This is a genomic window from Mycobacterium sp. NPDC048908, from assembly GCF_043197955.1.
In the GTDB taxonomy this organism is placed as follows: Bacteria; Actinomycetota; Actinomycetes; order Mycobacteriales; family Mycobacteriaceae; genus Mycobacterium.
In genome coordinates, this window is the sequence record NZ_JBICUE010000026.1 from 1 (window position 1) to 55,655 (window position 55,655).

Here is a 55,655-nt window from a genome sequence, read left to right on the forward strand (position 1 = left end):
ACACTGGACTGGAAAACACCCGCCGAAGCCCTCGACGAACTACTCTCCAACCCGTCCACACCGACCGCTGTTGCATAGAGCGCTAGAAACCGCCCGCCAATTTTGGGCAGTTTTGCGTCTGCTCGCGCGGGATGCCCTGCTCGCGCGGGATGCCCTGCTCGCGCGGGATTAGCCCTGGGCTTCGACCGCGACCGGCTGCCACTCTTCCCACGTCTTGAGCCGGTTTTCGTAGTCGGCTTTGGCCAGTGACAGCGGCAGCTCACCGAAGAACACCCGCAGCGGCGGCTCGGCCGCGTCGACGATCTTGAGCACCGCGCGGGCCGACGCCTGCGGATCGCCCGGCTTGGACACGCGCTGGCTGCGCGCCCGCTCGGCTGCCTCGTGCACCTCTTTGTAATCGGGCAGCGGCGCAGAGCGTTTCGACGACGATCCGGCCCAATCGGTAGCGAACCCGCCCGGCTCGATCAGCGTCACATGGATTCCGAACGGCGCGACCTCTTGCGCCAACGCCTGTGAGAAGCCCTCCAGCGCCCACTTCGACGCGTGGTAGATGCCGACGTTTTGAAAAGCGGTGATGCCGCCGATCGACGACACCTGCAGGATGTGACCGCTGCGCTGCGCCCGCAGGAACGGTAGCGCGGCTTGTGTCACCCACAGCGCGCCGAACACGTTCGTCTCGATCTGGGCCCGCGCCTCGGCCTCGGTCAGCTCCTCGATGAAGCCGAAGTGGCCGTAGCCAGCATTGTTGACGACGATGTCCAGCCGACCGAAGTGGTCGTGCGCCTGTTTGACCGCGGCGAAGTCAGCGTCGCGGTCGGTGACGTCGAGTTGCAGAGGCAGAAGCGCGTCGCCGTATTTGGCGACCAGGTCGTCCAGCGTCGCGGTGTCGCGTGCGGTGGCAGCGACCTTGTCGCCCCGCTCGAGCGCGGCGATCGCCCACTCTCTGCCGAACCCGCGTGATGTCCCGGTGATGAACCAAACCTTGTTGCTCATGCTGGGGGTAATGCCCACTGCGGCCGTCCCCATTCCCGGATGAAGCATCTTCACAGGTAGTTTTGGCTGCGTGAACCGCGCGACGCTGGCCAAAGACCCGCATGAGGTGGCGTCGATGTTCGATGCCGTGGCGCGCCGCTACGACCTGACCAACACCGTGCTGTCCCTCGGACAGGACCGGTTCTGGCGGCGGGCCACCCGCTCGGCGCTGCGCATCGGGCCGGGCGACAAGGTGCTCGACCTCGCTGCGGGCACCGCGGTCTCGACGGTCGAACTCGAGGCGTCCGGGGCGTGGTGTGTGGCGGCCGACTTCTCGGTCGGCATGTTGGCAGCGGGCGCGGAGCGCGATGTGCCGAAGGTAGGGGCCGACGCGACGCGGCTGCCGTTCGCCGACGGCGTCTTCGACGCGGTGACGATCAGCTTCGGACTGCGCAACGTCGTCGACTTCGCGGCGGGGCTGCGTGAAATGGCCAGGGTGACGCGCCCGGGCGGGCGGCTGGTGGTGTGCGAGTTCTCCACCCCGACCAACCGCGCGTTCGCCACCGCGTACAAGGAGTATTTGATGCAGGCGCTACCGCGCATCGCCCGCGCGGTGTCGTCGAATCCCGATGCCTATGTCTATCTGGCCGAGTCGATTCGCGCGTGGCCGGATCAACCGGAGCTGGCGCGCCGCATCGCCGACGCCGGTTGGTCGGCCGTGCGGTGGCGCAACCTGACGGGCGGCATCGTCGCGCTGCACGCCGCGACCAAGCTCTAGAAACACCGCCCGGCGTTACATTGCCTGTGGCACAAGCGGATTGAGCTGCGAACGCAGGCGTACCCCGAAGTGTTCCGCATCGCTTCGGATCACAGGTAGTCCGCAGGTTGAACGCCCGTATGCGCGGGTACTCGCCGTGAATTGGAGATCTCCAAGGCGTTAGCACGGAGCGGTTGAACAATGAACATCATCAACGGCGCGGTAGGCGTCATCACCCGGGCCGCGGAAGCCACGACGGCGGCCGCGGGCGCTGTCGGTGGCGCGGCGGTCAACGGCGTGATCGGCGGCGTACAGGGCACCTTCGCCGGCGCCAAAAACGGAATCAGGAGCGGTAGCCATTCGATGCCCGCGGCGGCCCTCACTCTCGCCGCGATCGGCACGGCGGGGTTGGTCGACTGGCCCGTCCTGCTGGGTATCGGCGGCACGGCACTTGTGGTGCACCAACTCAACCAACGGTCCGGTGGCCAGGCGCCACCGACTCTGATGGCCGTACCCGACGCGGAATCGGCGAGGGTGAAGCCTGCGCCAAAGCGTGCTGCCGCCCGCAAGACCGCGACCTCGGCCAAGTCGACGTCACGAAGGTCCGCGGCGGGGACTCGCCGCTCTGCCGCCAAGCGCTGATCGCCGTGGATTTCGTCAAACTGATGCGGTCCTCCGCATCGCTGCCTTTTCGCGTGCTCGACTCCGGCGTGAAAACCGCGTCTGCCGTGACGGCCGGAGGCGTCGGTCAGGTGACGACTGCCATGACCGATGTCGTGTCGGAATTGGCGAGAGGCGCGCGCTCGCGCCGCTGTTGGGAGGGAGACGGCCGCTGCTGGATCGAAGTACGCGGGCTCACCGACGCGGGTCGCAACGATCGAGTCGGTCAGCTCGTCGCGGCGAAGCTGCGGGCCCGTCCGGGGGTGCGGTGGGTCAAGCTGAACCAACCGCTGTCACGGGTCGTAGTGCAGCTTGATGAGGACGCCCCGACGCTCTCGGATCTGTGCGGCGTGGTCGATGTCGCGGAAAAGGAAGCCGACCAAGAGGCTGACCCCGGCGCGTCACAGGCCTCGCCGCTGGCCGTCGAATTGCCCGGTGACACCATGGCGCTCGCGGCAGCTGTCACCGCGGCCGCGACCAGCGCGGTCGGCCTGTCGGTAACGCTCGCCGGTCGGGCGTTGTTGTGGCCACGCCTGCCTGCGGCGCTGGCGGCAACGGTCACGCTCGTCGACTATCAGCCGCGGCTACGGCGGTTGGTGGAAGACCGACTCGGAGCCGACGGGGCCGACACCGCGCTCGCCTTCGCAACGAGTGCCATGTACACGTTTACTCAGGCGCCGGCCTCCCTCGCGGTCGACTTCGCCTTGCACATCATCCGGGCCGCAGAGGCGCAGTCGGCGGCCCAGGCCTGGCGGCGGCGGGAGCCGGGGCTGGCCAATCGGGCGGACTGCAGTGATGGGATTCGGCCGTCGCAGCGGCCGCGGCCAATGCCGCCGGGGCCGGTCGAGCGACACGGCGATCGCTGCGGCGTCGTGCAGGGCATCGGTGCCGCGACGGTCGGATTCGCCACGGGCAGTCTTGATGCTGCCGCCACCGCCGCACTCGTCGCCGCGCCGAAGGCGGCCCGCACCAGCCGGGAGGCGTTCGCCGCAACGATCGGTCGTGGGCTGGCGAATCACCACGGTGTGCTGCCACTGGCGTCCGCGGCGTTTCGCAGACTGGATCGGATCGACACCGTCGTCATCGACCCCCGCGCCTTGTGCACCGACCAGCTGCGGGTCGGGCGCATCCGCAATGCGACCGGTGCCGAACGCGCGGCGATCTGGCAGTGGGCGGACAAAGAGATTGACCGCGGTGCGATCGCGGCGGGCTGGCACAGGATTCCGGGCACCAACGGTCATCGGCCCGCGGGTGAAGCCCTGGTCCGCTACACGAATCATCCGCTGGCGTCGGCCGTGTTGCGCGAAGCGCGAAGCGGTGGAGCCGATGTGGTGTCACTCGACCTCGACTCGCTCGACGAGCTGCGGTCGGGTTTCGACGACCTCTATCCCTACCATGGCTCCGTCGACCAGGCCCTCGCACAACTGGTCACCCGCTTACAGGAAGACGGACGCACGGTTATGGCTGTGACGCGCGCCGCTTCTCAGGCGGCCGCCGACGCCGACGTGGGTATCTGCATCGGAAGCGGGCCCGCGGTCTGGCACGCCGATCTGCTCGTCGACGATGTGGATGGCGTCTGGCGAATCATGCGGGCACTTCCCGCAGCGCGTCGCGCAAGCGAGCGCGGCGTCGAAATAGCCACTGGCGCATCACTTCTCGGCGCTCTGTTGATGATCCCCGGCGTTCGCGGCCGAGGCCCGGGGCCTGTCACTGCCGGAGCGGGTGCGGGTGCCTGGACGGGATACCGGCTCGCCCGCGGGGTGTTGAACGCGGCCCCGCCGGTCGCGGACACCACGCGTGAGTGGCATGCGCTTTCGGTCGAACAGGTCCGCCGGCTGTTACCGCCGCCGCCGAAACATGCTGGACGACAGGCCAAGTCGCGGATGTCGATGGCCCGATCAGTGGCTACTCCTCTGCGCCGCAGCGTCAGCGACTTCGTCGATGCGATGCGTGATGAGCTGTCCGATCCGCTGACGCCCGTGCTCGCCATAGGTTCGGCGGCCAGCGCCGTGCTCGGCTCCCCGTCGGACGCCGTGCTTGTCGGCTCAGTTCTGACCGGAAACGCGGCGCTGGCAGCCACCCAAAAGCTTCGTGCCGAACGCCTGCTGCGCCGACTGCTGGCTGTGCAGGATCCGCCCGCCCGCTGCGTGCTCGACGGCCAAGGCTATGCCACTGTCGACACCGCACACTTGCGGCCGGGCGATCTGATCGAGGTGCGGCCGGGTGAGGTGGTTCCCGCGGATGCCAGGCTGGTTCGCGCCACCGATGTCGAGGTCGACGAGTCGTCTCTCACCGGCGAATCCCTTCCTGTACCAAAGCAAGTCGATGCCACGCCGGCCGTCCCGGTGGCTGAGCGCGCGTGCGTGCTGCACGCAACCACCACAGTGGTGGCAGGCACCGCTGTCGGCATCGTCACCGCTGTCGGCGGTCAGACCCAAGCCAGGCGTGCGATGCAGGCCCCTGGCGCAGGTGGTTCCTCAGTCGGTCTACAGGCGCAACTGCGTGACCTCACTGATCGGGCGTGGCCGGTCAGCATTGCCGGTGGGGGACTCGTCACGATGCTGGGCCTGCTCCGCCGCACCGGGTTACGGCGGGCAGTCAGCAGCGGCGTCGCTGTCAGCGTCGCCGCCGTTCCGGAAGGCCTGCCGCTGGTTGCCACCCTCGCCCAGCAGGCGTCGGCGCGTCGACTGACGCGATCCGGTGTGCTGGTGCGCAGCCCGCGGTCGGTCGAGGCACTGGGCCGCGTCGACGTGGTCTGCTTCGACAAGACGGGCACTCTCAGTGAAAACCGACTGCGGGTCACCCGGATCGAGGCAGCCGAGGGCATGAGCGATGACGATGTACTCGCACACGCGGGCCGCGCCACACCGCCGGCCAACGGCGATCGGCACGAACATGCCACCGACAGTGCTGTGGCGAAAGCCGTTGAGGCGGTTGATCACTCGTTCGTCACGGCAGATGTACATCTGCCGTTCAGGTCTGGCCGACCGTTTTCGGCATCCATCCGCGATCGCGAGTTGTCGATCAAGGGTGCGCCTGAGGTCGTGGTGCCCGCGTGCTCCGGTTCGCAAAAGCCGGTGCAACGGTTGGTGGCGAAACTGGCCGAGAAGGGACTGCGCGTGTTGGCGGTGGCGCGGCGTCAACTGACCGAACGCGAAGTACATTCCGCTGCAGCAGATCCCGATGCCTTCGCCGAACTATGCACGCGGCAATTGCAATTCGTCGGTCTCCTTGGTCTTTCGGACACGCCGCGGCCCGACGCCGCTGAGGTGCTCACGCGTCTGACGGGCGCCGGTGTCGCCGTGCGTCTGATCACAGGCGACCATCCGGTGACTGCCACCGCGATCGCGGACGAACTCGGCATGGCGGTCACCGCAGACCAAGTGATGAGTGGCGCCGAGTGGGAAGCACTGGCGCGGCGTGAGCAGGAGCGCGCGGTGCAGGACCGCGTCGTGTTCGCCAGGATGTCACCGGAACACAAAGTGCAGATCGTGGAGACGCTCGAGCGAACTGGCCGAGTCTGTGCGATGGTCGGTGACGGGGCCAACGACGCCGCAGCGATACGCGCGGCGACTGTCGGAATCGGCGTGGCCTCGCACGGCAGCGACCCGGCCCGCACGGCCGCCGACGTGATGCTGCTGGAGGGCAGGATCGGGTCGCTCATCGATGCGCTCGACGAGGGCAACCGATTGTGGCGCCGAGTCCAGGCGGCGGTGGCGATCCTGCTTGGCGGCAATGCAGGTGAGGTGGGCTTTGCTCTCCTCGGCACGGCGCTGACGGGCCGCTCGCCGCTGAACACCAGGCAACTGCTGCTGGTCAACATGCTCACCGACGCGCTTCCGGCGGCGGCACTCGCGGTCAGCGAGCCTACGGGTGAGCCGGCGAACGGACACCGCGGCCTCGACGAAGCGGAGTTGTGGCGCACCGTCGCCGTGCGCGGCGCGACGACGGCCGGCGCTGCGACGGCGGCGTGGGCGTTGGCGAGCGTCACGGGAACTCAGCGGCGCGCGTCGACGGTGGCGTTGGTGGCCCTGGTTTCGGCTCAGCTGGGGCAGACGTTGATCGATTCGCGCGATCCGCTTGTGGTGAGCACCGCCGTGGGGTCACTGATGGCACTCGGCGGACTGATCAGCACACCGGTGGTCAGTCAACTGCTCGGCAGTACACCGTTGGGTCCTCTCGGCTGGGCGCAGGCCTTGGGCACAGCGACCGTGGCGACCTCAGTGGCCGCAGTCGCGCCGCGGATGTTGGCTGCGCGCGAGGCCGGAAATCAGTCGTCGATGTCGACCAGGCCGGCACGCCAGAGCACCGCGTACAGCTCACGCAACGGCACCGCCAGCACTCCGGCGACGACATCGGTCAACGGGTCGGGGCCGATGGACACGGATAGACCTGCCACGCCTGCCACGGTGAGGAAGCCAGGCATACAAACGTCGAACACGCCATGACGGGAGGGCAACGAATGGCCGAAAAATCACACGGCTCGAGCCACCGTGACGCCGTCAAGCGGATCACCGAGGCGGAGGCCTTCAGCGTGAACCTGCCCGTGGTGGGCCGAATGCGGATACCGCGTCCGGAGCACCTCGCGTACTACGGTGCCTTGGGCGTGCTGGCCGCCGTCGAGATTCTCGACTGGCCTATCGCCCTGGCGATTGCGGCCGGGCATGCATTGACCGAACAACATCACAGCCGGGTCGCGAAGGAGATCGGCGAGGCGATCGAAGACGCCTGAGGCCGCTGCGCTGAGTGACTTCGCGCCGCGCGAGTTCCGAAGGTAGCGTCGAGTCATGGCTTACGGTCGTCTCGCGGATCCTGACAGCACCCTCGGCACCGATCCCCGCTCCGACCCGCGAATGGTCAAGGCGCTCGCGCAATTTGGTCTCGACAATCGGTTGCCGCCGTTACCGGTGACGGTCGATTCGCCGCTCGAGGAGCGGCTCGAGTTCAGCAAGCTCGGCGAGCAGGGCATGGCTGCCGTCTTCGCGTCGCTGGCGCAGGAAGCACCCGCAGTGCATGGGGTGACGACCACGACCACCACGATCCCCGGCGATGGGAACGAGGTGACGCTGTACATCAGTCGCCCCGACGGTGCGTCCGGCGCGCTGCCGGCCGTGGTGCACCTGCACGGCGGCGGCATGGCGATCAGTCGCGCCGCCGACGTCGCCTACATGATGTTGCGGGAATACCTCGCCAGCACAGGCGTGGTCGTGGTGGGTGTCGAGTTCCGCAACTCCGGCGGCGCGTTCGGTCCGTATCCGTTCCCGGCGGGGCTCAACGACTGCGCGGCCGCCACCAGGTGGGTATCGGCGAACCGCGCTGAGTTGGGCGTCAGTCATCTGATCGTGTCGGGCGAGTCCGGCGGGGGGAACTTGACGCTCACCGTCGCGCACAAGGCGAAACGCGAAGGGTGGCAGAACGAGATCGCCGGGTTCTACGCGCAATGCCCCTACATTTCGAATCGCTGGTCGGAAGACTGCGATGATCTGCCGTCGATGAAGGAAAACGACGGGTATTTCATCAGCCTGCAACAGCTTGCGGTACTGGCATCGCTCTACGATCCGACGAATGCGCATGCCGCAGACGCCACCTGTTGGGCGCTGGCGGCCAGCGATGAGGAGTTGAGCGGGCTACCGCCGCACGTCATCTCGGTCAACGAACTGGACCCGCTGCGCGATGAAGGGTTGGCCTACTACCGCCGCCTGCTGGGAGCTGGGGTCCCCACCGTAGGCCGCATGGTGCTGGGCACCTGTCACGGCGGTGACTTGATGTTTCCTGCGGCCATGCCCGAGGTGTTCGAGGCCAGCATGCGTGACGTCAGCGGATTCGCGAAGTCACTGAGCTGACAGCCTCAACCGAACCGTCGGCAATGTCCTTGAACCGCCGGACCCGACGGGTCAGCCGGACCTGCTCGCCGTGATCGCGCACGCGTTCGCCGAACCCACACAGACCCATCCGGCGCGCACGCTCGATCGTCGCCTCCGTATCGACGTCGTCGCTGCGAGAGCGGATCGGCGCGCGGTAGACGTCGGGCATACCGCACATCCTGCGCGATATGCTGCGGCGCGTGGCCACGTTCTGGCGCTACGTCAAGATTCAGTTGATGATGTTCGTCTTCGGCATCGTCGGACCGATCTTCTTGATCATCTTCTTTGCCACGCAACCCGATCCGACCATGAAGTGGGCGTACTGGGCCGGGCTGTTCATCACCGCGGCCGACGTGCTGATCGCGATCGCGCTGACCAAGGCCAGCGACCCCGACAAGGCGCCTGCCGATGTTCGGCTCGCGGTGAAGGTGGCGCAGCGCCTGCAGGGCGGCAGCGTGCACATCAGCGAGGGTTCGGCGAGCACGTACGACCCGTTCTCGTCGACCGCCCTGTCGTTTGCGTCGACTGACTCCGGCTCAACGTCGTCGTCGGACTATTCGACGTCCAGCGATTACTCCTCGGGGACCGACTACTCGTCCACTGATTCCGGATCCTCGTCGAGCGACTCCGGCAGTTCGTCCTCGTCGAGCGACTGACTACATCCTGTCGGCCGCGACAACGGCATCGGCGAACGCCTGCGGCGCTTCCTGCGGGACGTTGTGCCCGATGCCGTCCAGAACCCGGTGCGCGTAGGGACCGGTGAACATCTTGCGGTAGGCGGCGCCGTCTTTGTTGGGGCCGTCGAAGTCGCTGCCGATCGTGATGGTGGGCACGGTGATCGGCGGGCTTGCGGCCAGTTTGTCGTCGAGTTCGTCGTACCGCGGTTCCCCGGGGGCCAAGCCCAAGCGCCAGCGGTAGTTGTGGATGACGATGTCGACGTGATCCGGGTTCACGAACGCCGCGGCGCTGCGGTCGTAGGTGGCGTCGTCGAACTGCCATGTCGGCGAGGCTTCGCGCCATATCAATTTGTTGAAGTCGTGGGTGTTCTGCCGGTAACCCAGAACGCCGCGATCGGTCGCGAAATAGTACTGATACCACCAGCCGTGCTCCGCCTGCGGTGACAAAGGCTGTTGATTGGCAACGAGATTCACGATCAGATAACCGCTCACCGAAACGAGTGCCTTGACCCGTTCCGGCCAGACCGCAGCGACTATGTCGGCATTGCGTGCGCCCCAGTCGAACCCGCCGAGCACCGCACGGTCGATGTTCAATGCATCCATGAATGCGACGACGTCGTGCGCCAGTGCGGCCTGCTGCCCGTTGCGCACGGCGTCAGACGAGAGGAACCGTGTGCTTCCGTAACCGCGCAGGTACGGGATCAGCACGCGATATCCACGTGCGGCCAGAATCGGCGCGACGTCGACGTAGCTGTGGATGTCGTACGGCCAACCGTGCAGCAGGATCACGGGAGGGCCGTCCGCTGGTCCGTCCTCCGCGTACCCGACGTTGAGAAGCCCGGCATCGATTTGTTTGAGCGAACCGAACGACGTGCGCGTCGGCGATGCCCCCGCAAGTGCAGAACTGGCCACTGAGGTCGCTGCGACGGCAAGGCCGGCGGCTCGCGCGAAGTCGCGTCGAGTGATCATTGCGCGTGTGCCTTTCAGCTGGTCGCTCGTCGGACGTGACCGGCGATCAAGTCGTACATCTGACGCGTGACCTCGGTCGCGTCGCTCATGATGTTGTAGCCGTGGTCCACGCCGCTCACCTCGACGTATTCCACCAGGGAGCCGACCGCGTCCAGCTTGTCCGCGTACCGTTTGGCTTCGTCGCGGAGCCGGTCGAACTCCGCCGTGACGACCACTGCTGGTGCGATACCGGTGATGTCATCGGCGTTCGGTCCCCACGCGGGGGAGGCCAGCCGGTGGCGGCGTTGCGCGCGGTCGGGGATGTAGGCGGTGTCGAACACCGCGCTCATCCATGGCTTCAGGACCGCCTTGCAGCCACGCGGAGACGGCTTGTCAGCGGCCTGTGTCACCAAATCCAGTGGGGCGTAATGCAACGTCTGCAGCACGATCGGTGGGCCGCCGTCCTCGAGGGCCATCCGCGAAACCGCTGCCGACAAGTTGCCCCCTGCGCTTTGTCCTCCGACGCACAGCCGTCGGCCGTCCCAGTCACGTTCTCGCGCAGACGCCCAACGCAGTACGTCGTAGACCTGTTCCACCGGTGCCGGGAACCGCTTGTGCGGGGCCAACACGTAATCGGTATTGACGACAACAACATTGGCGTTGGCGGCGAGGTAGCGGCACCACGGATCGTCTTGTTCGCGATGGCCAACCACGAACCCGCCGCCGTGCACGTTGACATACACCGCGGGCCCGCCAGTGTGCGGCCGCGGGTGATACATTGTCGCCGCGACAGGGCCGTGGCGCGTCTCGATACGGGTCTCGGTGGTCGAACCGGCGATCTCCTTGAACAGAACTCCGGGCTTGGGCGTGGGGTTGACGACGGCGGCGAACAACCGCGCCGCAGCGTCGGCCACCGGCTGGCGGGTCAGAATTGACACAGCGTGGCACTCTAGCGGTCAGCTGAACGGCGGCCGCCGGTCCATTCGTCGTGAGGCCAAGCCCGCCGACCGCCATACCCGCGCGATCCAGTCGACATCCTCATCGGTCACCAGGTTTCCCATCACCCGCACCGCGACGTTCATCAGAGCCGTTGACCGCATCGCCAGCGGTCCCGTCGTCGGCAGAAACCGCGGGATGGTCAGCAGCAGCCCGAGCCGTCGCGCTGCCGAGAAGGCCCGCGCGTAGTGCGACGAGAGCACCGCAGGCCATGCCGACGACAGGTCGCCGGTGTCCAGCATCTCGGCGGCCAGCCTGCCGGTCTCCAGGCCGTAGTCGATGCCTTCACCGTTGAGCGGGTTGACGCACGCCGCGGCGTCGCCGATCAACATCCAGTTCGGCCCCGCCACCCCGGATACCGCGCCGCCCATGGGCAACAGCGCGGACAACGGAAGGCGCGGCTCACCCGTGAAGCCCCATTCGTCGCGCCGCAGCGAGGTGTAGTACGACATCAGCGGCCGCAAGGCGGCATCGGCGGGCCGTTTCGACGTCGCCAGCGCCCCGACGCCGATGTTCACCTCGCCGTTGCCCAGCGGGAAGATCCATCCGTAGCCGGGCAGCACACGGCCGTCCGGGGAACGCAACTCCAGGTGCGAGGTGATCCACGGCTCGTCGGCCCTTGGCGTGGCGATGTACCCGCGGATCGCCACGCCGTAGACGGTCTCTCGATGCCACCGCCTGCCGAGCAATCGGCCCAACGTCGACCGTGCCCCGTCGGCCACGATCAGCGACCGGCAACCGATCTCGGCGCCGGAGTCCAGCACCAACGACGACACGCGTCCAGCCGAATCATGGCGCACATCAACGGCTTTCGCGCCGAGCAGCATCTTGGCGCCGTCGTCGGCGGCCACCATCCGGATGCGGTCGTCGAGTTCCGTGCGCGGTACCGCGCTGCTGACCGCCGGGAACGACGGACCGGGCCACTCGACTTCGACGTCACCGCCGAACCCGATGAGCCGCAGCCCGCGGTGCTGCACGCGACCCCCAAGCCATGGCCCCAACCCCAGCCGCTGCAGCTCCAGCACCGCGCGCGGGGTCAGCCCGTCACCGCAGGCCTTGTCCCGCGGGAACTGCGCCGAGTCGATGACAAGCACGTCGCGTCCGGCGCGACAGGCCCACGCGGCGGCCGCCGAGCCCGCAGGCCCGGCGCCCACGACGACCACGTCGGCTCGCATACTCACGCCTCCCAGTATGTTGGCAGGGTGAGGACACCAGCGAGCGTGGTGGCGGGGGTGGATTTCGGCGATCCACTCTTCGCGCAGGACGTCCGCGACGGCGTAGCGCGTATCGAGGACCTGATGGCCACTGAGCTGGGCAAAGCCGACGAACTGATGTCCGAGGCCGTCCAGCACCTGTTCCAGGCAGGCGGAAAACGGTTCCGCCCGCTGTTCACCGTGCTGTCGGCGCAGCTGGGTCCCGAACCCGATGCGTGGCAGGTCACCGTCGCAGGCGCCGTCATCGAACTGGTGCACCTGGCGACGCTGTACCACGACGACGTGATGGACGAGGCCCAGGTGCGTCGCGGCGCACCGAGCGCCAACGCCAGGTGGAGCAACAACATCGCGATCCTGGCGGGCGACTACTTGTTCGCGACTGCTTCGCGCCTGGTCAGCAGGCTCGGCCCTGAGGCCGTTCGAGTCATCGCCGATACGTTCGCGCAGCTGGTCACCGGCCAGATGCGCGAGACCAGGGGAGCCGCAGACGGTGTCGACGAAGTCGAGCACTACCTGAAGGTGGTGTACGAGAAGACCGCGTGCCTGATCGCGGCGTCGGGCCGGTTCGGCGCCACCTTCTCCGGCGCCGACGAGGAGCAGATCGAACGGCTGAGCAGGCTCGGCGGCATCGTCGGCACGGCGTTCCAGATCTCCGACGACATCATCGACATCGACAGCGACCCTGACGAGTCGGGCAAGGTGCCCGGCACCGACCTGCGCGAGGGCGTGCACACCCTGCCGGTGCTGTGCGCATTGCGGGACCCCGGCCCGGACGGCGACCGGCTGCGCCAATTGTTGAAGGGACCGGTCGAGAACGACGACGATCTGGCCGAGGCGCTGCAGTTGCTGCGACGGTCACCGGGCATGGCGCAGGCCAAGGACACCGTGGCCCGGTACGCCAAGCAAGCCCGCGACGAGTTGGCCGTCCTGCCTGACGGGCCCGGTCGCCAAGCGTTGGCGACTCTGGTGGACTACACGGTGAACCGGCACGGCTGACCTGGAACTTGCGTGGCCGGGCCGGGCGTTGAGTCAGCGGGTAGTTCGTAGGAGGAAGCTGAATGACCTGGCATCCGCACGCCAACACCGCGAAGACGTTCCTGCTGCTGGCGGGCTTCTCGGCGCTGATCGTGTTCATTGGCGCGCTGTTCGGCCGCAACATCATGTTCCTGGCCGTTCTGTTCGCCGTCGGCATGAACGTCTACGTCTATTTCAACAGCGACAAGCTGGCCCTGCGGGCCATGCACGCCGTCCCGGTCAACGAGATGCAGGCCCCGGTGATGTACAAGATCGTGCGCGAGCTGGCCACCACGGCGCGCCAGCCGATGCCGCGGCTGTACATCAGCGACACCTCTGCGCCGAACGCGTTCGCCACCGGCCGCAACCCGCGCAACGCCGCGGTGTGCTGCACGACGGGCATTCTGCAGATCCTCAACGAACGCGAACTGCGCGCCGTGCTCGGCCATGAGCTGTCCCATGTCTACAACCGCGACATCCTGATCTCTTGTGTCGCCGGTGCGATGGCCGCAGTGATCACGGCGCTGGCCAACCTTGCCTTCTTCGCGAGCATGTTCGGCGGTAACCGCGAGGGCGGCACGAATCCCTTTGCCATTCTGCTGGTTTCGCTGCTCGGTCCGATCGCCGCGACGGTGATCCGGCTGGCCGTATCGCGGTCGCGGGAGTATCAGGCCGACCAATCGGGCGCCGAGCTGACGGGCGACCCGCTGGCGTTGGCTTCAGCGTTACGGAAGATCAGCGCGGGCGTGCAGCAGGCACCGTTGCCGCCGGAGCCGCAGCTGGCCGATCAGGCCCACCTGATGATCGCCAACCCGTTCCGGTCCGGCGAGCGCATCGGCAAGCTGTTCTCGACCCACCCGCCGATCGAGGACCGGATCCGCAGGCTGGAAGCGATGGCGGGCCGCGGCCCCGGCCTGTACTAGGGAACTAGTGCTTCACCGAGCCGGGCGGTAGATCCACGCCGATCTCGTCGCAGATCGGCGGGATGATGATCAGCGCGCCGCGCGGGCTGCAGAACGGTGTACCCGGCGGCAGCGCCGGTGGCGGAGGCGGCGCCTCGAACACCGGTGCGGGGATGTCCGCCGAGATGAAGCTGTCCAGCGGATTGCCCTTCAGGTCGACCATCCGCACGTTGCCTTGCCCGAACGGCACCGTGTACCAGGTGTGGCACATCGTCATGTCCCACTGGAGGTTGTTGAACGGCAACGCTTCTCCCGGGCACCAGCTGTGCGGCTGCGCGGAGAACGTGTCGGCCTGTGCCGTGCCTGCACCCACCGCTAGCGCGGCGGTGGTGACGGCGCCCGCGGCGACCGCTGTCGCCAGGCGCGAGATTCGGTTCATATTGGTTCCCATGGGTTCAGTACTACAGACCCGGCCGAGCTACCGATCCCAAGATTTCCTGCGGTAACGCGCACAAGTCGAGGGTCGATGTGCTGAGTATGGTGCGAGCCAGAAGCCGGCGATCTAGGGTGTTGACCGTGCTGAGCAGAGTTTTCGCTGGGGTCCTTGGCGCGGCGGCCATCGCCGGCGCGCCGGGTTTCGCCACGGCCGAGCCGCCGCCCGATCCACCGCCGCAGCCGCCCCCGCCGCCGAACGTCAACGCGCTGGCGCCGGTCAAGCTGTCCGACTACGCGGTGATGGACGGCAACTGGTTCGCTTTCACCACACCGGACGGCGTGATCTGCGCGCTGCAGAAAGGCAACGGCTACGGCTGCAGTGGTCCGATCCCCGCCGCGCCTGAGGGCGCGAATCTGGTCAGCGCCGGCTACGGCGGCCCGGCGGGCTTCTCGATTGCGCCGCGCAACGTGTTCGAGGCGGCCTCCGCCGCCAAGCCGTTGCCTGCCGGTTCACGGATCAGCTACCAGACGGTCAGCTGCGGCAATGACGGTACGACCACGACGTGTGTCGACAGCCGAAGTCAATCGGGGTTCGTGCTGAGCCCGGCGGGCAGCTTCATCATCAATGCCGAGAACCCGCTGCTGTATCGACCCGACAACCGGGGACCGTTCGCCAACTGAGTGTTCGTGCCGCGAACCGGGTACTCGATTTCGACGAGTACGAGGAGGCACGATGGCCAAGGATCATGGGCCCAGCGTCAAGAACGACAAGCAGTATGAGGGTCTGCGCAAGAAGGGTATGAGCAAACAGCGGGCCGCCAAAATCGCCAACACGCCCAACGCTTCGAAGAAGGGCGGCAAGAACAGCCACAAGAAGTCGAGCTAGTCGATCACAGGTAGTTGCCGCGCGGCATCTGCGGCCTGAACCGGCCGGAGTTGACGGTCGTGATCAGGTCGGCGGTGGATACCCGGCCGGAACCGGACAGCACGGTGCGGCGGACGATCTCGCGGATGTCGGCTCCGCTGATATCGGGCGTGAATTGCGCGGCGACGGTGTCCCTTTCCACCTCGTCGGCGCCGGGCACACCCTGCAAGTAGGTTGACAGGATCCTGGCCGCCGCTTGGCGGGTGGGGTAGCCGATTTCGATGATGGAATCGAAGCGAGCCGATCGGACCGCGGCCGCATCAAGGGTTTTGACGTCGTTGGTGGACGCAATGGTCAGCAAGGACGCCATCGGATCGGCATCCATGACCGCCAGGAATTCGGACAGCACCGAGTTCACGCCACGGCTTTTGCGATTGCCAACGATGAGGTCGATGTCCTCGATGATGACGAGGGTCGGTCCGAAATTGCGGGCCTCCCGATAGATGTCGGACAACGCAGAATGGCCTGCACGAGCGTCGACCATCACCACAGTGAACTGACCGAGCAGTTCGCGAGCGAGCACGCGGGACACCAAGGACTTGCCGACGCCTGGCGGACCGGCGAGCAAGATGCCGCGACGGACGCCGAGGCCCAGTCGCTCCATCAGGTCTCGGTGGACGGTCACGGCGGCGACGTTGAGATCGATCTCGGCCCAGACCTGCTCGGGCAGAACAACACTGGCGCGCGTGATGTCGGGCAGGTCAACGGGCTCGAGGACGAGGCCCTGCTCGACGGACGCCGTCAGGGCACGACCACGAAACAGACTCATCCGGCCGCTGGCATCTTCCAGGATGGCGTCGAGGACGCGGGTAGCGTGCTCGCGGTCGGCGGGCGCTGCGTAAACCTGGATGCGGCGGTACTCGCCGAAATCATTCGAAACGATCCGGACGACGACGGGCACAGGTGCGAGTTGGCCTGCGTCGAAGAAGACGGCGAGTGTGGCGGGCGGCGCGATCTTCTCGTCGCCGATCTCAACCGAAGCCCAGGTAGGCGGTTCGTGGTCGTCACCGGGACCGATGGGCGGGTCGAACTTGTCGATCAGCGCGGCGAGCGCCAAACCAGCTGTGATGTGGCCGATCGACGACAGCGAGCGCGCCTCGCACACCACGTCGGAGTCGAATCGCCCGAGTGAGGAGTACAGGAAACCGTCGAACGTGGTTCGCGTGCTTACGTTGTCGGTGAGGATTCGACCGAGCAGCTCGAGCGCGCGCCGCACGTCGTGGGGCTCACCGGCGAGCACGGACGCCAGCGACGAAGACCACTCCTCCTTTCCAGACACGGTGAAACAGTATGAACGCACAGGCCCGTTAAAAGCCAGCGGTTTTCAGCGACTCTCAGAAGCCCGAGCCGTGCACCTCGTGGCCCGGCGTCTCGGCGACGAGTCCGCGATAGGCCTGCTCGACGGTGGAGCCGTGGTTGATGACGCCGTCGACCTCGCGTGCGATCGGCATGTTGATGCCGTACTTGTCTGCGAATTCCATGATGACGCTTGACGCTTTGACACCCTCGGCGACTTGATTCATCGACGCGATGATCTCGTCGATCGGCTTGCCCGCGCCCAGTTGCTCGCCGACGTGACGGTTGCGGCTGCGCTGACTGGTGCAGGTGACGATCAGGTCGCCAGTGCCTGCCAGGCCGGCGAACGTGTCGCGGTGGCCACCGACCGCCTCGCCGAGCTTCGACATCTCGCGCACCGCGCGGGTGATGACCATGGCCCTGGTGTTCTCGCCGATGCCGAGCGAGTAACCCATGCCGACAGCGATTGCGTAGACGTTCTTCAGCGCGCCCGCCATCTCCACGCCGGTCACGTCGTCGGTGGTGTACGTGCGAAAGCGCTTGGTGCGGAACAACTCTGCCAATCGGGCGGCCAGATGCTGGTCGGGCATCGCTAGTACCGCGGCGGCGGCGTAGCCGTCGGCCACCTCGCGGGCGATGTTCGGTCCGGCGAGGATGCCGGCTGGATGCCCTGGCAGCACCTCGTCGACGATCTGGCTCATCCGGTAGTTGGTGCCCTGCTCGAGACCCTTGACCAGCGACACCACCGGCACCCACGGCCGCAGTTCCTTGGCCAGCTCGGTGAGCACCGCGCGGAAACCGTGCGACGGCACTCCCATGACGATGACGTCGGCGCATTGCGCGGCTTCGGCGAAGTCGGTGGTGGCCCGCAGGCTCTCGGGGAGCTGCGTCTCGTCGCCCAGATATTTCGAATTGCGGTGGTTGTCGTTGACGTCGTCGGCCGTCTCTTGCGAGCGCACCCACTGCAGCGTCGGGCCGCGCCTGGCGCAGATGGACGCCACGGTGGTGCCCCAGGATCCTCCGCCGAGGACGACGACATTCGGTTCACGTTGCGCAGCCATGCCGCTCAGCGTATTGCCGAGGCCTGCTGTCGAGGGTCCGTTTGCCAACCCGATACGTTCGTCGATTTCTGCACCACGGTTGCGCCCGGCGAAGAATCGCGACCCTCACGCAGAAATCGGCGAACGACTACCGGTAGTTGACGAACTGCAGCGCGACGTCGAGGTCGGCTCCCTTGAGCATCGCGATCACGGCCTGCAGGTCGTCCCGCTTTTTCGAGCTGACCCGGATCTCGTCACCCTGGATCTGCGCCTTGACCCCCTTGGGGCCCTCGTCGCGGATCAGCTTGGTGATCTTCTTGGCGCTCTCGCTGCTGATGCCTTGTTTGATGGTGCCGCTGACCTTGTAGGTCTTGCCGGAGGCCTGCGGGTCGCCTGCGTCGAACGCCTTCATGGAGATGTCGCGGCGAATCAGCTTTTCCTTGAACACGTCGACAGCGGCCTTCACGCGTTCCTCGGTGGAGCTGACGATCTCGATGACTTCCTCGCCCTTCCAGGCGATGGCGGTGTCGGTGCCGCGGAAGTCGAAGCGGGTGGCCAGCTCCTTGGCGGCCTGGTTCAGCGCATTGTCGACCTCCTGGCGGTCAACCTTGCTCACGACGTCGAACGATGAATCCGCCATGGACCGTTCCTCCTCGCCTCTATGGTGCGTTTTCGTCTTAGACCCATCCTCGTTGTACCCTGCTAGTCGCACCAAACCGGGTCACCCGCGGACGCGACGAGCGGATCAGCTGGGGCGGTGCAGCACCCAGGCAGGTTGCCCGAGCGGCCAATGGGAGCGGACTGTAAATCCGTCGGCTAACGCCTACGCAGGTTCGAATCCTGCACCTGCCACCCTGTGATGTCGGGCCGAATCGTCCGCAGCGCGTCCACAGTAGTCGCAGCAGCTCTGGTTAAAACCTGATTCGGCCCGCCGGGGGGAACCGTGCAGGGCCAGGTAGTAGATCAGACCGATTACGCCGTATCGGTTGTGTGCAGTCGTGCTTCGCGATCGCGTGCGTCGGCCGCGCCACGGTGTACGCGCCGCCGATCGGTGCTCGGTGCCGCGTGCGGCACCTGCGCGCCGCCTTTAGCGGTATGGGTCGACGGCAGGGCCGCATCCCCGCGCACCGTCTGCCGGCTTCCGTTCGACGGTGCCGTCGAAGTCGTGTGCCGCGTTGCGGTCGATGTCGTCTGCTGGGTGGTTCTCGCAGGGGTCGTCTGCTGGTTCCCATCGACATCGCCTCCTCGGTTCCGCTCGACGGTCCCGTCGAGGTCGTCTACTAGGTTCCGCTCGATATTGCCCTCGACGTCATGTGCCGCGGTCCGGTCGAGGTCGTCTGCTCGGTTCGGTTCGACGGTCCCGTCGAGGTCGGCACCTACATCCGCTTTTGCACTTCGGGGTGTCCGGTGGCGCCGGAATGCTCAGCAGCGGCGGCAAGCCGACCAGAGCGATGGCGTTGTTGAAGCCCTCGCCGATCGCGTTGGCCAGATCGGTGCCCACTTTTATTGGGTCGAGCGGCGGGATCAGCCGCGCCGGCGTGGGCTCCCACGGCGGGATGCTGCGGTCATAGCCGAGGTCCACGAGCACCCGGAAGAACGGCTCGACCACATCGATCATCGACTCTGGGACCCCCAGGCTCCGCAGCGGGCCGAACAACGGCAGGTCCTCGGTTTCAAAAAAGTAGTAGCTGGTGTCGCCATGGGTGCCTTGGAAAGTCGGCGACGTCGACGCATCGGAAGCCAGGCTGACGTCAAACGGGTACGAGTGCACATAGAGGAAGCCCAGAAACGCGTTCAGGTCGGCGACGACGTTGAGCGGATACAGCGGGAAGTCGCCCATGAAGTCGTACTGCCGGTTGATTTCCACGGTGTCGAACTGGGTGTCGGTCGGTGCGGGGCCGTTTGAGCGACCAATCAAGGATCGGGATGTAGAGGCCCGGGAACCGGGCAAAAAGGCCGCCGTTGGGCAGATTCTCGTCACCGCCGAGCACGAAGTCGATGTCGGGGGCCTTGGTTCCCGCCGGGTACTGCTCGGCGAGCTTGCGCTTCACCCGGTTCGCAATGAGCGCGCTCTGCGAGTAGCCGTAGATCACGAGATCGTCGTCGGGTTGTGCGGCTATCGCCTGCTGAAGGTCGCTGACCCCTTGCAGGATTGATTGATTGAGGGTGAGGTCGAAGAGCCCCGGAAGTTTCCACCACGGCACGTCCCAGGCCGGACCGCCAAACCCGAAAAGCTCTGGGGCCCCGATCCCGAGCAGCGGCACGAGACGACCAATCCCCCCGAGAGGCTACAACTCCTCGGGCGTTGTCACTTTGACGTAGTTGATGTCCTGGCCTGGATGAGTCGGCGCGATGAACTGGTGCTTGACCGTCTCGACGTAGAAGTCGTCGGGCGTCGGGACGCCGCTGGTGCCCAGGATCAAGGCGGTTCTGTCGGGCGGCGGTCTGTCCGAGGATGACGCCGACGCTGTCGACAATGGCATGACCGGGGCCATCACCACCAGCACGGCGAGGCCGATGGACATCGTCATCCGCGTGGTGGTGCGCCGCACATACGCTGCGGCACCCCAACGTCCGTATGCCGTCATGGTGCCCTCTTCGCTGAGAACGTTGTTCGTTGCTGGGTCCTCGTAGTGTGGTGCGGTGGCGCTGCTGAGGAGTGGAGCGTCCCTAGTGGTGACGCCGGTGGAGACGCCACGGGCACAAGCTGTCTCGGCAGCCGACCCCAGGCTGCTTCAGTTGTTCTTCGGTTGTTGCACGGCGCGCGCCTCGGTTGCTGGGCAGGGCGCTTGCGGTTGGCCGTGTGAGTATGTCAACAACGTCCACAGGTCACTCGCAGAAATCCCTCTTACCGAGACGCTTGGTTACGCAATCAAGAAAGCGATGGGCGCTGGGCCGCCGGGCAGCAACCCACGCCACGAGGACAAAGCCTTGACCGACCGTGCGGTTGGCCCTGACGGGCTACCGGCGATAAGGCAAGCTAGCCTAGGTCGCCCGACTCGGATATTAACGTTGCGCAAGCAAATTTGAACCGCCATCACGATGTTGCCCTGTTCGCAAAGCAACTGCGCCACGTCACATGTTTGACCTGGCACGACATAGACCCAGCCACGCCAGCGCTGGGTGAGCGTTCGAATATGTCCGCGTCTACGCGCCAACCAGGCCAGCAACCCAGAGGGGCCGCGGCGACGATTCCTCGCTGGTCGAGGCGGCCGAAACTGCGCGATGGCAGGGCTATTCACGTCGAACGCGATGCGCTGGAGATCCCGCGAGATACGCCGGGTACCTGTCCGACCCGTTAGCCCGCAATGCATAGGACGGGAGGGACCGTTTCAACCTTGCCCCCCGAATGTGCGGGCGGGCGCGGGCCGGGTGCAATAGCTCCGGCGTCGGGGCGCCGAGGCGCACACCGACCCGCTGTCACCGCGAGACCCGCTCGTGTCGCCCGCGGTGACCGCCCTACTCACAACCACGAACAGCAGGGGCCAGCGGTTCGCACCCGGCAGTAACTTTCGTCGTAACCATATTCATGAGGACACAAGATGAGCTGGCGACATCTACCCACGAATTGAGTTCGCCCGAAAAAACTTCGGCCACTCAATCGACCCCCTCACCGTCGAGCCGGACGGTAACGACGGGTTGGCGCACACTGGTCCGATTGTTTATGAGGCGACTGGTTGTTCATGACGCGAGTTATCTGCCTCCGGTCGCACCCGCCAAACACCCGACCGGTTCATGTCCATGTTTGTCGGAGCAAGAGACCGCCAATCAACGACTTCTGCGTCGCGTGTCCGCCCTCTCGCTAGATTGAAATCGGATGTCGAGAAGGGAGTCCCATGAACGGCGGTGTCGAGCAGTTGGAGTTTCAAGCTGAGGCGCGACAACTGCTGGATCTCATGGTCCACTCGGTCTACTCCAATAAGGACTCATTCCTGCGCGAGCTAATCTCGAATGCTTCCGACGCACTGGACAAGTTGCGGCTAGAAGCGTTCCGGAACAAGGACCTGAACGTCGATGTCTCCGATCTGCACATCGACATCGAGGCGGACAAGAATGCCCGCACCCTGACCATTCGGGACAACGGCATCGGGATGACGCGTGAGGAGGTCGTGGATCTGATCGGCACTCTGGCGAAGTCGGGTACCGCCGAGCTTCGCCAGCAGTTGCGCGAGGCGACGAACGCGGCCGCTTCAGCAGAGTTGATCGGCCAGTTCGGTATCGGCTTTTATTCGGTTTTCATGGTGGCCGACAGGGTGGAGTTGCTGACCCGCAAAGCCGGCGAGAGTGAGGCCACCAAGTGGGAATCGAGCGGTGACGGCACGTACACCATCGAATCCGTCGACGACGCTCGACCCGGAACGTCGGTGACCCTGCACCTGAAGCGCGAGGACGTCGAAAACGAGCTGCATGACTACACCTCGGAGTGGAAGCTTCGCGATCTGGTCAAGAAGTACTCCGATTTCATTGCCTGGCCCATTCGGATGCAAATCGAGCATCGGACTCCGGCCGGCGATGAGGGTGGCGAAGACACGGTCACAGTCGAAACCGAGACCCTCAACTCGATGAAGGCGCTGTGGGCTCGGCCTAAGGATGAAGTCTCCGAAGAGGAGTACAACGAGTTCTACAAGCACATCGCGCACGCCTGGGACGACCCGCTCGAAGTCATCGCGATGAAGGCCGAGGGTAACTTTGAGTACCAAGCCCTGCTGTTCATCCCTTCGCACGCCCCATTCGATCTCTTCAACCGCGACGCCCACATCGGCATACAGCTGTACGTCAAGCGCGTGTTCATCATGGGCGACTGCGATCAACTCCTTCCCGAATACATGCGCTTTGTGAAGGGCGTCGTCGATGCGCAAGACATGTCCCTCAACATTTCCCGCGAACTTTTGCAGCAGGATCGGCAGATCAAGGCGATTCGTCGTCGCCTGACCAAGAAAATCCTGTCGACGATCAAGGATGTGCAGTCGGAGCGACCGGACGACTACCGCACCTTCTGGACGCAGTTCGGCGCCGTCCTGAAAGAGGGCTTGGTATCGGACTTCGACAACCAGGACACCCTGCTGCGAGTTTCCTCGTTCGCCTCGACGCGCAGCGACGACGAACCCACCACGCTCGTCGAGTACGTCGAGCGCATGAAGGACGGCCAGACGCAGATCTTCTACGCCACCGGAGAGACGCGTCAACAGATCCTGAAATCACCGCACCTCGAGGCGTTTCAGGCCAAGGGCTATGAGGTCTTACTGCTCACCGATCCGGTCGACGAGGTCTGGGTACGAAGCGTCGCCGAGTTCGACGGCAAGCCGCTGCAGTCGGTAGCCAGGGGAGAGGTCGACCTTGATTCTGAAGCGGAAAAAAGCGCGCACGAGGCCGAACGGGGAGAGCAGGAGAAGGAATTCGCCGACCTGCTCAGCTGGTTGAAGGAGACCCTGAGCGAGCACGTCAAGGAGGTGCGGCTTTCCACCCGCTTGACCGACTCGCCGGCCTGCCTGATCACCGATGCCTTGGACATCACACCGGCACTCGCGCGCATTTATCGGGCCTCGGGACAGAACCTTCCCATGAGCAAGAGGATTCTCGAAGTCAACCCGAATCATCCGCTGGTCACCGGATTGCGGCAAGCCCACCAAAGCCGCAGTGATGATCCTTCGGTCGCCGAGACAGCCGAATTGTTATACGGCACAGCGCTTTTGGCTGAAGGCGGCGTACTAGAAGATCCCGCACGGTTCGCAGAGCTGGTAGCAGATCGGTTGGCACGGACGGTTTAGGCGGTGACCTCTCGACAGACCGAGGTGTCGACTATGTCGCGAGACAGCCGACCACGCCAAGCATGTCTGTGCAGTCAGGTCACGCGATATTGCCGCCGTGCAGTACCGGCATGCCGAATTGGCTCACACTGGCCGGCTGCTACTCGCACGCCTACTTCCGGACGCGACGGATCAACAGTCGGGCTTGGCCGGCTCATTGTCGCCTCGAACGTCTCCTGCCACTTCGCGTTGTTAGCGACCGCACGCGTGATGAACGGTGATCTTCGAATGGCGCCGATGAACGCGCGGTTCGGTGCCGCTAGGTACCACGGTAGTTTGCGAATGACGTCGATGAAGAGCACGACGCGGATCTCGTCGCTGTCGTTCCAGACTTCGTGCTCGAACGTGTCGTCGAAGATCAGGCTGCGACCGTCACGCCAGTGCTCGATGCGGCTACCGACCCGGATACGAGCCGCGGTCTCGTCGGCCGGCGTGCGTAGCGCGAGGTGATAGCGCAGCACTCCCTTCCATAGTCCGGTGTGAGGCGGGATGTGCTTGTGGGGGAGCAGCACGGAGAAGAACGCCGTGATCATGCCGGGGATCGATTCGACGATCTCAGCGGTACGTGGGCATCGCCGGCAGTTGCCGTCGTCGCGGGTCCCGTACGCGTAGAAGCCGAAGATCTTCCAGCGGTCATCCTGGGTAAGTTTGCGCTGCTCCTCTTGGATGTCCTGGTAGTTGGGGAGCTGATCGACGCGGGCGAGCAGGCCGTCGAGTTCCTCCCTGATCTCGTCGGCACGAGCTTCCACGTCCGCGATCCACGGAAACTCATCGGGCTCGAAAAACTCGGTACCCCCGGACGGTGTGCGGGCGATAAGACTCTGGAACAGTGCTCGCATCCGCCAAGCGATCGCACTACGGACCCGCTGCACCCGTTTGCCAGGCACCCGTGCATCCTATACCGCGAGGGGCACGGCGCACAGTTCGGCGGTCTGCCCGGTGCAAGCCAGCGTCGACAGAACGGGCACATAAAACCGCGTCGCCAGTTGCAGGCGGCTTGGACCCAGGCGACGAAGCCCGACTCGTAGCAACGGCACATGTCTCCTATCCGAACAGACATCGGCAGTTGCCCTGCCCGCCGCTGGGCATCCTCCTCGCGGGGAAGTCGTAGACCAGCGGCTTGGTCTCGATGGGATCAGCGCATTGGAGCCACGTCATGCCGGCTCCATCGATGAAGTCCGGGGGCGCCGGTGGTACCGGTTGGGGATCGACAGGAAGCACCGACGGATGCGCAGGACGCAGGGGTGATCGAACTCAGCTGTCTGAGGCGGTGGATGCCGTGCCAAGTGCGTCGATCTGGCGTTCGACGAAGCGGCGCATCTCGTCGTGCCCCAGCGTGACGCCGACAGCTTCCTCGTTGCAGAGGCTTCGCGCGATCTGTGCGATCAGCATCGAGACCACGATCGGCGGGTAGGTGTGCAAGTCGATGCCATGGCCGCGCAACGCGACCGTGGCGGCCGCGGTCTCGATGTCTCGCACGCGTTCGGCATAGGCGTGTAGCTCGACGCCAATTGCCTTGCGGTGGTTGGCAAGTGCCATGAATTCGGTGTTCAGAACGGTCCGACGGTGATCGCTGTTGACTGCCCACAGCGCACGCAACGGGTCGTCGTTGGTCAGCGCGGCACGCATCTGCTCCAGCGCGGCGTCCGCGCCCTCGCGCAGCACGGCAAGGAAGAGGTCATCCATCGTCGGGAAGTAGTAGTGGACGAGAGGCTGCCGGACGCCTGCCTTCGCCGCCACCCGCCGTGACGTGGCTGCGGCGTAACCCTCGTCGTGCATGATCTGGGCGGTGGCCTCGATGAGTCGGCGCCGAGTACCTCCGTCATCGGCCTTGGCTTTCCGCGGCGCCGCCATTCAACAACCTGGCCGCGACGGCGCTGCCCGCATGGATCGGCGCGTGACAAACATTCGCTGATTATCGCGAACATGTCAGCGGAACCACTACGTGGTCATGACCGGCTCAGGCTGGGTTTGTCGTCAGAATGTGGACGACTTCGCGCAGCGGTTCCGGTGAGGTCGCGATCTCCCCGATGAAAGGGTGCGACAACTCCACTACGAGGAACAGTTGTACACCGACGAGCACGCCGAGGATTGCGACCATCGCGGAGTGCGTGGCGGGGTTCTCGACGCGTAGACGATCGCGCCGCCGAGCAACAGCCCACTGGTCAGAATGATCACTGCCCACAACGACCATGGCGGTCCAATGTCCGTGCGCGCCTGCAACACTCGTTCTGCGCGTGCCTTACTGAGTGCGTCGAGGTTGGAATAGGACGCGGCGAGGCGGGCCTTTTGGGCGTCGGTGCGTGCCTGAACTTGGTCGTACGCAGCGTTCAGACGCGCCAGTGCGTCGTCGGCCTGCGGATAGGACCCGCCGTTCGCGACCTCCACCCATTCGGCCACGGCCGCCTGTTCGAATTCCAACAGGCTTTTCCGGACCCGGTCCCTGTCCGCGGTTTCGAATGCCATCGCGTCCTTGGCGAGTTGCACACTGGCCGTTCCCTCGGTCCGCGCGCGACCGTCCGCGTCATTGATCTGCCCCCACATCGCCGACACCACGCATCCGATGAAGAACGCGAACACGAAACCGACGACCCCGAACGCGAACCGCGTGACGTCGTTGTGCTCCTCGCCTCGAAGGTTGGGAAAGCGGCGACGAACAAAACGCTGGACCAGCATCGCTGCGCCGGCGATGACGACGACGGTTCCCAGCAGGAGAAGCCACGAGGGCAGATTGCTCACTAACCAACGGCTCAAAGCTGCGCTCCTCCCACCCGACAACTTCCCGACTGTAGGTGGGCGGTGCGGCTAGGAATGTGCGATCGGAACTATTGGAAAGCGCCTGACCGTCACACGCTCGCGTCAGAGGCCTGGTTCGACCACTGCCACTGGATTGTCCGCTGGCGCGTTGTCCGTAGCGCGTCTGCCGGGAAAACTTCGTCCGCCAGTTGGCGCCAGTCGACGGTATCGCTGTGGGCCGCGTGAGTCGCAATCTCAGACATTGGTGAGCTCCATTCCTTCGAGGCCGGCTTCGGGCGTAGCTCAATGGTCATCACCGGGTGGTGCGTTCGTAATCGCCGGACAGCCAGATTTCACGGTTCGGCGGCAAGGGTTTTCTATCCGCCGGGATAGGCCGCCGATTCGGCTGCGACTTACACGCGCTCGGCGGTCATGTTGATGTCGAGTGTGCCTTGGCAGGCACCGCTCAAGATCTCGGTGTGCATGGTGCCTGCAAGTGTCCCGTCCGGCTGGGGCGTGTACCGAACCTCGGTGTGTGCCGGATTCCATTCGATGGTGGTGTCGGGCATCATGCAGTCCCACTGGTAGTCGCTGCTCTGTGCCCACGATGACCCATCCCAAGTGAATCGGACGGGTTGAGGCACCGTGGGGTTTCTCGGTGCAGGGCCGCTGACGATCGTCGCGGTGCACGTGCCGCCCGAGCAGCTCGAGCTGAACCCGTAGGTGTCGGTGTACTGCCCTTCGGGCTGACCGGCCGCGACGCTCGTCCCGGACTTCGGGCCGACGATGAAGGTGATCGCGTACTCGCCGTTCCAGGTTGCGGTGTCCGCGGAGGCCGGAGCCGACCCCAGCATGGCGAGCGCCAGCGACGCCACACCCAAGCAGATAAGACCGCTCAGACCACGTCGGGTCATGGCCCGAGTGTTGCAGACCCACCGGCCCGGGGTGGCCGAATGTGTTTCAGCGAGATCTGGTGGGCCTAGTGGCGCGCGCTGACCCCGAGCTCGGTGAGCAGGCGGCGGACACGAGCTTCGATGTCATCGCGGATGGGCCGGACGGCATCGATGGGGCGGCCGGCGGGGTCAGGCAGATCCCAGTTCTGGTAACGCTTTCCGGGATAGATCGGACAGGTGTCGCCGCAGCCCATGGTGATGACCACATCGGCAGCTTGCACGATTTCGTCGTTCCACGGTTTCGGGAATTCGCCCGTGATGTCGATGCCCACCTCGGCCATCGCCCTGACGGCTGACGGATTGATCTCGTCGGCTGGTGCTGACCCGCCAGACCAAGCGACGGCGTCTTCTCCGGCGAGGTGGCAGAAGAACCCGAGAGCCATCTGCGATCGGCCCGCGTTGTGAGTGCACAAGAACAGGACGGTGGGTTTGGTGTCGGTCATGACGAACTCCTGCGGTCGGCGCCCAGATCGGTGGCTGAATCGGCGCGGTGATGGGGTACGACGGCATCGTCGGCTAGCCGCACAGCATCCGGGTGGAGCGCGACGACCAATCCCAGGCCGACAAGCGCCCCGACGATCTGGGCGATGACGAACCCGGGCGCGGAGCTCGGCGCGATGCCTGCGAACGTGTCGGAGAACATGCGACCAACGGTCACTGCTGGATTGGCGAAAGACGTTGAGCTGGTGAACCAATAGGCGGCCCCGATGTAGGCGCCGACCGCCGCCGCCGACAGCCCGACCCGACCGGTGCGGGCCAGCGTGAAGATCAGGGCGATCAGACCGGCCGTCGCGACGATTTCGCCGACAAGGTGACCGGTGCTGATCCGCTCCTTGACCGACAGTTCGAACACTCGGCGGTCGAACATGATGTTGGCCAACCACGCCCCTACCACCGCGCCGATCACTTGGACGACGCAGTAGGCGGTTGCGTCGCCGGCCGAGATGCCACCGCCCGAACGATGGCCGAGTAACCAATCAGCCGCCGTCACGACCGGATTGAAGTGCGCCCCCGAGACGGGACCGAACATCAAAATCAGCACCGCCAAGCCGAACACCGTCGCAGTCGAGTTCTCCAGTAGTTGCAACCCGACATCGTTGGCAGACAACGAGGCGGCGGCGATGCCGGAGCCGACCACCACGGTCACCAGCAGCGCGGTGCCAACGAACTCGGCCAGCAGTCGACGCCACAGCCCTGCGGTGTCCAATTACCTGCCCCTGACCAGACTGCCGACGCCGAATATGCGTGAAAGCTTGTGCAACGCTTCGGGAATCGCGCGGTAGTAGACCCACGAGCCGCGCCGTTCACTGTCCAGCAGCCCCGCCGTTCGCAAGACCTTGAGGTGGTGGGAGATCGTCGGTTGGCTCAGGTCGATACCGACAGAGACGTCACATACGCACGCCTCACCGCCGGAATGACTGGCGATCACGCTGAGTAGCCGAAGCCGTACGGGATCGGACAGCGCCTTGAGCATCGCCGCCAGGTCGACGGCCGCCTCGGCTGTCAGCGGTTCGGACACCAGGGGTGCGACGTCGCAGCCAGGAACAACGCTCATGGCAATCCGCGACTTCGACATCCATCGATATTGACAGCCATCGAATCAGTAGACAAGAGGTCCGGCAATCAGCAGCAGGACGCGCCGGCCTCCGTCGGGTCGGAGGCCTGGTCGCCGCAACAGGCGGTCCCGCTGCCGTCCCCCTCGACATGCTGCGGACTGGTGCCGAACGTGTCGGAGTCGGCGAGCACCGTGTAGACCTCCCACTTCTCACCTGCCGGGCCGGTCACCCAGACCTTGTCCTGCAGGGCGAAGCAACATGTGGTACCGATCTCTTCGTCGGTGAACAGGCCCGCATCGCTGAGCCGAGCGATCTCCGCATGGACGGTATCGCTCGATTCCACCTCCACGCCGAGGTGGTTGATGGTGCCGCCCTGGCCTGCGTTTTCGATCAGCACCAGTTTCAGGGGCGGTTCGGCCACGGCGAAGTTGGCGTAGCCCTCCTTCACCTTGGCCGGCGCGGTGTTGAACAACTTCGAGTAGAAGGCGATCGCTTGGCCGAGGTCGTCGACATTGAGCGCAAGCTGAACACGGGACATGATGGAGTCCTTCCCACTTGTGAGACATATATCGAATTAGCGCGCTGGTCCTAGCGTCCCACCTTTTTGATATATGTCAATAGTCCTGGCATCATGGCTGCATGCCGAAGGCGCTGCCGATCATCGATATGTCCGCGCCGGTCTGTTGCGCGCCCGTCGCCGCCGGCCCGATGAGCGATGAAGACGCGCTGCAGGTGGCGCTTCGCCTGAAAGCCCTCGCCGATCCCGCGCGCGTGAAGATCATGTCCTATCTGTTCGGCTCCGCGTCGGGTGAAGAGAACAGCGGCGATCTCGCGAAGGCGCTCGGCTTGACGGAGTCGACGATCAGCCACCACGTGAACCAGCTTCGGCGGGCCGGGCTCGTGGAATCGGATCGGCGTGGCATGAACGTCTACCACCGCCCGCACCGTGACGCCCTTGGCGCGCTGTGCAGCGTGTTGGATCCCAACTGCTGTACGTGATGACAGTCGTTTGACGCGGGTCCCCGTGCGGTATTCAACGCCGATGAACGTGGCGACCAAGGTCGTCGACAGGCTGGTCAACCCACCGCGGATGTCAGATGTGGGTCGCCTCCGCGACGCGGTGTCGGGCAAGACCGTTTTGGTGACCGGCGCTTCATACGGTTTGGGCAACGCCACCGCGGTCAAGCTCGCCGCGGCCGGAGCGACGGTTCTGGCCGTGGCACGGTCAGCCTCCGAGCTCTACGCGCTTGCGGCGTGGATCACCGCGCGCGGCGAGCACGCAGTCGCGTTACCCGCGGACCTGACCAACGAATCCGCCGTCCTCGCACTCGTAGACGACATCCTCGATCGGCACGGCGCGCCGGACATCGTGGTCAGCAACGCGGGCAAGTCGATTCGACGACCGTTGCACCAGCAGTACGACCGCCTCCGCGACTTCGACCGCACCATCGGGATCAACTACTTGGGGCCGATTCACTTGCTGCTCGGCCTACTTCCCGCGATGCGCGAACGCGGCAGCGGTCACATCGTGAACATCTCCAGCGTCGGTGTGCGCGTGCCACCGGGGCCGCGGTGGGGCGCATACCAGGCGTCCAAGGGCGCATTCGACATGTGGCTGCGCAGCGTCGCGCCGGAACTGCATGCCGACGGGGTGGACGTCACGTCGATCTACATGGCGTTGATCCACACTCGAATGACCGAACCGACGCCGAGTCTGCGCAACGTCCCCGGCCTCTATCCCGATCAGGCCGCCGACATCGTCGCACGGGCGATCATCAAGCGGCCGAGGACCATCGCGCCGTGGTGGGTGTGGCCCGCCGAGGCCACCACGGTCCTGCTGCGCGGCCCGGTGGAGCGGGCCACGCAGGTCTGGTACCGGCGCACCCGAGAGTCGGACGGCAGATGACCGACCGCGTGGTGACCACTGCGGCTCGGGCGCTGCTGAAGTCTCGATTGCTGACGCCGCCGCGTCCGCGTGGGTTGCTCGGTGTCGTTCTTGCGGCCGGTCGGGGCGGCACGAATCCGTTTACCTTGTTGGCGGTCTCGGCGGCGCGGTGGCCGAACCGGACCGCGTTGGTCGACGACGACGGCGCGATGAGCTATCGCGAATTGCTCTCGCGGACAGAATCACTCGCCGGTGAGCTCGGCGCACGAGGCGTCCAGGCGGGCCGGGCGGTGGGCATCTTGTGCCGCAATGGCCGCGGCTTCGTGACGGCGGTGTTCGCGGCGGCCATGGTCGGCGCCGACGTCGTGCTGCTCAATACCGACTTTCGCGCAGAAGCCCTCGCTTCGGCCATCGACACGCATAAGATCGCGGCCGTCGTGTGCGACGAGGAATTCTCCGAAATCGCAGCAACCGAAGGTGTCACCGTGGTGGACGCCGCGAAGTGCGAACCAGGCCAAAGCGGTTCACGACCCAAGGTGGCGGCAGGTGGCCGCATCGTGCTCTTGACGTCCGGCACGACGGGCATCCCGAAAGGTGTGCCCCGCAAGCCGAAGATCGGCTCGGCGTTGGGGGTCGGCGCCACCATCTTGGACCGCACCGGCTTGCGCATCGGATCACGAATGGCTGTCGCTGTGCCGATGTTTCACGGCCTTGGGTTCGGCGTGCTGATACTGACGATCGGACTGGGCGGCACAGCGTTGACGCTGCGTCGGTTCGACGCCGAACGGGTGCTCGAGCAGGCCGCTGCCTGGCGGGCCGACGGGTTGACCGCGGTGCCTGTGATGCTCGCGCGCATACTTGACCTGCCCGACGAGGTGCGGCGGCGAAACCCGTTGCCGTCGCTGCGAGTGGTGATATCAAGTGGTGCGCGGCTGGATCCGACGTTGGCGCAGCGCTTCTCGGCCGCTTACGGCGACGTCATCTACAACGGTTATGGCTCATCGGAGGTCGGCATCGGTGCGCTCGCCACCCCAGCCGATCTGCGGCAGGCGCCGGAGACGGTCGGCAGGCCGGTTGCGGGTTGCCCGGTGGCCATCCTCGACGGCGACGGCGGACCCGTCGGTCCCGGCATCACCGGCCGTATTTTCGTCGGCGGCGACCTCACCTTCGACTCCTACATCGGGGGCGGGAAGAAGGACGTCGTCGGCGACATGATGGACACCGGCGACATGGGCTACCTCGACGACGCCGGCCGACTGTTCATCGTCGGGCGCCAGGACGACATGATCGTCTCCGGCGGCGAGAACGTCTATCCGCGTGCCGTCGAGAATGCGCTCGCCGAGCATCCCGACGTCGCCGACAGCGCGGTGATCGGTGTCGCCGACCCGGATTACGGGGAGCGACTGGCCGCATATGTGGTGCCGCAGAACACGATCGAGGAAGCCGACCTTCGAGACTATCTGAGGGACAAGGTATCCCGCTTCGAACAGCCACGCGATATCCGGATTGTGGCGGCGATTCCGCGCAATCCCGCGGGCAAGGTGCTGCGAAGCGAGCTGCCGGGATCAGACTGACCGTGGTGGAGCGATCCGGTCTTCGATGAACGCGGGCATCAGCACGCCCGTCAGGCCCTCGGGTGGGACGCTGACGAGCATCTCTTCGATGTCGTCAGCCGCCGAAATCGTGGGCCTCGTCGTATCCGTAGTCGCCGCCCGGATCCAGTATCACTCGCGGCGCGTCAACACGATGGTGCGGCGGCGCCGCGGCCTCCTGTTGGGTCAGCGCATCATGTGCTTCGTCGTACTCGTAGTCGGAGCCCGCGCCGATGCGGTTCTCAGTCATCTGAGAATTATCGGTCAGGCGGGCCCGATGATGTGGCAATTGGAGTCACACCGCATCAATGTTCCTGGCGGAAGCGGCCGAAGCGCGTTGTACGGCGGCGGCGCAGGAGCCGCCGGGTCCGCTGGGGGTGGAGGAGGAGTCGACGCCTGCGGTGGCGCGGTTGGCGCCGGTGCCTGCGGTGGCGCGGGGGGCAACGCGGCCAATACGTGATTGGCGGTGAAAGTAGCTGCCTGGTCGACCATTCCGCTCTCGACGTACTGTGTGTGCGCGTTGAAGTCGCGCCCGTTCGAGCAGACGAAATCGTCGGGGACGCACAAGTCGATCGTCTTGGCCGCGTACGCCGGGCCGACATCGATCTGCGGTTCGTTGATCGCACGCATGAAGCGGGCGTTCGGCTTTCCGAACAAGGCGACCGCCGCGACGTGGTTGGCCACGTCGGACGGCATGGGGTTCGGTACCCCATCGGGCGCGCCGTCCGGTATCACGTTCGCCGTGACGAAACCGGCGACGGCGGCGCCTTGCGAGAACCCGCCGAGCACGATCTTGGTATTGGGACAGTTCGCCGCCGTCGCCTCGACATGTGCGCTGGCATCCCTGACACCATCGATCGCGGTGGGAAAGTCGATGGTGGCGGGATAGTCGACCGGATAGACCGTCATCGTCCGTGGGCCTAGCCGCGGTCGCAGCGCGTCCACGAAAGCCTGTCCTGTCGGACCGACACCGGGGTCCTCGGTCGTGCCGCGGGCGAAGACGACCTCGACGTCGGGACAGGGTAGTGCGGAGGCCTGTGGTGGTGCGGTCAGCGGCGACAGCCATGCTGCTGCCGCGGCACCAATGAGAACGGCGATATAGCGCGACGGCACCGAGCAATGCTGACATACCGCGGCGACAGCGGCCTGCCGAGAATCAAACGAAAGGCAAACGCCGCGTTAATGAATGGCGCGCTGGCTCGGCGAGATTGCGCTCATGGCCGTGGTCTCGACGTTGCTCACAACCCTGTGTGCAAAATCCGCTCGTGACGACGGCGCACAGCGAACGGTTCCCATCCGCCGCCCTCAAGCGTAGCCTGTTAGGCATGAGTCAAATAGCGGCAGCGTTGCCGCCGGGGCCGCGGCTCCCGAAGTGGCTTCAGACAATCGTGTTCCTCCGGTACTGGCCGCGGTTCGTCAAGGCGTGCGGTCGTCGTTACGGCAAGGTGTTCACGATTCGCGCGCTGACCGTGCCGCCGATGGTGTATCTGGCCGATCCCGCCGAGATCAAGAAGGTGTTCGCGGGCGACCCGAGTGTGTTTCACGCCGGTGAAGCCAACGCGATGCTCAGCGGACTGCTCGGTGAGACCTCGATATTGGTGATCGACGACGACGTTCACCGCGACCGGCGCCGCCTGATGTTGCCTCCGTTCCACCGCGACGCGGTAGCCCGGCAATCCGAGCAGATGGCGCGGATCGCGGCGGCCAACATCGCCGGATGGCCGGTGGGCCGACCGTTCGCGGTGGCGCCGAAGATGTCCGAGATCACGCTCGAGGTGATCCTGCGGACCGTCATCGGCGCCAGCGACGCGTCCCGACTAGCCGCGTTGAGGGCGGTGATGCCGAAGTTGCTCACCGTCGGACAGTGGGCGTCGCTGGCGATCGCGCGCCCGCAACTTCAGGCCCGACGCCCGTGGCGCACGCTGTGGGAGCGCATCCAGGAAGCGGATCGATTGCTCTATGCCGAGATCGCCGACCGTCGCGCGGACCCCCACCTCGAGGAGCGCACCGACGTGTTGGTGATGTTGGTGCGTGCCACCGACGAGGACGGGTGCACGCTCACCGACCGGGAACTCCGTGACCAGTTGATGACTCTGCTGGTCGCAGGTCACGACACGACCGCGACCGCGCTGTCGTGGGCGCTGGAACGGTTGACCCGCCACCCCGTCATCCTTGAGAAGGCGGTGCGCGCCGCCGATTCCGGAGACGACGAGTACCTCGATGCAATAGCCAAGGAGACGTTACGGATCCGTCCGGTCGTGTACGACGTGGGCCGGGTGCTGAAGGAACCGGTCGAGATCGCGGGCTACCGGTTGCCCGCCGGGGTGATGGTGGTTCCCGGAATTGGCTTGGTGCACAGCGATTCCGAGGTGTACCCGGACGCCGACCGATTCGATCCCGACCGGATGGTCGGTGCGACGTTGAGTCCGGCGACGTGGTTTCCGTTCGGTGGCGGCAACCGCCGCTGTCTGGGCGCGACGTTCGCGATGGTCGAGTTACGTGTCGTGCTGCGGGAGATCCTCCGTCGGGTCGAGCTGACCACGACGACGGCGCCCGGCGAGGCGCAGAAGGTCAAGCACGTGATCATGATCCCGCGCGACGGCGCCCGCATCCGGGTCCGGGCGTTGCGCTCCGCGCAGGCCGCAGTGCCCGCCTCGTAGCGACAATGTCGCTCCCAACGACTAAGTCGCCAAGAGCTGGGCAATTCGGCTACTCAGCCAACGCGTTGACCAAACCCGCGAACGTCCTCGGAAACCGTTCTGCCGCAGGCACAATCCGGGACCGAAGCGGTGAACCAGTCGCATGAAGCGCCGCTGCCGTGAGCATCCGGTAACGCCGCGACATGTGGCGCCAACGTCGGTCGTACTCTCCGATCTGCCCCGCCACAACACATTCCACCAGTAGCTGCGCCGCTCCGAACGCGATGCCGAGCCCCTCGCCGGTCAAGGCGTCGACGTATCCCGCCGCGTCGCCGACCAGCATCACCCGCCCCGCCGTCCTGCTTCGCACCCGCTGCCGCAGCGGACCCGCCGCACGGTCCGGCCCGTGCGACCGCCCGCTCACTCGCTGTTGCAGCGCAGGAAACGCCGACAGATGCGCATCGAAACCGCCCTTGCGCGATGTGAGCACCGCAATCCCGACGCAGTCGCCGGCCACCGGCGTCACGTATGCCTCCGCATCGTCCGCCCAGTACACCTCGACGCAGTCGCTCCACGGCGCCATCACATGGTGGCGGCGGATCCCCCACCGGCGCCGCGCGCGCGACGGCTGCGCCAACCCCAACGCGGTGCGGATCGGCGAGTGCAGACCGTCGGCGGCAGCCAGGTATCGTGACTCAAACCCGCTGCAACGCACCGAGTTAGCGGTTTGGCTCACCGGTCCGATCTCGCGGTGTTCGATCCGCACACCGGCCGCCGTCGCCGCCTCCCGCAGCCCGGTGTGCAGCGCCGTGCGACGCACGCCGCGGCCAGGACTCCCGCGGAATAGTCCGGTGACGCGGTGTCTGCCGTCGATGTAGGTGATGCCGTGAAACGGTGACCCTGGCGGCTCCACACCCAGGCTGTCCAGCAGCGCAACGGTGTGCGGCATCAGTCCCTCCCCGCAGGCCTTGTCGACCGACCCGACGCGCCGCTCGATGACGACGACCTCGAGACCTGCCCGCGCCCCGAAGATTGCGGTGGCCAGTCCTGCCGGCCCGCCGCCCGCGACGAGCAGGTCGATCATCGCAGGCTCGCAAGCGCGGTGTTCTCCACACCGATTCGGGTGCGCAACACCACCGCATTGAGTGCCGTGAACACCACGGCGGTCAGCCACGCCGTGTGCACCAATGGCAACGCGATGCCTTCGACGACGACCGCGACGTAGTTCGGGTGTGCGAAGTACCGGTACGGCCCGCCCGTCACCCGCGGCGCGTCGGGAATCACGACGACCCGGGTGTTCCACTGGTGCCCCAACGCTCTGATGCACCACCAGCGCAGGCTCTGCGCGGCGAGCACCAACGCCAGCATCGGCCAGCCCAGGCCGGGTACAAACGGGCGGTGCATCGCTTCCACCAGACAGCCCACCAGCAGTGCGCTGTGCAACGTAACCATCGCCGGATAGTGCCGCGCACCGAACTCGACGCCACCGCGATCGCGACTCCACGCCAGATTACGTTGCGCGACAACCAATTCGGCGATTCGTTCGACCGCCACCACCGTGACCAGCAGTGCGTACCATGTCATGATCAGTGCCAGCGCAGCAACACGAGTTCCGCGCAGAACCCCGGGCCCATCGCCATCAGCAGCCCGGGCGTGCCCGGTGCAGGAGGTTTGGCGCGCGCGTCGCGCAGGATATGCAACACAGACGCCGACGAGATGTTGCCGATCTCGCCGAGCGAGCGCCACGACAACTCCAGCACGTCGTCGTCGAGGCCGAGCGCGGTGGTGATCGACTCGAGAACCTTTGGGCCTCCTGGGTGCGACACCCATGACCCGATGTCGTCGACGGTCAGATCGTGTTCTGCCAGGAAGCCGCTGACGTCGTCGGCGAAGTAGCGTTCGATCAGATCGGGCAGATCAGGCGACAGCACCAACTGGAAACCCGAAGCGTCGACGTTCCAACCCATTATCCCCAGCGAGTCGGGGTACATCCGGCTCCGTGTCGCCACCACGTCCGGTCCGGCGGCGCCGTCGAAAAGGCCGCGACGCTCACCGACCGCGACCACCGCCGCCGCTCCGTCAGCGAACAATGCACTGCCGACAAGGGTGGCCATCGTCGGCTCGGCTGCCGCATACATCAACGAACACAACTCGACCGACACCAGCACGGCGACGTCGTCGGGGGCGCCGCGCAGATAGTCGTGCAACCGGGCGATACCCGCGGCGCCGGCCACGCAGCCGAGGCCGAAGATCGGCACCCGGCGCACATCGGGTCGCAGTCCGACGCGTGCGGCGATCCTGGCGTCCAGCGACGGCACCGCGATACCGGTCACGGTTGTCGTCACGATCAAGTCGACGTCGCTGGGCCGCAGTCCAGCGTCCTCGAGTGCACCCGATAACGCAGCGCAGCCCAGTTCGACCGCGTGCTCGATGAACAAGTCGTTGCTCTCACCGAAGTCGGTCAGCGTCGGGTACCGCTCGAGTGGAAGGACGAGATGTCGGCCCTTGACCTTCGCGCTGTGGTGCAGGCCGCGCACCACCTTCTCATGCCCGGCGAAGGCGGGATTTGCGACGAATGCGTCGGTGATCTCGTCCTGGCTGTACCGGTTCGGGGGGACAACGCCGTGTACGGCTGCGATAACACTCATTACCTAGACACGGGGCCCGGACCCGGTGGGTTCGATCTCGCCTCTGTGTGGTTGCTGGGCATGTGTGTGGGCTTGGCTGAATCCAAGTCGCCGGTGCGCCGCGACCAGCCATCTCGGCGCCCACCAATTCCATTGGCCCATAACGTGCATGAACGCGGGCACCAACACCATCCGGACCAGGGTGGCATCGACGAGAATCGCCAAAGTCAGCCCGAGACCGAACAATTTCATCACCGCGACTTCGGCGGCGATCAACGCCGCGAAGGAAATCGACATGATCAGCGCTGCGGCGGTGATGATTCGGCCGGTGTGAGCGATACCGCGCGCCACGCTTTCGTCGTTGTCGGCGCGCGTGCGCCCCGACGCCAGCCAGAATTCCCGAATTCTCGAGACCAGGAATACCTCGTAGTCCATCGACAGGCCGAACGCGATGCAAAACAACAGCACGGGAATGTTGGCCACCAGCGTGCCGGTGGGTGTGGTGCCGAGCGCGCCGAAATGGCCGTCCTGAAATATCCACACCATGGCGCCGAACGCTGCGGTCAGCGAAAGCACGTTGAGTACCAAGGCTTTCAGCGGCATGACCACGCTGCCGGTCAGTAGGAAAAGCAGCACGAACATGATGACCGCGATGAGACCGAGCACCAGCGGCAGTCGAGAGGTGATCGCGTCGACGCTGTCGCGGTTGGTCTGCGCCAGGCCGGTCATGTCGACGGCGTTACCCGCGGGCCCCGGCACGGCATGCAGCCGGTCGAGCTGGGTCTGGAAGTCGTCGGAGAACAGCGCGGCCGAGCTGTCGACGGTCAGGAAAGCGCTGTCGGCATTCAGACCGGTCGGCGAGGACGGCGGGCCAACCCACTTGCCTTCGACGAACGTTCCTGTCGGCGCCGACACCGCGGAGACGTCCGGCACGCGGGACAGGTCGGCGGCGTAACGGCCGATCTCGGAGGGGCCGACGCCGGTGGTGTCGTCGATGACGACGGTGACCGCGGCGTCGGAGTTGTGCACGAAGTCCTGTCGCAATCGGTCACCGACTTGATGCGACGACGCAGAGGCTGGCAGCACGCGGTCGTCGGGAAATCCCCACCGCACGTTCAGGAATGGCGCGCCCAGCAACAGCAGTAGCGCCACCCCCGCCAACCCGAGCGGGATCGCTTTGTGCATAACGCAACTCGCCGACCGGTACCAGAATCTTTTCTCGACCGGCACCCGTTGCGCCTTGATGCGACCGCGCAGGCGATCACCGAGTAGCACGAGCGCGGCGGGTGTGACGACGATCGCGGCCAGCGCGGCGAATGTCACCGTCGCGACGCCCGCGTAGGCGAACGACTTCAGAAAGTGCATGGGAAAGATGACCAGGACGGCCATCGACAGCGCGACGGTCGTCGCGGAGAACACAACGGTGCGGCCCGCCGACACCATCGTGCGCACCACAGCGTCGTCGCGACTTGCGCCGTCGGCCAGTTCGTCGCGGAACCGGCTGATCATCAACAGCGTGTAATCGATCGCCAGCGCCAGCCCCATCGCGGTGGTGAGGTTCAGCGCGAAGATCGACACGTCGGTGGCAAACGAGATCAGCCTCAGCACGGCAAGGGCGCCGAGGATCGACATCACCCCGACGGCCACCGGCAGCGCGGCCGCGACCAGCCCGCCGAACGCCCAGACCAGGACAACAAAGCTCAGCGGGATCGCCAGCGACTCCATCACCAGCAGGTCGCGCTGTGACTGTTCGGTGATCTGACCGTTCACCATCGCGGTGCCGCCCGCCAGGACGGTGACGCCAGGGAGGGCGGAGTGGTCGGTAGCCACCTGATCGGACAATTCCTTGGCATAGCGCTGCTGGTGGCCCTCGTCGCCGGTGATGCCCGCAACGATCAGCCCCGAGGTGCGGTCGCTGCTGACAAGGTCGGCCGCGACAGCAGGCGGTGCGGACCACGGCGAGGTCACCTGCGCGACGTGCGGCGAACTACGAAGTCGGTCTTCGATGTCGTTGCCCGCCGCGTGAGCTGGTGCGCTGTCAATACCCTCGGGTGTGGAGACGACGATCAGCAATCGCACGTCGCCCTGATGGAACTTGTCGGTCAGGACGCGGGTCGCGCGGGCCGATTCCGACGCCGGGTCTTGGAATCCGCTGGCGGACAGGCTTTTAGCAACCGGTACCCCGAAGACGCCGAGCGCGACGGTCAACAGCACCGCAAACACGATCACCCGTCGCGGTGCGGCGACGGCCAATACGGCCATCCGGTGCAGCAGCGTCGTCCTCCGCTCAGTCCTGTAGTACTTAACACGAAAGACGTCGCTCGAGCGTTCACTGCACCGCGACATGCGGCACTGGTCAGGTGTCCGTACTGTGGTACCTACGTGGCGCCGAAGCCAGTTGCTTTGCTGCGCTTCGTTTTCGGCAACGTTATGCGTGCATCCAATGTGGGAACACGGTGTAAAACTGCGCGTCGGGGCTCGAAATGGTTAGGACCGAAAGGATGAGCATGACCTCCGCACACGGTGGCTCGCGTCTGGGCACCCGGTTCGGGCCCTATGAGCTCAACGCACTGATCGGTGTCGGCGGGATGGGCGAGGTGTACCGCGCCTACGACACCGTGAAGGAGCGCACGGTGGCGGTCAAGGTGCTGCGCGCAGAGATGGCCGCGGACCCGAACTATCAGGAACGCTTCCGGCGAGAGTCGCGCGTGGCGGCCCGGCTGCAGGAGCCACACGTCATCCCGGTGCACGATTTCGGGGACATCGACGGCGTCCTGTACATCGACATGCGGCTGGTTGAGGGCGGCAGCCTGAAGGACGAACTGCGGGCGAACGGGCCGCTCGATCCTGGCCGCGCCACGCGCATCATCTCGCAGGTCGCTGCCGCGCTGGATGCCGCGCATGCGGATGGCCTGGTCCACCGCGATATCAAGCCGGAAAACGTGCTACTCACGCCGGACGATTTCGCCTATCTGGTGGACTTCGGCATCGCGCACGGCGGCGGCGATGCCAGCATGACGATGACGGGTCTGATCATCGGCTCGTGCGCGTACATGTCGGCGGAGCGGTTCAGCGGTGGACAGGTCGGGCCGTCCGCCGACGTGTACTCGCTGACCTGCCTGCTCTACGAGATGCTGACGGGCAGGCCGCCGTTTGAGACCGGCGACCTGCGACAGCTGATGACCGCGCACATGTTCTCTGTACCGCCGCGGCCCAGCATCATGCGGCGCGGCATTCCGCGGGCGTTCGACGACGTGATCGCCAAGGGGATGGCCAAGAAGCCCGGCGAGCGGTTCGCGTCCGCGGGTGAGATGGCGAAGGCGGCGACGGCCGCGCTGTCCGGCGGCCCGGTGCCGGCCGCGCCCGCGCCGTTGCCCAGTTCGCCCGTCTCGACCATGCAGTTCTCGGCGATGTATGCCGATCCGGCGGGCACCGGGTACACCCCGTACCCGCCACCTGCGATTCCAACGGCTGAACCAGTGGCGCGCAGGTCGCGGTACAAGACCAGCCAGGTGGCGCTGGTGGTGGCGACAATCCTGCTGTTCGCTGTCGCGGTGGTGCTGGCGATGCAACTGTTCAACGGTCGCCAGGAAACCGCGACACCGCCACCGACCACCATGGCGGGGCCGCCGCCGTCGGTGACCACGCAGACCGAGACGGTCTCGCCGTCGACAACGACAACGCCGACCGCGACCACCGCGACCACGACGACGCCGACAACCAGCGGGACGCCGCTGCCTGGGGTGTCGGGTACGGACGGACAGGGATTCGTCGGGCATGCGGCGCGCTGCGACGCCGGAAGCACGCCCGCGGCGGCGATCAGGACCGCGCAATCGCTGGCTGTCATCTGCCAGATGACCTCGGGCAGTTACTACTACCACGGCGAGCGACTGCGCGACGGCGCCAACGTCCGGCTGTCCAACGCCGTGCCCAACGGCGGCGGCTTCGACGTGACCAACCCGGAGGACGGGGCGAGCTATGAGGTGCGGCCCGATCACCTGACCATCCGCAGCAACGGCCACGTTGATTCCAACGAGCCGGCGTTGGAGTACTCGTCGGGCTCGGGCTAGCCGCGACGGGGCCTAGTAGTTGTTGCAGGTGTTGACGACCTGAAGGACGAGCGACGTGTACTGCCCCGCGGCCGGAATGTTCTGCACTTGCTGGATCATCTGCTCACGCTGGTCGCGTGGCGCCCCGAGGAATGAATTCAACCACCCGACCGCCACGGGGCTGCCGGTGAATTGCGCGGCATCTGCCGGCGAGTGGGCATTGAGCGCCGAGATCAGTTGGTCGTAGGTGCACGTGGTGTTCACGACCGGGCTCACATCGGGCTGCGCGGACGCGACACCGGCGCCTGCGCTGACGGCAAACGCCAGACCGACCGCGGTGACAACCGCTTTCGCCCTCCACACCATGCAGTCACGCTAGCATGCCCGCGGCCACCGCGTAGATCGTCGATTCTCGTTGAGCCAGAACAGCTCTCGCGAGCAGGGCCAAAATGTCGGTTATTGACGATTCAAGCAAATGATAAGGAAAGCGACTACCTGGGGAAAGTGGATAGACAGCAACATTTTTCGACGTCACGCCGCGAGGTGTCAGTCGTGTGTGAGCCTGCCGTCGACGCGCCGCCACAGGTGATCAGGGTTGTCGTCGGCAATTGCGCTGGGCAGCAACGTCTTCGGCACGTTCTGGTAGGCCACCGGACGCAGAAAACGCTCGATAGCGCGGGAACCGACAGAAGTCGTGCGGGGATCCGACGTGGCCGGGTAGGGGCCACCGTGCACCATGGCGTGGCCGACTTCGACACCGGTCGGCCAACCGTTGAACAGGATTCGGCCTGCCTTGAGCTCGAGCAGGGACACCAACCTGCGGGCGTCGTCGTAGTCCGTTTCGTCCGCGTGCACGGTGGCGGTCAGTTGGCCCTCGAGTTGCTCTGCGACCGCCCGCATCTCCGCGGCGTCGGCGCAACGCACGATCAGGCTGGAAGCCCCGAAGACTTCGGCCTGCAGCGCCTCGGATGACTGGAATGTCGTGGCGTCCGTCGCGAACAGGGCGGCACGGCAGGAGGTTTCGTTGTCGCCGGTGCGACCGCGCACGACCAGATCGGCTTCGGTGCTCAGCGTGTCAACGCCGGTGGCGTAGTTCGATGCGATACCGGGTGTCAGCATCGGCGTCGCAGGTGACTGCGCGACTGCGTCGCGGGCGGCACCGAGGAAGGCGTCAAGGCCGGGACCGTCGACGGCGATCACCAGGCCGGGGTTGGTGCAGAACTGGCCGCTGCCCAGTGTCAGCGAACCGACGAACGACCGGCCGAGATCCGCGCCGCGCGATGTGAGGGCGCCGTCGAGCAGGAAAACCGGGTTGATCGAACTCATCTCGGCGTATACCGGGATCGGCTCCGGGCGGCCCGCCGCCGCTGCGACAAGAGTCGTTCCGGCAGTGCGTGATCCGGTGAACCCGACCGCCTTGATCCGCGGGTCGGTCACTAGCGCGATGCCGAGTTCGGGTCCCGAGCCGAACAGCAGGGAGAACGTCCCTGCGGGTAGGCCGGCGGCGGCGACGGCGTCGGTGATCGCGTGGCCGATCAGTTCCGACGTCCCCGGGTGCGCATCGTGGCCCTTCACGACGACCGGGCAACCGGCGGCAAGCGCCGACGCGGTGTCGCCACCGGCGACGGAGAAGGCCAGCGGAAAATTGCTGGCTCCGAAGACCGCGACCGGCCCAAGCGGGATGCTGCGCTGCCGAATATCGGCGCGTGGCAGCGGCTTCCGGTCGGGAAGCGCCGGGTCGATGCGGGCATCGTTCCACCCGCCGTCGCGCAGCACGTCGGCGAACAGCCGAAGCTGACCGGTGGTGCGGCCGACCTCGCCGGTGATACGGGCTTCGGGCAGGCCGGACTCCGCGACCGCGCGGGCGATGACGTCGCCGCCGATGGCTTCGATGTTCGCCGCGATGGCCTCGAGGAAGCGAGCGCGCGGCTCCGATGGTGTCGAGCGGTACGCGGCGAACGCCGCTGCTGCCGCGGCGCAGGCGGCCTCGACATGGGACCTGTCTCCGTAGAGGTAGGCGGGCTCCATCGACTGCCCGGTCGAGGGGTTGAAGCCGCGGACCGGCGTGCCAGATCCGCGCACCGACGTGCCGGCGATCAGCATCTGACCGGTCAGCCGTGAGGTGCTGGGCACCGTTGCAGTCATGGTTATTCGGCCCTTCCCGCCTGTCGAAGTCCTCATCGGCAACGGTAGGAGCAGTTCTCACCCTTGTCCAAGTGGCGCGACAAGCGGTTTTGCCAGGTACGGCGGCGGGTATCGGAGCAAACACAACCCGCAATGTCGCCCGACGAACAGATGACGGGAAGGGCTGTCGGCGTCTCCCGAAGACTTTAATCTGGTGTCGAGCACCTCAAGACGGTCGGCGAGCAGCGAAGGAATCCAGCAGGCATGGCACCGTTGAGTACCGGCGACGGATTCGCCGATGTTGTCGTCACCGCGGTCGCATCGACGACATCGCTTGCACCAGATGCGGAAAAGACGTGGCAGTCCCTGCTCGACCGCCAGAGCGGCATTCGCGAATTGGATAAGCCATTCGTGCCGGAGTTCGAATCGCCGGTGCGCATCGGCGGTTCGCTTCAGGAGAGTTTCGACGAACACCTCAGCCGTGTCGAGCTGCGCAGGCTGGCGTTCATGCAGAAGATGTCGCTGGTCCTTGGTCGGCGGCTGTGGGAGAACGCGGGCACACCCGACGTGGACACCAAGCGGCTGATGGTCTCCATCGGCCTTGCGCTGGGCAGCACCCAGGAGATCGCCGAGCAGTACGACACGTGGAAGGAAAAGGGGCTGCGCGCGGTGTCGCCGCTCTCGGTGCAGATGTACATGCCCAACGCGCCCGCCGCCGCGGTCGGACTGGATCGCGAGGCCAAGGCCGGGATCATCTCACCGGTGATGGCCGACGCCTCGGGCGCCGCGGCCGTCGCGGAGGCGTGGCGGCAGATCGTGCTCGGGGAGGCTGACATCGCGATCTGCGGTGGGGTGGAAACTCATATCGAAGCGGTCCCCGTCGCGTCGTTCTGGCAGACGGGCCTGTTGTCCACGAGAAATGACAACCCCGAGGGAGCCTGCAGGCCGTTCGACAAGGACCGCGACGGCATGGTGCTCGCGGAGGGTGGCGCACTGCTGCTGATCGAGACCGAGGAACACGCGAAAGCGCGCGGCGCCCCCATACTGGCTCGGGTGATGGGCGCAGCCATCACGTCGGACAGCTACGACGCCGTCGACCCGGATCCCACCGGTGAGCAAGCCGCTGCGGCGATCACGCGCGCTATCGAACTGGCCGGGCTCACCGCCTCCGACATCGACCACATCAACGCCCACGCGACCGGAACGACGCACGGCGACCTGGCCGAGGCAAGGGCCATCGCCCGCGCGTTCGGCGAGCACAAGCCCGCGGTGTACGCGCCCAAAGCCGCGCTCGGCCATTCGCTTGGGGCGGCCGGGGCGGTGGAGGCGGTGCTGACCGTGCAGGCGCTGCGCGACGGCATCGTGCCGCCGACCCTCAACCTGAAAGAACTCGATCCGGACATCGAACTGGATGTCGTCAGCGGTCAAGCCGCCCGCGCGAACTACCGCTACGCCGTTGCCAACTCATTCGGAATGGGCGGCAACAACGTCGCATTGGTCTTCGGCGCCGCGTAGCACCACCGAGAAGGTCACGCCTTCGTCAGCGTGAACTGTCCCAACTCGCTGATGCCACGGTTGAAGAAGTCCGAGCATCCGGTGAGGTAGCGCATGTAGCGCTGGAAGACCTCTTCGGAGGTGGCCGCGACCGCATCGTCGTGCGCGGCTTGCAGGTTGGCCGCCCAGGTGTCAAGCGTCCGCACGTAGTGCTCGTTCAAGTACTGCGTGTCCTCCAGCGAAAACCCTGCGGCGCTGGAGTATTCGGCGATGTCCTCGTCACACGGGATGGCGCCGCCCGGGAAGATCTCCTTGGCGATGAAGCGCATGAACTTCAGATCCGACATCGTGATCGGAATACCCATGTCGGGCCAGCGCTTCAGCGGATGCCCCAGGATGGTCTGCAGCACCATCCGGCCACCGGAGGGCAGACTGCGGAAACAGGTCTCGAAGAAGGCCGCGTACCTGTCCTTGGGAAAGGCCTCGAAGGCCTCGATGCTCACGATGCGGTCGACGGATCCACTGAACTCCTCCCAGCCCTGCAGGAAGACGTTCCGCGAGCGCTCCGAAGCCATCTCGTCGAGAAGGTGCTTGCAGTAGACGCATTGGTTCTTGCTCAGCGTCAACCCGATCACGTTGACGTCGTACTTCTCGACGGCGCGTTTCATCACCGAACCCCAACCGCACCCGACGTCCAGAAGCGTCATTCCGGGTTGCAGATCGAGTTTGTCCAGCGCGAGATCGATCTTGGCCAACTGCGCCTCTTCAAGCGACATATCGTCGCGCACGAAATACGCACAACTGTAAGTCCGCGAGGGGTCCTGGAAGGTTCCGAAGAAATCGTCGGACAGGTCGTAATGTGCTTGGATATCCTCGAAACGCGGACGCAATGGCGTTGAGCTCGTGCTGCTGTTGGCCACCTGTTCTCGATCTCCTCCGGATAGATCGCTCAGCGATCGTTGACGGCTCGACCCCATTGTTCTACCCCAAGTTTCGTTTTACGGCCTAATCAACCCTTCTCGCACGTGAACTGGCAAACGTCGGTGTAGCCATTGCGGAACAGGTCCGCGCAGCCGGTCAGGTACTTCATGAAGCGCTCGTAAATCTGTTCGGACGTGATTGCGATGGCCTCGTCCTTTTTCGACTCGAGATTCGCCGCCCACGTGTCGAGGGTCCGCGCGTAGTGCGGCTGAAGGTGTTGTTCACGTGTCACGGTGTATCCGGCCTTGACCGCATGACTCTTGACCATCGACGCCAGCGGCAGCCGACCACCCGGGTAGATCTCGTCCATGATGAACTTGATGAAGCGCACGTTCGACATAGTCAGCGGAAGACCCTTGGCTTTGATCTCCTCGTCCTCCGGGATGATGATGGTGTGTAGCAACATCACCCCGTCATCGGGCAACCAGCTATACGTGTTCTTGAAATAGTCGTCGTACTTGTTGAAGCCGAAGTGCTCGAAGGCGCCGATCGAGACGATCCGATCGACCCGCCCGTCGAATTCCTCCCACGGCTGCAGCCGGACCTCCATTTTGCGTTTGCTCGTGGAGTTCGCGAACCAATGGTCCTCGATATGCCTTTTCTGGTTTTCGGACAGGGTCAAGCCGATGACGTTGACGTCGTACTTCTCGACCGCCCGCATGATCGTCGAGCCCCACCCGCAGCCGATGTCGAGCAACGTCATTCCCGGCTGAAGGCCGAGTTTGCCGAGCGCGAGATCGACTTTGGCCATCTGTGCCTGTTCGAGCGTCATGTCGTCGCGCTCGAAGTACGCACAGCTATAGGTCTGCGTCGGGTCCTGCCACAGCTTGAAGAAGTCGTTGGAGATGTCGTAGTGGAACTGGACTTCGTCCTTGTCCGAGCCGCGGGTCTGTCCCGCTGACTTGGACAGCCACTTGGACTCGGCCTTCGGGGCCGTCCTGACCTGGGTTTCATTCGAAATATCTGCCACTGTGCATCCTGTCCGGCGGTCAAAGCGGGCGTTTGATTCAGTGTCAGCTGCTTCAACACCTGTGCCGAGATTACGCCAGCTCTTCAAGATCGTTGGCACCCAACCGAAGTCGGTCGAAATTCGTGTTGACGAGCAAACTGTCCTTAGTTCTGTACGGCTTTTGCCAGGGCAACATATTTCGTCACCTCGCCGGTGTTGGCCAGTTCGCGTGCGGCCTGGTGGACGGCTCGCACGATCACCCACGCGCGGGCCCTGTCCTCGTCGAACCCGGCGGCGTCGACCAGGGTGTGGAAACGCCGCCGCACCCGGTCGCGGACGCCGCCCGCCAGCTCGTCCCAACGGTGCCACAGCATCGGCGCGAGTTCGTAGTGCGGATCTCCGTTGACCGGCCGCGGCGCGATCGCCAGCCACGGTTCGCGGTCGGCGGCGAGCACGTTGGCGTAGTGAAGGTTGCCATGAACGACGGTATCGGCCGGATGCTCGGCCAGGTCGCGGCTTAGGGCGGCGGCCTGCTCGACGAGTCGGTGCGGGAGGGGCGCGTTGCGCGGTAAGCCTTGGAACTCGGCGCGCCAGAGGTCGAGAAGCGAAGTAAGGGTAGGTAGTTGGGGGAGCGCCGCAACATGAAGCCGACGGTAGAGGCCGGCCACGACCTCGCATGCGTCGACGTCGGGCAGCGTAGCGAGGCTGTCCGGGCGCAGCCGCTCCAGCAGGAGCGCGTGCCGTCGCGGATCCGCCCGCAGCAGCCGGACCGCGCCCGCGCCGCCCCATCGCCGCAGCACCAGGTGTTCGTGCTCGGACTGCCCGCCGGGTTCGGTGATCTTCAGGACCGCTGGTACTCCCTCGGACGTCCGCACGGGCAGCACCACCGCGCCGAACCCGCTGATCGGTTCCCCGTCATCGCGCAGCTGCCACTGCGCCAACAGGTTGGTCACCGAGTGCCTACTGACCGGTCTGCTCCTCGACTTGCGACCGGATCCACTCGAGATTGGCCTGCATGTTGTGTTGCCATTCGGCGAGCCGCCTGGAGATGATTCTGGCTTCCTTGTCCGGTTGCGCGGCGATGCCCGGGGTCAACCCCGACGGTCCTGGGCCCATCCGGCCCCACTGCCGGATCAGCACGCCGTCGCTGGTGGGTTCCACCTCGAAACCCCATGTGGCGCTGACACCTTCGGGACCGATGACGTTCCAGACCCAGCGCCTTTGGTCGTCGACCTCGATGACCTCGCACACCGTCTCCCAGTCGCCGAACGCGTCGTGCTGGTTGCGGCCGCGGAACCGGGCGCCGACCTCGACGTGATCGGCGCCGTCCAGCCATTCGGTGGACTGCAGTTCGTTCGAGCACCGCTGCGACAGCGTGATGTCGGTGACGTGTCTCCACGCCGTCGCTTGATCGCACCGCACGCGCTGCGTCACTTCTATGGTGGGTTGATCACGGTAACGCACGGATGCAGCATGCCACGGTCGGAAAGCGAGGCACCCGGTGAAGGTCGGCGCGATGATCGAGCCCAGGTTGCCGGGCGCAATGGAGTTCGCGGTGGCCGCGGAGCGGCTCGGTGTCGACTCGTTGTGGACGCCGGAGGTGTGGGGCTATGACGCGCTGACCGGGCTCGCGTATGTCGCCGCCAAGACATCGACGATCAAGCTGGGAACCTTTGTGGTGCAACTGGGTTCACGCAGTCCCGCGATGCTCGCGACGTCGGCACTGAGCCTGCAGGAGTTGTCGGACGGCCGGTTCTTGCTCGGCATCGGCACCTCGGGGCCGCGGGTGATGGAGGGTTGGCACGGCGTTCGGTTCCGCAAGCCGGTCGAGACCACCAGGGAGACCATCGAGATCGTCCGGATCATCAGCCGGGGTGAGCGGCTGGAGCATCCCGGCGAGATCTACCCGCTGCCGCTGCCCGACAGCAGCGGCGCCGCGCTGAGACCGCAGATCCGGCCGAGGCACGTGCCGGTGTACGTGGCCGCGATGGGCCCGCGCAATCTGCGGCTGACCGGCGAGATGGCCGACGGCTGGCTGGGCAATGCGTTCATCCCTGAAGCGGCGGAGGTGTTCCTCGGTCCGCTGCGCGAGGGCGCGCAGGAGGCGGGCCGCACATTGGCGGACCTCGATCTGGTGGCGCCGGTGGCGGTGGAGTTCCACGACGACGAGGGGTCCGCCGAAGCCGCAGCGCGCAGGCATGCCGAGGGCTACGCGTTCACGATCGGCGCGATGGGCGCCAAGGGCCGCAACTTCTACAACGATGCGTTCACGCGGCTTGGCTATGGCCACGAGATCGCCAGGGTCGCCGAGTTGTGGCAGAAGGGCGAGCGGGACGAGGCGCGGCGGGCGGTGCCGCTCGACCTGGGTCGGCTGACGAATCTCGTCGGCACCCAAAACGGCATCGAGCAGCGACTCGACATGTACCGGGAAGCGGGGATCACCACGCTGCTGGCGAAGATCGAGGGGGACTACGAGTCACATCTCGCCACTTTGCAGCGGTTGCTGGCTGCCGTCGGCTAGATGGCCATCCGTCGGTCGGAGGTCCCGTGCCAGGCGTCGACGGCATCCTGCAGGGGCAGGCCGAGGGCGGTGCACAGTCCGACCACGGTGCCGAAGCTCGGGCTCGGCAGCCGTCCGACCTCGATCTTGCGCAGTGTCTCGGGGGAGATGCCCGCGGTGCGCGCGACCGTTTCGGGGTCGCGACCGGCCCGCGCCGTCCGCAACAGCGCGCCAAGGCGTTGCCCGGCTCGCACCTGCTCGGGGCTCAGTGGAACACGCACCATGCGGTTAGCATAGCGGTATAAAAATACCGATGCCGGACGGACGTGGAACATGATCGAACTCAAGACCGCCGCAGAGATCGACAAGATGGCGGTGACGGGTGAATTCGTCGCGCAGACGCTGGAGACGCTGTCGGCCGAGGCGCAGCCCGGGGTGAATCTGCTGCAGCTCGAGCATCACGCGCGAGACCTGGTCGCTGCGCGCGGTGCGCAGTCGTGTTACTGGGATTACGCACCGTCGTTCGGTCGCGGGCCATTCCGTAACGTCGTCTGCTTGTCGGTCAATGATGCTGTGCTGCACGGCCTTCCGCGGGATCACGTGTTGCGCGACGGCGATGTGTTGAGTCTGGACTTCGCGGTGTCGATCGACGGCTGGGTGGCCGATTCCGCGGTGACGGTCATCGTCGGAGAGGCGGCCGACGAAGCCGATGAAGCGCTGGTCGAATCGACGCAACGAGCCTTGGACGCAGCCGTCGCGGCGGCGGTGCCGGGCGGTCGACTCGGTGACATCTCCGCGGCGATCGGGGAAGTCGCCGCCGAGGCGGGGTATCGGGTCAACACGGAATTCGGCGGGCATGGCCTGGGCCGCACCATGCACGAGGATCCCCACGTCCCCAATGCGGGGCGGCGGGGTCGTGGATTGCTGCTGCGGCCCGGCATGACGCTCGCGCTCGAGCCGTGGTGGGCGCGGGGCAGCAATCGCTTGGTGATGGACGCCGACGGGTGGACGCTGCGCTCGGCGGACGGATCGAACACGGCGCACTCCGAGCACACCATCGCGATCACGGACGCCGGCCCGCGCATCCTCACGGCTCAGAGGTCACCGAGATCGTCGGGCACGTCGACGGCATGCTCCCGAAGGGCGTCCAACGGCACCACATCCAGCGTGCGCTCGTGGGTGCAGGCGAGCACCACCGGAGCGGCGCATCCCGCCTGATATGCGCGCAGCCAATTGGCCGCGGTGACGCACCAACGGTCACCGGGCAGAAGGCCGGGAAAGCGGAACTCGGGTCGCGGCGTCGAAAGGTCGTTGCCGATCGACCGCTGGTGTTCCAGGAACTCCGCCGTCACCACGGCGCAGATCGTGTGCCTGCCGATGTCCTCCGGACCCGTCGAGCAGCAGCCGTCGCGGTAGAACCCGGTCATCGGCTCTGTGCCGCACGGCTCGAGCGGCTCCCCGAGCACACTTCGCTCCACTGGGCCCGATTACCGTTGGCGACCGGTCCTGCCGTCCTCGTGGACGAGGACGGCGATGTCGCGATTCCACGCGTTGTAGCGCGCGTGCCGCAAGCCGCCGCGCACCAGCGCGACCGCCAGCGCGACTGCGCCAGCCGCAGCCAACCAGAGTCCGACCGCAGCCACGATGGCGTCGGCGCCTGCCTGCCAGGGCTGGGCGGGCGGGCTGACCTGTCGGCCGTCGTTGTCGACCCAGATGTCAACGGGCGAACCGTCTTTCACGGGAGTGCGGTGGGTGACCAAACCGGCGTTCTCGACATCTCCCGCCTGCCAGCGGGCGTGCACCCGCGCGGGGACACCGCGCGGGTCGGGCTTGCTGTCGGCGGTCGCGGCGCCGGCGACCCGGTGCCGGTCGAGCTTCTGCGCGGCGTACATCTTGGCGTGTTCATCGTGTACGGCTGTGCCGACCGCGCCTGCGAAGGGAATGACGGCCAGCAACGCGACCACGGCCACGGCCAGCACAGCGACCTCGACGCGATCAGAGGAGCGAACCAGAGGATTGCGGCCGCGAGCTTGAGCGAGGCGCCACCGCCACCATGCCACTGTCAGCCACTGCATGACACACCCTCCTCGGTCAGTCGCGCACCGAGGTGTGGATAGACCAGACTGGGAAACTCAAACCCGACCCGCGCCGCCCCTGTGAGACGTGGACGTTTTGATCTTAGCGTTGACTAACTTCGAATTGGCCTGTATATGACGAGCGCCACGACTTTCTGGCAAACGTGATGTAGCTTCAAACGGCACAGCGGGGACAGCCGCTGCCTAGGAGTAAGCGGTGGATGCGACACCATTCGGGCACTATCAGTTGCAACAGCTGATCGGCCGGGGCGGTATGGGAGAGGTCTACCGGGCCTATGACACCAAGACCGACCGGATTGTCGCGCTCAAGGTACTCCCACATCACCTGGCCGAAGACGCCACGTTTCAGCAGCGGTTTCGCCGCGAATCGCAGGCCGCGGCAGGGTTGAACGACCCGCACGTGGTGCCGATCCACGGTTACGGCGAGATCGACGGCAGGCTCTATCTGGACATGCGGCTGATCGAGGGCCGCAACCTCGGGACCATGCTCGAGGACGCCGAGGGTGAACCGCTCGGTGCGGCGTTCGCGGTCAACGTCGTCGAGCAGGTGGCGACGGCGCTGGATGCCGCGCACGGGGCCGGCCTGATCCACCGCGACGTCAAACCGTCGAACATCCTGATCACCGACCGCGAGTTCGTGTACCTGATCGACTTCGGGCTGGCCCGCACGGCGGGGGAGAAGGGTCTGACCACGGCGGGCAACACGCTCGGCACGCTGGCTTACATGGCACCGGAGCGGTTCGAGGGCGCCCAGATCGATCCGCGCTCGGACATCTACGCGCTGACGTGTGTGCTGTACGAGTGCATCACCGGCGCGCGGCCGTATCCCGCCGAGAGCTACGAGCAGCAGATCAAGGGTCACATGGTGTCGCCGCCGCCGAAGCCGTCGGCACTCGACCCCGCGTTGTCGGCGTTCGACGGCGTGATCGCCAAGGGGATGGCCAAGAAGCCGGAGAAGCGGTATCAGACCGCGGGCGAGTTGGCGGCGGCGACGCGGCGCGCGTTGGAGACGCCGGTGCGGTCGTCCGGACGCTCGGGCAGGCATTCCAAACAACGGTCGGCGGGAGGCATGTCGCGACGCGTGTTGGTGATCGCCGCCGCGGTGGTGTTGGTCGCCGCGCTGGCCACGTTCGGGGTGCGGCAGTGGACCGGTTCGCGCGGCGGTGACGCCCGGCCCGCCGGCGTTGCGGAGAGTTCGGCGACTCCGACACCGGTATCCGGTGCGGTGCCGGAGATCGCGGCGATGGTGCCCGACGCGATCAAGTCGACAGGCCGGTTGGTGATCGGCGTCAACGTCCCCTACTCGCCAAATGAATTCAAGGACTCGATGGGTCAGATCGTCGGCTTCGACGTGGACCTGATGAACGCGGTCGCCAAGACGTTGGGGTTGACGCCCGACTATCGCGAGACGGGCTTCGAAGCCATCATTCCGTCCATCCGCGCCGGCGATTTCAACGTCGGGATGTCGTCGTTCACCGACACGAAGGATCGCGAAAGATCCGCGGATTTCGTCACCTACTTCCAGGCGGGCACATTGTGGGCGCAGAAGGTCGGCGCCGGGGTGGACCCGAGCAATGCGTGCGGCCTTCGGATCGGCGTGCAATACGCGACGATCCAGGAGACCGAGGAGATCCCGTCGAAGAGTCAGGTTTGCACGGAGGCGGGCAGCGCGGCGATCGAGAAGGTGGTCTACGTCAGCCAGGACGACTTGAATTCAGCCTTGATCGCCGGGGAAGTCGACGCGATGTCGGCGGATTCGCCCGCGACGGGCTTCGCGGTCAAGACGTCGGGCGGCGTGCTCGAGCCGGCGGGTGAAATCTTCGACACCGCACCGTACGGCTGGCCGGTGGCCAAGGATTCAGGGCTCGCCGAAGCGCTGAAGCGGGCATTGCAGCACCTGATCGAAACGGGCGAGTATCGGACGATCGCAACGATGTGGGGTGTGGAGAAGGGCATGATCACGTCACCGATGATCAACGAGGCGGTTCGCTGACCGACGCCCACGTGTAGATTGGATGGCAGGCCGCTGTTCGCCCGACACTGAAAAGCCTGCGGGCCGAACCCACTTTGGTTAAGGACCTGGCTATGGAATCCTCAGATTTGTTCTCGCATCCCCATATACCCGAACCTATTTCGAATGCCTCCGGTTCCGACGAACCGGTGCAAGTTCCCGTTTTCTCGGACCGACCTCGAAACGATTCGACTGCTGATACGCCGCCGTCGGCATGAACGGCTTGACCGGGACGCGACGGTTGGCCCGTCCCATCAGGCTGGCGCTCGCGCAGCAGTTGGGCGCTGACATCGATGGGGCGTGGTGGCCGTATACGGCGTCGCTGGCAGATGAACTGCCCCCGCTCATCGGTGCGTTGCACAAACCGCTCGGCGAAATCGTCGACATCTGCGTCAACTGGTCCGCCATGCAGGGTCCGCGGGAACTCTACGAGAGTGTTTCCGGTCCGCGGACGGCCCGCGTCGGTCATCCGGGACGTCAACGCCTGATGGTGGTCGAGGGTCGGCGTGGCTGTGCGAATCTGCTTGTGGTGCCGCATATGACATCGCAGCCGCTCGGCGTCATGGTGATGCGATGCGCGGCCGCGAAGCCGTTCTCGAGCACCGAACGTGCTACCGAACTTTTCCAGATCGCCGAGTGCGTCATGCATGCGGCGCAACTCGAAAGCGCTTCCTGGACAACGCGTATGCGCGCCGACGTCGTTCCGTCTCAACAAGTTTAGAAACGGCAATGGGCTGGCACGGGGTTATCCGTACCAGCCCACCGTCAGGTCTTGGTCGCTCACACGGCGGAGACGCGGACCGCCTGGGGGCCTTTGGCTCCCTGCTCGACCTCGAATTGGACACGCTGGTTTTCCTCGAGGGTGCGGAAGCCGCTGCCCTGGATCTCGGAAAAGTGCACGAAGACATCCTTCGCGCCGTCGTCAGGCGTGATGAAGCCGAAGCCCTTGTCGCCGTTGAACCACTTCACAGTTCCCTGTGCCATTTACTTACTTCTCTCATTTCAATGCGGATGTACCTAAAACATCCGCGCATCACGGTAGCAGGGCACGCTCATACGGCGCTGCGTTGTGAACTTCGGGCGCCACGGCCCCGTCGGCGGCGCGTCGGCCCCGACTGGCGGGGTTGCGCGGGGCGCGCGGCGGACACGGCCTGCGGCGCGGGGGCGCGGTAGGGCGCGCGGTCACCGGCCACGGCGTCCACGGCGGCCGATTCGGCGGTCACCTCTTGGGGGGTGACGCGGATGCCGGCACGGCGCAGTAGGGCCTGCGTCTCGCGGCGTTGCTCGGGCAGCACGACGGTCACGACATCGCCGGAGTTTCCTGCCCGCGCCGTCCGGCCGGACCGGTGCAGATAAGCCTTGTGCTCGGCGGGCGGGTCGATGTGCACGACCAATTCGATTCCGTCGACGTGCACGCCGCGCGCGGCGATGTCCGTGGCCACCAGGACGCGGACGTCACCCGTGGAGAACGCGGCGAGGTTGCGATCTCGTGCCGGCTGAGAAAGGTTGCCGTGCAAGTCAACTGCGGGCACGCCGGAATCGGTGAGCTGCTTGGCGAGCTTGCGCGCCTGATGTTTGGTGCGCATGAACAGGATTCGGCGTTCGGTACCCGAGGCCAACCGGTGCACCAACTCCTTTTTCGCCTGCACCCCGGCGACATGGAACACGTGGTGCGTCATCGCGGGTACCGCAGCGGTAGCGCTGTCGACGGAATGCAACACCTCGTCACGCAGGAATCGCTTCACGAGTTTGTCGACACCGTTGTCCAGGGTGGCGGAGAACAACAGTCGCTGGCCGCCGCGGGGCGTCGCCGCCAGAATGCGCGTCACGCCGGGGAGGAAGCCGAGATCGGCCATGTGGTCGGCTTCGTCGATGACGGTGATCTGGACCGATTCGAGGCTGATCAAGCGTTGCTTCATCAGGTCCTCGAGCCGGCCGGGACAGGCCACCACGATG

At 65.8% G+C, this 55,655-nt stretch carries 55 protein-coding genes, 1 tRNA gene and 4 pseudogenes (1 of these 60 running past the window's edge); 22 read left to right on the forward strand and 38 right to left on the reverse strand.

Annotated features, from left to right (window positions below):
* Nucleotides 1-168: 168 nt before the first annotated feature.
* Nucleotides 169-993 (reverse strand): SDR family oxidoreductase, encoded by an 825-nt coding sequence (locus ACGFK1_RS32060; RefSeq protein ID WP_393439560.1) that lies wholly within the window; start codon nucleotides 991-993, stop codon nucleotides 169-171.
* 70 nt (nucleotides 994-1,063) lie between these two features.
* Here ACGFK1_RS32060 and ACGFK1_RS32065 point away from each other — a divergent pair, with 70 nt between their 5' ends.
* The 3 genes and pseudogenes from ACGFK1_RS32065 to ACGFK1_RS32075 form a co-directional block, all read left to right on the forward strand.
* Nucleotides 1,064-1,750 (forward strand): demethylmenaquinone methyltransferase, encoded by a 687-nt coding sequence (locus ACGFK1_RS32065; protein WP_393439563.1) that lies wholly within the window; start codon nucleotides 1,064-1,066, stop codon nucleotides 1,748-1,750.
* Between the two features lie 180 nt (nucleotides 1,751-1,930).
* Nucleotides 1,931-2,371 carry a hypothetical protein gene (locus ACGFK1_RS32070; protein ID WP_393439566.1) on the forward strand — a complete coding sequence of 147 codons (441 nt, stop codon included), beginning with the start codon at nucleotides 1,931-1,933 and terminating at the stop codon, nucleotides 2,369-2,371.
* Between the two features lie 1,964 nt (nucleotides 2,372-4,335).
* Nucleotides 4,336-6,561: pseudogene (locus tag ACGFK1_RS32075) on the forward strand (HAD-IC family P-type ATPase); the annotation flags it as partial.
* 98 nt (nucleotides 6,562-6,659) lie between these two features.
* On the opposite strand, the gene ACGFK1_RS32080 reads toward ACGFK1_RS32075, so the two are convergent.
* Nucleotides 6,660-6,815, reverse strand: a complete 156-nt coding sequence (locus ACGFK1_RS32080) for an Rv1535 domain-containing protein (RefSeq protein WP_393439731.1) — start codon at nucleotides 6,813-6,815, stop codon at nucleotides 6,660-6,662.
* A gap of 36 nt (nucleotides 6,816-6,851) precedes the next feature.
* On the opposite strand from ACGFK1_RS32080, the gene ACGFK1_RS32085 reads away from it, so the two are divergent.
* A complete protein-coding gene (locus tag ACGFK1_RS32085; RefSeq protein WP_393439569.1) occupies nucleotides 6,852-7,121 on the forward strand; it encodes a hypothetical protein in 270 nt (89 codons plus the stop codon).
* Between the two features lie 55 nt (nucleotides 7,122-7,176).
* Entirely contained in the window at nucleotides 7,177-8,232 is a 1,056-nt protein-coding gene (locus ACGFK1_RS32090; protein ID WP_393439572.1) for an alpha/beta hydrolase, read from the forward strand.
* Here ACGFK1_RS32090 and ACGFK1_RS32095 read toward each other — a convergent pair.
* On the reverse strand, nucleotides 8,204-8,422 hold the full coding sequence (locus tag ACGFK1_RS32095; protein WP_393439575.1) for a hypothetical protein: 219 nt from the start codon (nucleotides 8,420-8,422) through the stop codon (nucleotides 8,204-8,206). The two genes, ACGFK1_RS32090 and ACGFK1_RS32095, sit on opposite strands and share 29 nt — an antisense overlap.
* Before the next feature lie 31 nt (nucleotides 8,423-8,453).
* On the opposite strand from ACGFK1_RS32095, the gene ACGFK1_RS32100 reads away from it, so the two are divergent.
* Nucleotides 8,454-8,909: a hypothetical protein gene (locus tag ACGFK1_RS32100; protein WP_393439578.1), complete on the forward strand. Its 456-nt coding sequence runs from the start codon at nucleotides 8,454-8,456 to the stop codon at nucleotides 8,907-8,909.
* Here the strand turns inward: ACGFK1_RS32100 and ACGFK1_RS32105 are convergent, their stop codons facing one another.
* The 3 genes from ACGFK1_RS32105 to menJ are packed head-to-tail and all read right to left on the reverse strand — an operon-like array spanning nucleotide 8,910 to nucleotide 12,055.
* Nucleotides 8,910-9,899, reverse strand: coding sequence for an alpha/beta hydrolase (locus ACGFK1_RS32105; protein WP_393439581.1), 990 nt, complete (start codon nucleotides 9,897-9,899; stop codon nucleotides 8,910-8,912).
* A 14-nt stretch (nucleotides 9,900-9,913) separates the two neighbouring features.
* Nucleotides 9,914-10,816 (reverse strand): alpha/beta hydrolase, encoded by a 903-nt coding sequence (locus ACGFK1_RS32110; protein WP_393439584.1) that lies wholly within the window; start codon nucleotides 10,814-10,816, stop codon nucleotides 9,914-9,916.
* An 18-nt stretch (nucleotides 10,817-10,834) separates the two neighbouring features.
* The gene (gene menJ / locus ACGFK1_RS32115; RefSeq protein ID WP_393439587.1) at nucleotides 10,835-12,055 is read right to left on the reverse strand and encodes a menaquinone reductase; all 1,221 of its coding nucleotides are present in this window, start codon (nucleotides 12,053-12,055) and stop codon (nucleotides 10,835-10,837) included.
* Between the two features lie 21 nt (nucleotides 12,056-12,076).
* Between menJ and grcC1 the strand changes: the two genes are divergently transcribed.
* Nucleotides 12,077-13,084 (forward strand): nonaprenyl/(2E,6E)-farnesyl/geranylgeranyl diphosphat synthase, encoded by a 1,008-nt coding sequence (gene grcC1, locus ACGFK1_RS32120; protein ID WP_393439590.1) that lies wholly within the window; start codon nucleotides 12,077-12,079, stop codon nucleotides 13,082-13,084.
* 62 nt (nucleotides 13,085-13,146) lie between these two features.
* Nucleotides 13,147-14,025, forward strand: coding sequence for a zinc metalloprotease HtpX (htpX, locus tag ACGFK1_RS32125; protein WP_393439592.1), 879 nt, complete (start codon nucleotides 13,147-13,149; stop codon nucleotides 14,023-14,025).
* Between the two features lie 4 nt (nucleotides 14,026-14,029).
* Here the strand turns inward: htpX and ACGFK1_RS32130 are convergent, their stop codons facing one another.
* Nucleotides 14,030-14,443 carry a hypothetical protein gene (locus ACGFK1_RS32130; protein ID WP_393439595.1) on the reverse strand — a complete coding sequence of 138 codons (414 nt, stop codon included), beginning with the start codon at nucleotides 14,441-14,443 and terminating at the stop codon, nucleotides 14,030-14,032.
* A gap of 131 nt (nucleotides 14,444-14,574) precedes the next feature.
* Here ACGFK1_RS32130 and ACGFK1_RS32135 point away from each other — a divergent pair, with 131 nt between their 5' ends.
* Nucleotides 14,575-15,120: a hypothetical protein gene (locus ACGFK1_RS32135; protein WP_393439734.1), complete on the forward strand. Its 546-nt coding sequence runs from the start codon at nucleotides 14,575-14,577 to the stop codon at nucleotides 15,118-15,120.
* Nucleotides 15,121-15,172: 52 nt separating this feature from the next.
* Entirely contained in the window at nucleotides 15,173-15,325 is a 153-nt protein-coding gene (locus tag ACGFK1_RS32140) for a hypothetical protein (RefSeq protein WP_393439598.1), read from the forward strand.
* 4 nt (nucleotides 15,326-15,329) lie between these two features.
* Here ACGFK1_RS32140 and ACGFK1_RS32145 read toward each other — a convergent pair whose 3' ends face one another.
* From ACGFK1_RS32145 to ACGFK1_RS32155, 3 genes are all read right to left on the reverse strand, one after another.
* A complete protein-coding gene (locus tag ACGFK1_RS32145) occupies nucleotides 15,330-16,643 on the reverse strand; it encodes an ATP-binding protein (protein WP_393439601.1) in 1,314 nt (437 codons plus the stop codon).
* Between the two features lie 55 nt (nucleotides 16,644-16,698).
* Nucleotides 16,699-17,721 (reverse strand): NAD(P)H-dependent glycerol-3-phosphate dehydrogenase, encoded by a 1,023-nt coding sequence (locus ACGFK1_RS32150; RefSeq protein WP_393439604.1) that lies wholly within the window; start codon nucleotides 17,719-17,721, stop codon nucleotides 16,699-16,701.
* A gap of 127 nt (nucleotides 17,722-17,848) precedes the next feature.
* Complete coding sequence (locus ACGFK1_RS32155) at nucleotides 17,849-18,340, reverse strand: YajQ family cyclic di-GMP-binding protein (RefSeq protein ID WP_393439607.1); 492 nt, start codon at nucleotides 18,338-18,340, stop codon at nucleotides 17,849-17,851.
* A 129-nt stretch (nucleotides 18,341-18,469) separates the two neighbouring features.
* Here ACGFK1_RS32155 and ACGFK1_RS32160 point away from each other — a divergent pair.
* Nucleotides 18,470-18,552, forward strand: a tRNA-Tyr gene (locus ACGFK1_RS32160).
* A gap of 457 nt (nucleotides 18,553-19,009) precedes the next feature.
* Here ACGFK1_RS32160 and ACGFK1_RS32165 read toward each other — a convergent pair.
* From ACGFK1_RS32165 to ACGFK1_RS32175, 3 genes are read right to left on the reverse strand one after another with little or no spacing between them, the layout of a single operon-like run.
* On the reverse strand, nucleotides 19,010-19,567 hold the full coding sequence (locus ACGFK1_RS32165; protein WP_393439610.1) for a PE-PPE domain-containing protein: 558 nt from the start codon (nucleotides 19,565-19,567) through the stop codon (nucleotides 19,010-19,012).
* On the reverse strand, nucleotides 19,452-19,964 hold the full coding sequence (locus tag ACGFK1_RS32170; RefSeq protein ID WP_393439613.1) for a PE-PPE domain-containing protein: 513 nt from the start codon (nucleotides 19,962-19,964) through the stop codon (nucleotides 19,452-19,454). Before ACGFK1_RS32170 ends, ACGFK1_RS32165 begins: the two co-directional genes overlap by 116 nt.
* Nucleotides 19,965-19,988: 24 nt before the next feature.
* A complete protein-coding gene (locus ACGFK1_RS32175) occupies nucleotides 19,989-20,288 on the reverse strand; it encodes a hypothetical protein (RefSeq protein WP_393439616.1) in 300 nt (99 codons plus the stop codon).
* A 1,248-nt stretch (nucleotides 20,289-21,536) separates the two neighbouring features.
* On the opposite strand from ACGFK1_RS32175, the gene htpG reads away from it, so the two are divergent.
* On the forward strand, nucleotides 21,537-23,468 hold the full coding sequence (gene htpG, locus ACGFK1_RS32180; protein ID WP_393439619.1) for a molecular chaperone HtpG: 1,932 nt from the start codon (nucleotides 21,537-21,539) through the stop codon (nucleotides 23,466-23,468).
* Between the two features lie 74 nt (nucleotides 23,469-23,542).
* On the opposite strand, the gene ACGFK1_RS32185 is transcribed toward htpG, so the two are convergent.
* The 8 genes and pseudogenes from ACGFK1_RS32185 to ACGFK1_RS32220 form a co-directional block, all read right to left on the reverse strand.
* Nucleotides 23,543-24,394: an aspartyl/asparaginyl beta-hydroxylase domain-containing protein gene (locus ACGFK1_RS32185; protein WP_393439621.1), complete on the reverse strand. Its 852-nt coding sequence runs from the start codon at nucleotides 24,392-24,394 to the stop codon at nucleotides 23,543-23,545.
* A 367-nt stretch (nucleotides 24,395-24,761) separates the two neighbouring features.
* Nucleotides 24,762-25,361: a TetR/AcrR family transcriptional regulator gene (locus ACGFK1_RS32190; protein ID WP_393439624.1), complete on the reverse strand. Its 600-nt coding sequence runs from the start codon at nucleotides 25,359-25,361 to the stop codon at nucleotides 24,762-24,764.
* A gap of 106 nt (nucleotides 25,362-25,467) precedes the next feature.
* Nucleotides 25,468-26,261, reverse strand: a pseudogene (locus ACGFK1_RS32195) (DUF4239 domain-containing protein).
* A gap of 395 nt (nucleotides 26,262-26,656) precedes the next feature.
* Nucleotides 26,657-27,157, reverse strand: coding sequence for a hypothetical protein (locus tag ACGFK1_RS32200; protein WP_393439627.1), 501 nt, complete (start codon nucleotides 27,155-27,157; stop codon nucleotides 26,657-26,659).
* Between the two features lie 65 nt (nucleotides 27,158-27,222).
* Nucleotides 27,223-27,639: pseudogene (locus tag ACGFK1_RS32205) on the reverse strand (arsenate reductase ArsC); the annotation flags it as partial.
* Complete coding sequence (locus tag ACGFK1_RS32210) at nucleotides 27,636-28,403, reverse strand: MIP/aquaporin family protein (RefSeq protein ID WP_393439630.1); 768 nt, start codon at nucleotides 28,401-28,403, stop codon at nucleotides 27,636-27,638. The gene ACGFK1_RS32210 and the pseudogene ACGFK1_RS32205, both read right to left, overlap by 4 nt.
* A complete protein-coding gene (locus tag ACGFK1_RS32215; protein WP_393439633.1) occupies nucleotides 28,404-28,772 on the reverse strand; it encodes an ArsR/SmtB family transcription factor in 369 nt (122 codons plus the stop codon). It lies immediately after the preceding gene.
* A 47-nt stretch (nucleotides 28,773-28,819) separates the two neighbouring features.
* Nucleotides 28,820-29,290 (reverse strand): ArsI/CadI family heavy metal resistance metalloenzyme, encoded by a 471-nt coding sequence (locus ACGFK1_RS32220; protein ID WP_393439636.1) that lies wholly within the window; start codon nucleotides 29,288-29,290, stop codon nucleotides 28,820-28,822.
* A gap of 101 nt (nucleotides 29,291-29,391) precedes the next feature.
* On the opposite strand from ACGFK1_RS32220, the gene ACGFK1_RS32225 reads away from it, so the two are divergent.
* From ACGFK1_RS32225 to ACGFK1_RS32235, 3 genes are read left to right on the forward strand one after another with little or no spacing between them, the layout of a single operon-like run.
* Nucleotides 29,392-29,751 carry an Rv2640c family ArsR-like transcriptional regulator gene (locus ACGFK1_RS32225; RefSeq protein ID WP_393439639.1) on the forward strand — a complete coding sequence of 120 codons (360 nt, stop codon included), beginning with the start codon at nucleotides 29,392-29,394 and terminating at the stop codon, nucleotides 29,749-29,751.
* 43 nt (nucleotides 29,752-29,794) lie between these two features.
* Nucleotides 29,795-30,658, forward strand: coding sequence for an SDR family NAD(P)-dependent oxidoreductase (locus ACGFK1_RS32230; RefSeq protein ID WP_393439642.1), 864 nt, complete (start codon nucleotides 29,795-29,797; stop codon nucleotides 30,656-30,658).
* Nucleotides 30,655-32,211: an AMP-binding protein gene (locus ACGFK1_RS32235; RefSeq protein ID WP_393439644.1), complete on the forward strand. Its 1,557-nt coding sequence runs from the start codon at nucleotides 30,655-30,657 to the stop codon at nucleotides 32,209-32,211. The genes ACGFK1_RS32230 and ACGFK1_RS32235 overlap by 4 nt, the downstream gene beginning before the upstream one ends.
* A 94-nt stretch (nucleotides 32,212-32,305) precedes the next feature.
* On the opposite strand, the gene ACGFK1_RS32240 is transcribed toward ACGFK1_RS32235, so the two are convergent.
* Nucleotides 32,306-32,479, reverse strand: a complete 174-nt coding sequence (locus ACGFK1_RS32240; protein ID WP_393439647.1) for a hypothetical protein — start codon at nucleotides 32,477-32,479, stop codon at nucleotides 32,306-32,308.
* 14 nt (nucleotides 32,480-32,493) lie between these two features.
* Complete coding sequence (locus tag ACGFK1_RS32245) at nucleotides 32,494-33,342, reverse strand: cutinase family protein (protein WP_393439650.1); 849 nt, start codon at nucleotides 33,340-33,342, stop codon at nucleotides 32,494-32,496.
* 212 nt (nucleotides 33,343-33,554) lie between these two features.
* On the opposite strand from ACGFK1_RS32245, the gene ACGFK1_RS32250 reads away from it, so the two are divergent.
* On the forward strand, nucleotides 33,555-34,889 hold the full coding sequence (locus ACGFK1_RS32250) for a cytochrome P450 (protein ID WP_393439652.1): 1,335 nt from the start codon (nucleotides 33,555-33,557) through the stop codon (nucleotides 34,887-34,889).
* 49 nt (nucleotides 34,890-34,938) lie between these two features.
* Here the strand turns inward: ACGFK1_RS32250 and ACGFK1_RS32255 are convergent, their stop codons facing one another.
* From ACGFK1_RS32255 to ACGFK1_RS32270, 4 genes are read right to left on the reverse strand one after another with little or no spacing between them, the layout of a single operon-like run.
* Entirely contained in the window at nucleotides 34,939-35,952 is a 1,014-nt protein-coding gene (locus ACGFK1_RS32255) for an NAD(P)/FAD-dependent oxidoreductase (RefSeq protein ID WP_393439654.1), read from the reverse strand.
* Nucleotides 35,949-36,452 (reverse strand): isoprenylcysteine carboxyl methyltransferase family protein, encoded by a 504-nt coding sequence (locus ACGFK1_RS32260; RefSeq protein ID WP_393439657.1) that lies wholly within the window; start codon nucleotides 36,450-36,452, stop codon nucleotides 35,949-35,951. The genes ACGFK1_RS32255 and ACGFK1_RS32260 overlap by 4 nt, the downstream gene beginning before the upstream one ends.
* A gap of 2 nt (nucleotides 36,453-36,454) precedes the next feature.
* Nucleotides 36,455-37,516 (reverse strand): type III polyketide synthase, encoded by a 1,062-nt coding sequence (locus ACGFK1_RS32265; protein ID WP_393439660.1) that lies wholly within the window; start codon nucleotides 37,514-37,516, stop codon nucleotides 36,455-36,457.
* 3 nt (nucleotides 37,517-37,519) lie between these two features.
* Nucleotides 37,520-39,769, reverse strand: a complete 2,250-nt coding sequence (locus ACGFK1_RS32270) for an MMPL family transporter (RefSeq protein WP_393439737.1) — start codon at nucleotides 39,767-39,769, stop codon at nucleotides 37,520-37,522.
* 233 nt (nucleotides 39,770-40,002) lie between these two features.
* Here ACGFK1_RS32270 and ACGFK1_RS32275 point away from each other — a divergent pair, with 233 nt between their 5' ends.
* On the forward strand, nucleotides 40,003-41,565 hold the full coding sequence (locus ACGFK1_RS32275) for a serine/threonine-protein kinase (protein ID WP_393439663.1): 1,563 nt from the start codon (nucleotides 40,003-40,005) through the stop codon (nucleotides 41,563-41,565).
* Between the two features lie 12 nt (nucleotides 41,566-41,577).
* Here the strand turns inward: ACGFK1_RS32275 and ACGFK1_RS32280 are convergent, their stop codons facing one another.
* Both ACGFK1_RS32280 and ACGFK1_RS32285 read right to left on the reverse strand, forming a co-directional pair.
* Nucleotides 41,578-41,910: a hemophore-related protein gene (locus ACGFK1_RS32280; RefSeq protein ID WP_393439666.1), complete on the reverse strand. Its 333-nt coding sequence runs from the start codon at nucleotides 41,908-41,910 to the stop codon at nucleotides 41,578-41,580.
* Nucleotides 41,911-42,090: 180 nt separating this feature from the next.
* A complete protein-coding gene (locus ACGFK1_RS32285) occupies nucleotides 42,091-43,689 on the reverse strand; it encodes an aldehyde dehydrogenase (NADP(+)) (protein ID WP_393439669.1) in 1,599 nt (532 codons plus the stop codon).
* A gap of 243 nt (nucleotides 43,690-43,932) precedes the next feature.
* Between ACGFK1_RS32285 and ACGFK1_RS32290 the strand changes: the two genes are divergently transcribed.
* Nucleotides 43,933-45,183: a KasA/KasB family beta-ketoacyl-ACP synthase gene (locus tag ACGFK1_RS32290; protein ID WP_393439672.1), complete on the forward strand. Its 1,251-nt coding sequence runs from the start codon at nucleotides 43,933-43,935 to the stop codon at nucleotides 45,181-45,183.
* A 14-nt stretch (nucleotides 45,184-45,197) separates the two neighbouring features.
* Here the strand turns inward: ACGFK1_RS32290 and ACGFK1_RS32295 are convergent, their stop codons facing one another.
* The 4 genes from ACGFK1_RS32295 to ACGFK1_RS32310 form a co-directional block, all read right to left on the reverse strand.
* Nucleotides 45,198-46,082 (reverse strand): cyclopropane mycolic acid synthase family methyltransferase, encoded by an 885-nt coding sequence (locus tag ACGFK1_RS32295; RefSeq protein WP_393439675.1) that lies wholly within the window; start codon nucleotides 46,080-46,082, stop codon nucleotides 45,198-45,200.
* Between the two features lie 89 nt (nucleotides 46,083-46,171).
* Nucleotides 46,172-47,104, reverse strand: a complete 933-nt coding sequence (locus ACGFK1_RS32300) for a cyclopropane mycolic acid synthase family methyltransferase (protein ID WP_393439740.1) — start codon at nucleotides 47,102-47,104, stop codon at nucleotides 46,172-46,174.
* 152 nt (nucleotides 47,105-47,256) lie between these two features.
* Complete coding sequence (locus ACGFK1_RS32305; protein WP_393439678.1) at nucleotides 47,257-48,045, reverse strand: aminoglycoside phosphotransferase family protein; 789 nt, start codon at nucleotides 48,043-48,045, stop codon at nucleotides 47,257-47,259.
* A gap of 7 nt (nucleotides 48,046-48,052) precedes the next feature.
* Entirely contained in the window at nucleotides 48,053-48,556 is a 504-nt protein-coding gene (locus ACGFK1_RS32310; protein WP_393439681.1) for an SRPBCC family protein, read from the reverse strand.
* Between the two features lie 52 nt (nucleotides 48,557-48,608).
* Here ACGFK1_RS32310 and ACGFK1_RS32315 point away from each other — a divergent pair, with 52 nt between their 5' ends.
* On the forward strand, nucleotides 48,609-49,613 hold the full coding sequence (locus tag ACGFK1_RS32315) for an LLM class flavin-dependent oxidoreductase (protein ID WP_393439684.1): 1,005 nt from the start codon (nucleotides 48,609-48,611) through the stop codon (nucleotides 49,611-49,613).
* Here the strand turns inward: ACGFK1_RS32315 and ACGFK1_RS32320 are convergent.
* Complete coding sequence (locus tag ACGFK1_RS32320; RefSeq protein ID WP_393439687.1) at nucleotides 49,610-49,876, reverse strand: helix-turn-helix domain-containing protein; 267 nt, start codon at nucleotides 49,874-49,876, stop codon at nucleotides 49,610-49,612. The genes ACGFK1_RS32315 and ACGFK1_RS32320 overlap by 4 nt on opposite strands.
* A gap of 49 nt (nucleotides 49,877-49,925) precedes the next feature.
* Here ACGFK1_RS32320 and map point away from each other — a divergent pair.
* Nucleotides 49,926-50,687: pseudogene (gene map / locus ACGFK1_RS32325) on the forward strand (type I methionyl aminopeptidase); the annotation flags it as partial.
* Here map and ACGFK1_RS32330 read toward each other — a convergent pair.
* Nucleotides 50,687-51,019: a DUF2237 family protein gene (locus ACGFK1_RS32330; protein WP_393439743.1), complete on the reverse strand. Its 333-nt coding sequence runs from the start codon at nucleotides 51,017-51,019 to the stop codon at nucleotides 50,687-50,689. The pseudogene map and the gene ACGFK1_RS32330 sit on opposite strands and share 1 nt — an antisense overlap.
* Before the next feature lie 60 nt (nucleotides 51,020-51,079).
* Entirely contained in the window at nucleotides 51,080-51,667 is a 588-nt protein-coding gene (locus ACGFK1_RS32335) for a hypothetical protein (RefSeq protein ID WP_393439690.1), read from the reverse strand.
* 217 nt (nucleotides 51,668-51,884) lie between these two features.
* Here ACGFK1_RS32335 and ACGFK1_RS32340 point away from each other — a divergent pair, with 217 nt between their 5' ends.
* Both ACGFK1_RS32340 and ACGFK1_RS32345 read left to right on the forward strand, forming a co-directional pair.
* Nucleotides 51,885-53,681, forward strand: coding sequence for a bifunctional serine/threonine-protein kinase/transporter substrate-binding domain-containing protein (locus ACGFK1_RS32340; RefSeq protein ID WP_393439693.1), 1,797 nt, complete (start codon nucleotides 51,885-51,887; stop codon nucleotides 53,679-53,681).
* 232 nt (nucleotides 53,682-53,913) lie between these two features.
* Nucleotides 53,914-54,420: a DUF5994 family protein gene (locus ACGFK1_RS32345; protein ID WP_393439696.1), complete on the forward strand. Its 507-nt coding sequence runs from the start codon at nucleotides 53,914-53,916 to the stop codon at nucleotides 54,418-54,420.
* Between the two features lie 59 nt (nucleotides 54,421-54,479).
* Here the strand turns inward: ACGFK1_RS32345 and ACGFK1_RS32350 are convergent, their stop codons facing one another.
* Both ACGFK1_RS32350 and ACGFK1_RS32355 read right to left on the reverse strand, forming a co-directional pair.
* Nucleotides 54,480-54,683: a cold-shock protein gene (locus ACGFK1_RS32350; protein ID WP_393439698.1), complete on the reverse strand. Its 204-nt coding sequence runs from the start codon at nucleotides 54,681-54,683 to the stop codon at nucleotides 54,480-54,482.
* Between the two features lie 68 nt (nucleotides 54,684-54,751).
* Nucleotides 54,752-55,655, reverse strand: partial view of a DEAD/DEAH box helicase gene (locus ACGFK1_RS32355; protein ID WP_393439746.1) — the 3' portion only. Its footprint extends 383 nt past the window's final position; only the last 904 of its 1,287 coding nucleotides appear in the window; its start codon lies beyond the right edge, outside the window; it ends in the stop codon at nucleotides 54,752-54,754.

Coding starts and splice junctions, on each gene's coding strand:
- ACGFK1_RS32060 (WP_393439560.1), bottom strand. CDS start 993: ATGAGCAACAAGGTTTGGTTCATCACCGGGACATCACGCGGGTTCGGC.
- ACGFK1_RS32070 (WP_393439566.1), top strand. CDS start 1,931: ATGAACATCATCAACGGCGCGGTAGGCGTCATCACCCGGGCCGCGGAA.
- ACGFK1_RS32080 (WP_393439731.1), bottom strand. CDS start 6,815: ATGCCTGGCTTCCTCACCGTGGCAGGCGTGGCAGGTCTATCCGTGTCC.
- ACGFK1_RS32085 (WP_393439569.1), top strand. CDS start 6,852: ATGGCCGAAAAATCACACGGCTCGAGCCACCGTGACGCCGTCAAGCGG.
- ACGFK1_RS32090 (WP_393439572.1), top strand. CDS start 7,177: ATGGCTTACGGTCGTCTCGCGGATCCTGACAGCACCCTCGGCACCGAT.
- ACGFK1_RS32095 (WP_393439575.1), bottom strand. CDS start 8,422: ATGCCCGACGTCTACCGCGCGCCGATCCGCTCTCGCAGCGACGACGTC.
- ACGFK1_RS32105 (WP_393439581.1), bottom strand. CDS start 9,899: ATGATCACTCGACGCGACTTCGCGCGAGCCGCCGGCCTTGCCGTCGCA.
- htpX (WP_393439592.1), top strand. CDS start 13,147: ATGACCTGGCATCCGCACGCCAACACCGCGAAGACGTTCCTGCTGCTG.
- ACGFK1_RS32130 (WP_393439595.1), bottom strand. CDS start 14,443: ATGAACCGAATCTCGCGCCTGGCGACAGCGGTCGCCGCGGGCGCCGTC.
- ACGFK1_RS32140 (WP_393439598.1), top strand. CDS start 15,173: ATGGCCAAGGATCATGGGCCCAGCGTCAAGAACGACAAGCAGTATGAG.
- ACGFK1_RS32150 (WP_393439604.1), bottom strand. CDS start 17,721: ATGGCTGCGCAACGTGAACCGAATGTCGTCGTCCTCGGCGGAGGATCC.
- ACGFK1_RS32155 (WP_393439607.1), bottom strand. CDS start 18,340: ATGGCGGATTCATCGTTCGACGTCGTGAGCAAGGTTGACCGCCAGGAG.
- ACGFK1_RS32175 (WP_393439616.1), bottom strand. CDS start 20,288: ATGACGGCATACGGACGTTGGGGTGCCGCAGCGTATGTGCGGCGCACC.
- htpG (WP_393439619.1), top strand. CDS start 21,537: ATGAACGGCGGTGTCGAGCAGTTGGAGTTTCAAGCTGAGGCGCGACAA.
- ACGFK1_RS32190 (WP_393439624.1), bottom strand. CDS start 25,361: ATGGCGGCGCCGCGGAAAGCCAAGGCCGATGACGGAGGTACTCGGCGC.
- ACGFK1_RS32200 (WP_393439627.1), bottom strand. CDS start 27,157: ATGACCCGACGTGGTCTGAGCGGTCTTATCTGCTTGGGTGTGGCGTCG.
- ACGFK1_RS32215 (WP_393439633.1), bottom strand. CDS start 28,772: ATGTCGAAGTCGCGGATTGCCATGAGCGTTGTTCCTGGCTGCGACGTC.
- ACGFK1_RS32220 (WP_393439636.1), bottom strand. CDS start 29,290: ATGTCCCGTGTTCAGCTTGCGCTCAATGTCGACGACCTCGGCCAAGCG.
- ACGFK1_RS32225 (WP_393439639.1), top strand. CDS start 29,392: ATGCCGAAGGCGCTGCCGATCATCGATATGTCCGCGCCGGTCTGTTGC.
- ACGFK1_RS32230 (WP_393439642.1), top strand. CDS start 29,795: ATGAACGTGGCGACCAAGGTCGTCGACAGGCTGGTCAACCCACCGCGG.
- ACGFK1_RS32235 (WP_393439644.1), top strand. CDS start 30,655: ATGACCGACCGCGTGGTGACCACTGCGGCTCGGGCGCTGCTGAAGTCT.
- ACGFK1_RS32240 (WP_393439647.1), bottom strand. CDS start 32,479: ATGACTGAGAACCGCATCGGCGCGGGCTCCGACTACGAGTACGACGAA.
- ACGFK1_RS32250 (WP_393439652.1), top strand. CDS start 33,555: ATGAGTCAAATAGCGGCAGCGTTGCCGCCGGGGCCGCGGCTCCCGAAG.
- ACGFK1_RS32255 (WP_393439654.1), bottom strand. CDS start 35,952: ATGATCGACCTGCTCGTCGCGGGCGGCGGGCCGGCAGGACTGGCCACC.
- ACGFK1_RS32260 (WP_393439657.1), bottom strand. CDS start 36,452: ATGACATGGTACGCACTGCTGGTCACGGTGGTGGCGGTCGAACGAATC.
- ACGFK1_RS32265 (WP_393439660.1), bottom strand. CDS start 37,516: ATGAGTGTTATCGCAGCCGTACACGGCGTTGTCCCCCCGAACCGGTAC.
- ACGFK1_RS32275 (WP_393439663.1), top strand. CDS start 40,003: ATGACCTCCGCACACGGTGGCTCGCGTCTGGGCACCCGGTTCGGGCCC.
- ACGFK1_RS32280 (WP_393439666.1), bottom strand. CDS start 41,910: ATGGTGTGGAGGGCGAAAGCGGTTGTCACCGCGGTCGGTCTGGCGTTT.
- ACGFK1_RS32285 (WP_393439669.1), bottom strand. CDS start 43,689: ATGACTGCAACGGTGCCCAGCACCTCACGGCTGACCGGTCAGATGCTG.
- ACGFK1_RS32290 (WP_393439672.1), top strand. CDS start 43,933: ATGGCACCGTTGAGTACCGGCGACGGATTCGCCGATGTTGTCGTCACC.
- ACGFK1_RS32315 (WP_393439684.1), top strand. CDS start 48,609: ATGATCGAGCCCAGGTTGCCGGGCGCAATGGAGTTCGCGGTGGCCGCG.
- ACGFK1_RS32320 (WP_393439687.1), bottom strand. CDS start 49,876: ATGGTGCGTGTTCCACTGAGCCCCGAGCAGGTGCGAGCCGGGCAACGC.
- ACGFK1_RS32330 (WP_393439743.1), bottom strand. CDS start 51,019: ATGACCGGGTTCTACCGCGACGGCTGCTGCTCGACGGGTCCGGAGGAC.
- ACGFK1_RS32335 (WP_393439690.1), bottom strand. CDS start 51,667: ATGCAGTGGCTGACAGTGGCATGGTGGCGGTGGCGCCTCGCTCAAGCT.
- ACGFK1_RS32345 (WP_393439696.1), top strand. CDS start 53,914: ATGAACGGCTTGACCGGGACGCGACGGTTGGCCCGTCCCATCAGGCTG.
- ACGFK1_RS32350 (WP_393439698.1), bottom strand. CDS start 54,683: ATGGCACAGGGAACTGTGAAGTGGTTCAACGGCGACAAGGGCTTCGGC.